Below are 44,342 nucleotides of genomic sequence, written 5' to 3' on the forward strand. Positions count from 1 at the left end.
TCGAAACGAGTAGGCTTTTTCCATGTCTCACATTTTAGCATATATTTCGTAAACGATGCTCATATTTAACAGTAAAGCCGTCGTAGAACGACGGGGTTTCAGACCCAAATTTTCGATGAAAATGTGCGGAATCTCGCTGTATAATGTGTAGTCACCTCCATCTATAATATTGCCGCTTATGTAACCGTGGATATACTAGGACAAAATCCTTATTTACTACTCCATACCGAGAAGGGACAGCGTTTTTTCCCTCTCGTGGGGAGACCTTACTGGACAATCGGACGGAGCAAAGATAACGCTATCGTGATTAAAGATCAGTGTATCTCTCGCAATCACGCTATTTTACAATCCACGGAAACAGGAGATTTTTATCTGATCGATCTCGGTAGTCGCAATGGAACTTTTGTCAATGGCAGAAGGGTAGCTATTCCCGTGACTATCCATGACAAAGATCGGATCGCCTTTGGCAAAACCGAAGTGCAGTTCTATCGTCCTACTCCCACTAATATAGGCAAGCAACCGCACAATTTAGAATTGGATCCCCCCACCTCCACCGTCCATGAACGTCGCTTAACATCGGTGATAGTGGTGGATATACGAAATTTTACGGCTTTAACGAGGCAATTAGACGAAAAAGTGCTTTCTTCTCTGATTGGCAATTGGTTTCGCCATGCCGGGAGTATTATCCGCAGTTCCGGCAGTTGGGTAGATAAATATATTGGTGATGCGATCATGGCCATCTGGTTTCACGGCCAACAGGAAGTCAATCAAGACGATATCTTGCAAATTTTCCAAGCAATTACGCGAATATACAAGATGACCCGCGCCTTAAGCGAAGAATATCCCTTACCCTTTAAATTACGCATCGGTGCGGGAGTGAATACCGGTTATGCCATGGTGGGCAATACTGGCAGCGGTGAACATCCAGATTATACGGCGATCGGTGATACGGTCAACGCCGCTTTTCGTTTAGAGTCGGCCACTAAAGAAATAGGTAGGGATTTAGCCATCGGAGCAACTACCTACAGTCATCTCATCGGTTTACCCCATCTCCACCAAGCTTTTGAGCAACATACCCTCAGTCTGAAAGGATACGACGATAAAACTATTACCTACGGAACCACTTTCGATGACTTGGATCGTTTCCTCGATGTCAATATTAGTGAGGAGATAACTGGAATTACAGGATTTATCGGCAGTGTCTGAAGATTGAAATTAAACGACATTTCAGTGATCAGTAAACAGTAATCAGTAATCAGTGAAAAGACAGTAGGAAACTTCTATTTAATACTGTACACTTAAAACTCAAATCTGATGACTGATAACTGATAACTGATAACTGATAACTGATAACTGACCTACTCCTCGGCAGCGGCGAGAACTAAATCTTCCTCTTCCAGGGCGGGAGGAACTTCGATTTCTGCGACTACTTCCGAGACAGTCCGGCCTTCCGCTTCCGCTAGACGTTTTTCTCGGTATTTAATCGCCATTTCTTCCGCTTTTTCAAACACTAACGGGCGATTTTTGAGCATATCTCCCGGTTCGGGTTCTAATTGTTTAGTCGAGAGGGAAATGCGACCTCTTTCGGCATCGAGATCGATAATCATCACTTTCAACTCATCATTGACATTGAAAACCGTGTGGGGGGTGTCAATGTGATCGTGAGAGATTTCGGAAATATGCAGTAAACCACTGACTCCACCAATATCGATGAAAGCACCGTAGGGCTTGATTCCGCGCACGGAACCGATTACCACCTGTCCCACGGCTAAACCGTTCATCTTGCGTTCCACTAAAGCGCGACGATGACTTAAAACCAGACGGTTGCGATCCTCATCCACTTCTAAAAACTTTAAGGGCAATTCCTGACCGACTAAATCCTCTTTCGCTTCTCTGGTGCTAATGTGAGAACCGGGGATAAAGCCGCGGAGACCTTCAATTCTGACTAATGCTCCACCACGGTTAGTGGCGAAAACATTCGAGCGCACGGTAGCATCTTCTTTTTGCAATTGACGCACCCGTTCCCAAGCGCGCATATATTCGATGCGACGGATCGACAGGGTTAGCTGTCCATCTTCATTCTCGTCGGTAAGAATGAAAAATTCCCTGGTTTCGTTGGGTTGTAAAACTTCTTCGGGATTATCGACGCGGTTGATCGACATCTCCTGCACGGGGATAAAAGCGGCGGTTTTAGCACCGATATCGATGAGCGCTCCCCGGGGTTCCATGCTGAAAACAGTCCCAGCGACAACATCTCCCGGACTGAAATGATAATCGTATTTGTCTAGAAGGGCGGCAAAATCTTCATGGGTAAAGCCTATGTTTTTGTTTGCAGTTTTTTGGGTGGTCATGTACGTTGTTTGGGCCTCGGAATTTCCGTAGGTTTTTCCTCCTATGTGATGTACAGTTTCTAAATCAAGGAGATGCCTCCCAATTTAGTTTCTAGGCAGGGCCTAGGGGATGAACTGCCGCATCCGGCTTTCTTGCAGGCAATCTGCCTCAAGAATGACTTTTAAGAATCTAACCAGAGCTTGGGCTTGAAATAGCACAAGGGATCCTCATTATAACTGAATCGGGAACTATTTAAGACGAGGTAATCACGCTGGCTTCTTCCACTGGAGACCAAGAAGGATGAGTGCGTTCCATTTCGGAGGACTGGATCAGAGCTAAAGCGGCGATAAAGTCTCTAATTCCCTGAAAATTGCCGTAAACTGAAGCAAAGCGCACATAGGCCACTTCCGATTCTTGCCGGAGATATTCTAGGACTAATTGACCGATTTCCTGACTTGTTACCTCCCGTTTTGAGTCTTGCTGCAGACGGGATTCGATATCATTGACGATCGCCTCTAATCTTGAGGGGGGAATGCCGGTTTTTTCGCAAGCGCGAACGATCCCCCGGAGCAGTTTGCAGCGATCAAAAGATTCCCGTTTACCATCTTTTTTAATCACCGTGATCGGCACGAATTCGATGCGCTCGTAGGTGGTGAACCGATATTTACACTGTAAGCATTCACGACGACGACGAATGCTCTGACCGTTTTCGGAGGAGCGGGACTCTAAAACGCGACTATCGGTATGCTGACAATTAGGACACTGCATAGGAGGCGCTCGGTGAGGGGAACCTTTAATTTAAGCCTTTAAATACGAAAACCAGAGCCGCTAACCTGCTTTTGACAAGCGGGCGGCTCAGGGAAGAAAATTATTAACCTAAACGGAGTTAAGAAATTTACTTTTGAATCCGGGGAGGTTCCCGGAAGGCGATGGCGAAGAAAATTACCGACAAAGCCATAGTTAAAACTAAAATGTAAGCGACGCTTTCCATGGTTGGACATCCTACAAGACTGCTATAACAATCCTATAGTATCAGGAAATGAGCTTTTCAGCTTGTCTGGGGATATAATCTACATCCCCAGAATCAGTGGCAATCTATTTAACGCTAACTTTTGCCCCGGCATCTTCCAGTTTTTTCTTGATGGCGGCGGCATCATCTTTGTTAGTGCCTTCTTTAACCGCTTTGGGAGCGGCTTCTACCAGGTCTTTCGCTTCTTTGAGTCCTAAACCGGTCAATTCGCGTACCACCTTAAGGATAGCAATTTTCTTGTCGGCGGGAACTTCTTCGAGAACGACGTTAAATTCGGTTTGTTCTTCCACCGCTTCAGCAGCAGCCGCGGGAGCAGCCCCGGGGGCAGCCATAATTATGCCACCAGTCGGAGCGGCGGCACTAACTCCAAAGGTTTCTTCGATACCTTTGACTAATTCCGCAGCTTCTAAGAGGGTCAGGGTTTTGAGTTTTTCTAAGATTTCAGCTACAGCAGACATGGGTTAGACTCCTAATTGTTTGTAAGTGATTGATTGGCGCGGTGTCAAGCCGCTTCTTTTTCTTCTTGACGGGCCACGGCATCGACGGCACGGGCCAAAGATGCGGGAACTTCGTTGATACTGCGGGCCAGTTTGGCAGCAATGGCGTTGATTGCTCCGGCGGCCTGAGCGATTAACTGTTCTTTCGACGGTAAATCGGCGATCGCTTTGATCTGATCTTCTGTTAACAGTTGACCTTTTGTCCCTTCTTTGAGGACACCGCCGCGCAATTCGGTTTTTTTGCTTTCTTTTTTGAACTCTTGATAGGCCTTGAAAGCTCCACCGATATCCTCTTTTACGAGCAGAAAGGCGGATGTTCCCGATAAAAGGCTTTTCATCGGTTCCCAGCCACTATCTTCAGCGATCGCCAATCCCATCAAAGTATTTTTGGTGACTTTACAAATCGTTCCCGTGGGGCGCAATTTGCGGCGTAGATTGCTGATTTCGGCGACGGTTAAACCTTGATAGTCGATGACCATCGTTAATTGAGCTTCGCTAAGGGAGGTTTTTAATTCTTCTAGAATTACTCCCTTGCTTTCTCTGCTTCTCCCCATCCCTTGTTCACCTCCTGTATGCGGGGGACCTGTTCCAGAGGCGCAAAAATAACCCCTTGTAGCGCCGGGGTTGAGTGGAGAGAATCCAGTTCAGGCATGACCAAGACAGAAAATATCTCTCTTTAGTCTTTTTGGCTGCTGTTTTCTCGCTTTGACCTCGGCAGGGTATTTAAGCTGTTTCGCCCCTGCTGTCTTTGGCTTAAGCCAGTCCCCTATTATAACAGTATTGCGCGTTTTATGTCAAGCCTTGGACAGGAACGAGCATGGTGATTGCATTTAAGACTGAATCCCTTGAGTATAGGCTACTTATCAGTACAGGCACTCATGCAAGAGGCAAAAGGGGGAATAATACTAAATCCTTTGAGTATAGGCTACATATCAAGATAGACAAGAGACAAGAGGCAAAAGGAGGAATAGGTAATCGGTCTTTAATAACTGGATTTAGTAAGTACCTAAGCAAAATTAATTACACATTTCGATAAAGCTTTTGCCTCTTGCCTATTGCCTCTTGCCTATCTTCACTAGGAAATTTATTTTGCACGACTACTTATGAGATCAAAAGTTTTCGTTTTCAGGAGTCGGTTATTAATACCAAATTAGGTTACAGTTCTTGATCAGAAACGCTGTATCTAATTCAGTCTTAGGAGAAAGTCTTTCTGTTGATTGAGCTTTTTTAATCTAGCTTTTCAAGAAGCGAAATTAGCTTGGTTCATTTGTTCGCTTGTGCCACGCTACTTTCTTCGCTTATAATCCTTTTGTCTCCTCCATCAATTTTCCGAGCTTCCCTTTTTAGTTACCTTACCCAATTATCAATTATGAATAACACTGAAATCGACTTTCCCAAAGGCTCTAAGAGTGATCTAAGAGATGTTATCACAAATCAGTTACTCATTTTTTTAGAAGCCCAAAATTATGATGCAGCTAAAACTCTGTTAATTCCCGTGGCTTCCGTGGATATAGCAGAAGCGATTGCGGACTTACCTAAAACCCTACAAATCATTGCTTTCCGACTTTTAAATAAATCTCAAGCCATTGACGTTTATGAACATTTAGATAGAAATACCCAATATTTATTAATCGAAAAGTTTAAAAATGCGGAAGCAAATGAAATTATTAATAATATGTCTCCTGATGATCGAGTCAAGTTATTTGATGAGTTACCTCCTCAATTAGCGAGGACTTTAGTAGCTCAATTATCCCCTGAAGAAAGAGAGTTAAATGCTTTATTGTTCGGGTATTCTGCTGATACAGCAGGGCGAATTATGACCCCGAAATATATCTATGTTAAAGAAACTATTACCGCTAATGAAGCCCAAGCTAAAATCAGAAATTTAGCCGATAAAATTGAAGTGGCTTACTATATCTATGTGACAGATAATAACAAGAGATTACAAGGAACCTTATCTTTAAAAGATTTGATTGTTGCTAAACCAGAAGCCATAATTTCTGAAATTATGAACAGAAACATTATTTATGCCTATACCGATACCGACCAAGAAGAAGTCGCTAAATTGATTCAACGCTATGATTTATTAGCCTTGCCAATTGTTGATAAAGATGAAAACTTATTAGGGGTAGTTACGGTAGATGATGTTATCGATATTTTAGAGGAAGAAGCAACTGAAGATATTTATAAAATGGGAGCAATTAATACAGAATCTGATGATCAAAATTACTTTAAATTGGGCTTGTATAAAATCACAAAAAAACGAATACCCTGGTTATTAATTTTACTAATCACGAATTCTGGAACAGTTTTTTTAATGAGTAATTTTGAGGAAGTATTAGAAGAAGTAGTTGCCTTAGCCTTTTTTACGCCATTATTAATTGATGCAGGGGGAAATATAGGTGCGCAGTCATCAACCGTTGTTATTAGGGGATTAAGTACCGATGAATTAAGAGATAAAAAACCGTTTTCAATTATTGTGAAAGAGTTAATAACAGGGGGATTATTAGGAATAATTTTAGCCGTCATTGTGATTGCCATGATTTTTGTATTCTTAGGTAAACCAGAGATTGGTTTTATAGTGGGAATTAGTTTAATTGCTATCTCAATTATTGCAGCAACGACAGGTACAGCATTACCCTTTGTCTTTAACAAAATGGGATTTGATCCTGCTTTAATGTCTGCTCCTTTTATTACGACAGTGGTTGATGTTTTAGGAATTTTTATTTATTTCAGTATTGCTCAATTAATCCTAAAGGAAAGCTTGAGAAATTGATGGGCAAGGCAAAAAGATTAGGCCGATTTAAGTCTGAATTGGCTTTCCATAACTTCCCCAGGGTTATATCCTTGAGCGCTCGATAATTTTTAATCCTCAATCCCTCAATTCCAGCCATTATTTAGTCCTGTTTCTCATTACTAAAGTAATTTGGCTCTCTTAGGTTTGGTGGGTAAAATGTATTCTAAGATACAGTCCTGCTGGCGAGCGCGCGGAAGGAACCACAGAGACACAGAGGACACAAAGATCGATCACTACTATAAGTAGTCGTGCAAAATTAATTTCCTAGTCAAGATAGGCAAAAGGCAAAAGCTTTATCGAAATGTGTAACTAATTTTGCTTAGGTACTTATAAGTAGTCGTGCAAAATTAATTTCCTAGTCAAGATAGGCAAAAGGCAAGAGGCAGGAGGCAAGAAGTGGTTAGATATGTGTAATTAATTTTGCTTAGGTACTTATAAGTTAAACTGATCACACAAAGAATAAGAGAGCCGTAATTTGAGCAATTTCTCCCCGGAGAATATATAGTATAGACTGATTCTAGAGCGGTTATTAATAGAGTTCTTGCCTAATTAATTTTTGAGAGTTCAAAAATGAGAAAAATAGGCATAAAATTGCATAAAATCCCTAGATAGAGCATTTAATTGATTAATGCTCATTCTTAATTCTCCTGACTACTGACTACTGGCTACTAACTCCTCACCTAAGGTCAGATTTTTGATTTTTGCCAGAGGTCTAATTACTGACCCGATTCGATCGCTCCTTCGGCCTCATGGACAATTGCCCTCAATTGATCTAAAGTTTTCTGGTCCACCTGGGTCCATAATCCCCGTTGTTGAGCCTCTAATAATCTTTCGGCCATATCTCGCAATGCCCAGGGGTTTTTTTCCTGAATAAATTGTTGTACCTTCTCGTCAAATAAATAAGCTTCGGCTACTCCCTGATAGATAAAATCCTCCACTAGGTGAGTAGTGGCAGAGTAGGCAAAAATATAATCTACGGTTGCAGCCATCTCAAAGGCGCCTTTATAGCCGTGTCGCATCACTCCCGCTATCCATTTGGGGTTAACCACTCGCGAACGGTAAACGCGACGAATTTCTTCCTCTAGGGTTCTGATGCGGGGATTTTCCGGACGGGAATGATCACCAAAATAGGTGACGGGATTTTTGCCGGTTAATGCCCGGACACTGGCAGTTAAGCCGCCTTGAAATTGATAGTAGTCATCGGAGTCGAAAATATCGTGTTCTCGATTGTCCTGATTGTGCAGCACTATCTCTAATTCTTGCAGTCTATTTCTCAATACTTCTGGTAAAGAATGGGCAGTTCCTTGACTATCATAGGCATAACAACTCCAGTTAATATAAGCATTAGCTAAGTCTTGATCATTTTGCCAGTTTTGTGACTCGATTAACCCCTGTAAACCGGCCCCATAAGCACCCGGTTTGCAGCCAAAGATTCTGGCAGTAGCTCTCAGTTTCGCCTCTTTTTCTCCTAAGCCCTGACTTAGCCAAAACTCCCTCTCTGTCTTCACTTTCGCCGCTAAAGGATTAATTTTTTCCTCTTCCTCTTGACAAGCTACCGCATTTATGCAAGAATTAAGAAGATGTAGTATGCTGGGGAAACTGTCCCTAAAAAAGCCGGATACCCGAACGGTCACATCAATACGAGGACGGCCTAAGCTAGACGGGGTAAGGATTTCAAACCCGACCACCCGACGGAAAAAACCATCCCAAAGGGGACGAATTCCCAGTAAAGCCATGGCTTCGGCCACATCTTCGCCACTATTTCTCATCGTCGAAGTTCCCCAGATAGAAATCGCCAAAGTGCGGGGATATTCGCCATTTTCTTGGGTATAACGTTCAATTAGTGCCTCTGCGGCCTTTCTTCCCACTTCCCACGCGGTTTCTGTGGGGATTGCGCGGGTATCGACGGAATAGAAATTTCTGCCGGTGGGGAGAACATCGGGACGGCCGCGGGTAGGAGCGCCGGAAGCACCACTGGGGACGTATTGGCCAGCGAGACCTTTTAAGAGATAGATAAGTTCATCGGGGGTTTGTTTTAAAGCAGGAATTAACTGATTTTCTAGCCAAACCAATTCTTTTGCCGTATTTTCGCCTAGAGGTTCAATTTTCTGGCTAATTAAATCCTGAGCGAGACCTTCCAGATAGGTAGTAGTATCGTTATATTCCGTCAGGGGGTCGCAGTCGAGATGGAGGTCAAGGGCGATCGAACGGGTTAAACCGGGGCGGTCGGGACTAGGAGAACGGGCGATCGATTGGATTAAATCAATTAACTGCTGACCCTGGGGACATTGACCGAAGATATGTAAACCGTCGCGGATTTGTGCTTCCTTGAGTTCACAGAGATAACCATCCACGAGGGTGAGAAATTGACCAAAGGAAGCGTTGGTCGCAACGCGCTCGCTACGCGAGATCGTGCCTAGCTCTCGATCGAGATTAGTTTTCGCCACCAGATCGTTAATCCGCTCGCGAATCAGAGCTAAACGAGAAGGATCAAGAGATTCTGCCTGATAATATTCATCGATGAGAGACTCTAACTTTTCCCAATCCCCATACAATTCCGCTCGGGTCATCGGGGGAGTGAGATGGTCGATGATAACAGCTTGGGAACGTCTTTTAGCACTGGAACCTTCTCCGGGGTCATTGACAATAAACGGATAAAAATTCGGCAGCGACGAGAAAGCGATTTCGGGATAACAATGGGGAGAAAGAGCGAGACTTTTCCCCGGTAGCCATTCTAAATTGCCGTGTTTACCGAGATTAATTACAGCAGTGACTTGGAATTCCTGTCGTAACCAATGGTAAAAAGCGAGATAGCTGTGGGTAGGTTCCAGGTCGGGGGAATGATAATTAAGAGTCGGGTCAAGGTCATAACCGCGAGAAGGTTGAATACCGATAAAGACATTACCTAGCTGGATGCCGGGGATAGGAAAATCCTTGTCTGGATATCCCCAACGGTCAAGCAGAGCGCTTTGATTATCGGGGGGAAGGGAGGAGAAATAATCTAGATATGCTTCTAGGGAGAGAGATTGATAGATAGGTTTTAATTCCCTTGTCTCCAGGTCATTAGTGATACCGGAAATAAGCAATCGCATTAATTCATCGCTATGGTCGGGGAGGTCGGTGAGGGTATAACCTTGGGTTTGTAATGCGCGAAGAATTTCCAGACCACTAGCGGGAGTATCTAAACCGACTCCGTTAGCGATACGACCATCCTTATTGGGATAGTTGGGGAAAATGAGAGCAATTTTTTTCTGGGAGTTGGGAAGGGAGGAGAGTTGACAATAGTTTGCGGTTAAATCAGCGACAAAATCAACCCGGTGGGGGAGGGGTTGATAGATAACTATTTCCGTTTCTAGTTTGGGATGTCGGGTGAGGACAGATTTAAAGGAAATAGCGCGGGTGATAATTTTGCCATCCATTTCCGGTAAAGCGATATTCATAGCCACATCCCGGGGGGAAAGACCCTGATAACCCTGTTGATAAGCTTCTAAACTGCTGCTGCTGAGGATAACTTGGAAGATGGGTTTATTGAGAGACTGCCAGAAGTGATGATTTTGTTTGTCTTCCGGTCGCTGGATAGAGAAGCTAGTGGTATCGAGAATTAGGTCTGGGGGATGGTGGGAAAAGAGGGTTAATAGTTCCTCTTGCACTTCGATTTCCCGGAGAGAGGAGAGAAAGATGGGGACAGTTTCAATATTTCTTTGGGTGAAAGCGCTGATTAAAGCATCGATAGCTTTGGTATTACCTGCGAGATAATGGGAACGATAGAAAAGTATCCAAGTCCGTGCTTGGGGTTGGGATAGGGTTGTCTGGGAATAGATTCCCCACCTAGGGACAACCCTAGGAGGAGAGGGAGAATAGTCGAGATGGAGACAGGTATGCGCGATAAATTTAGCAGCATTAATCCAGTTATCTATCCCTGCTTCCGTGAAATAGCACCATAACTGGTTAACAGTAGTCAGGGAAGCAGTGGAATGACTCATCAACTCTAAATCCGGTTTATCCTCTCCCGGGAGGACAAATAAAGTCGCACCGGTTTCCTCGACAATTTCCTTAACTACTTCCAACCCGTAGGACCAACTCCCCCGTCCCCCCAATAAGCGAAGAATAATCACCCTTGCTTGGGATAGTACCTTGTCCCCATAGTTATCGATACTGTATTGCTGCTGTAACTGGGATAAATTGAGGGCGCGAATTGCGGGAAAATTATCCGGTAGATGGTCGATAGCTGCCGCTAGAGTTTGAATATCGGTATCAGCCATGGTGAGGAGGACAATCGGGGCCGGATTTTGGTCAATAATAATCACCCCTTCGGTATCTGCTGTCCAACCACCCGCTTGGGGAGCAATACGATGCATAAATTTTGAGAGTCAGGTTAAATAATGATTAGGTTTTGAGAATCAGGGTCTCGATCGAGGGATCATTCTTAGGTAGATAGAGATGATTATATCTGTCTGCGGCAATTTAAAGAATAGGGGATAGGGATTAAGAAAAATCTTCACTAAAACCCCAACCCCAGTCCCCTTAATGATGACTGGGGTTTGGGGAAGTGGGAAAGTGGGGAAGTGGGGAAATTTCAATTAAAACCCTAAAACCCCAACACCCCACCACCCTATCTCCTGCCTCCTGCCTCCTGCCTTCTGATAACTGATAAATGATGACTGATAAATGATAACTGATAAATGATAAATGAACGCTTCTCCCGCTTATGTTTGCTGTCAAGTGTTGTCATCTACTCACCTCGAACAAATTCGTTCTTGGTGGGGACAGTTGGCAATACAGGTGACAGGGCCGAGGATTAGTCTCAGTGAAAGAGATATTCCCCCACAGACAGGGGAAATCTATCAACTCTTGCTTTCCACTGACCTACAAGCTTTATTGTTAGCCAGTCCCCAAGGGCATAATTTTCAGTACGAAGTCCGCATTAGTTTTGAAGCGAACACGATTAAAAGTTTTCTGCAAGGACTGGCCGTCAAGTCTCTCCACAACCCAAAAATTCAGCAGGGTTATCAAATTTTAAATCTGCCTCTATCCATTAATGTCAGCAGTTTTCAAAATAAAATTTTAGTCAAAATTCTCTCGATAATTTCTTCTCCGGCTGCTGATGGGGGTTGTTCCCGCATCTTCTCCGTTTGTCAACCGATAGAAGCTGCCCTATCCCAACAAATCCAACAGGAAAGATTATTAAACCAAGTCATCACCCAAATGCGTCAGAGTCTGGAGTTACCGGTGATTCTGGAAACCGTGGTCAGGGAAGCGCGGGAATTTCTGCAAGTGGACCGATTGTTAATTTATCAATTTTTCCCCGGTATCGGTGAGGGAAAGGGAAAAATAACTTCCGAGTCGCGCGTTTCTGACCAGATAAATTCCGTGTTAAATTTAACCCCCGAAGACGATTGTTTTTCCTATATTCCCCAATACAAAGAAAAGTACCGTCAAGGATTAATTCTGGCTGTGGATGATGTGGATGTTAACTATTCTTCTTCCTTCTGTTTGTCCGAATTTTTGCGACAACACCAAGTGCAATCAAAATTAATCGCCCCGATTGTGGTACAAGAAGAATTGTGGGGTTTATTAATTGCCCATCAATGTCAAGAAAAACGCCAATGGTTGCCGCAGGAAAAGAAATTTTTAGGTCAGATTGGTGAACATCTCGCCATCGCTATCTATCAAGCGCAATTATATTCTCAAGTACAGGAACAAAAAGATATTTTTGAGCGCCGGGTAATAGAAAGAACCCAAGAATTACAAGATACTTTAATGACTGCGGAAGCCGCTAACCTCTGCAAAAGTGAATTTTTAAATAATATGAGTCATGAGTTATTAACTCCCCTAACTTGTATTATCGGTTTGTCCAGTACCCTGCAAAAATGCTCGGCAGCCAGTAATTTTTTACCTCCCGACAAACAAAAACACTATCTAAAAGTTATTCAGGATAACGGCAATAAACTATTAGAATTAATTAATGACTTGCTTAATTTTTCGCAAGTTTCGGCAGGAAAAGCCGTTTTAGATATTAAACAATTTTCGCTAAAATACCTCTGTCATCATGTTTTAGAAATTATCAAAACAGAGGCAGAAATTAAAGAAATTAATCTAATTTTAGAGATGAAAATTACCGAAAAAGAGCATTATTTTTATGCCGATTATGATCGAGTTCAGCAGATACTTTTGTACTTGTTAAAAAATGCCCTGAAATTTACCCCCGAACAGGGTGCTATCACGCTGAGACTGTGGAAAGAAGGCAGTCAGGTCATTTTTCAGGTAGAGGACACGGGCATCGGCATTCCTGCTCAAAAAATACCGCTTCTGTTTGAAAAATTTACCCAGTTGGATGGCTCCCGAAAACGTCGTTATGGTGGTATGGGATTAGGATTGGCTTTAACTAAACAATTAGTGGAACTGCATCGCGGCACGATCGAGGTAGAATCTTGCTTAGATAAAGGTTCCATTTTTACCGTCCGTTTACCTCAACAAAAGCCCCCCAAATCCCAGCGCCAACCCTCGGATAATAATCCCCATTTTAATCACCACCATCCCACTGTAGTTTTAATTGAAAGTGACGAAGAAATTGCCAATCTTATTTGTGAGTTATTGATGGTGGCACATTATCAAGTTATTTGGTTAATCGATAGTGTCTCCGCTATCAAAAAAATTGAGATCGTGCAGCCAAGTATTATAATTGTCGATCGGAAAATGCCCGATATATATCATCTCTGTCATCTCTTAAAAAAATCTAGCCAAACTCAAGCCAGTAAAGTGCTAATCTTGAATGATACCCCTGAAATCAGCGTTAATTTTCTCGGTCGTCATGGCATTGACGACTATCTGCTCAAACCGATTCAACCCTCCCTATTGTTGGAAAAAATCCGCTATCTAACCGCTTTATAAGTAGGGTTTGCAGCAAAAAGTTTTTCGGTGCGGGTAAGGGGTGTGGGGTGTGGGGTGTGGGGTGTAGGGTGTGGGGTGTGGGGTTTTACCAATTTTCATCTGGTCAATACTTTTCTTTTTTCCTCAGAAAATAGGACTTGAAAACTAACTATTAAATAGCTAATTTTCAAGTCCTGAATTGTAGGAATCCTAGGCTAAATTAGGATTCACTTTCGATATAGATAAATAACAAACCCATCACTACGGCTGGCATTAACCAACAGACGATCGGGATTAAAATCCAAGGCAGATAAGAAGCTGCGTAGGCACCAGTCATGTCAAATGCTCCTAGTAAAAAAATAAGGAAATGATAATCAGGTAGAACAAGGGTTAATTATTGATTAAAAACCCCGCGCATGATGCCATCAACGACACCAAGATTTTCTAGGAGGAAATAGGCCACAAAAGCGCCACCCATACCACCAATAAAGAAACCGGCGGCGAATTGACTCCAACCCTCGGAGGATTGCAGAGGATCACCACTAGCGGCCTTACCTTGGAAGGAGACAAGACCATAACTAGCTAAACAACCCGTAGCCAAGAGAACCATGGCTAAAGCGGGGATTAAGCCGCCGAGATTAGCATATTCCGAGTCTCTCAAGGGACCCAGGACAACCCAGGGACCACCGAGGAAATAACCGTGGGCCATACCCACCTCTAGACCGCGCAGAATCGGAGCTAGACCGGGACGATAGGCAGGTAAGTTACCAATAAAAGCTTTGGTAAAACCAGAAGCGGAAATGGGGGTAGCTAGATGACCAATGAACGGATCATCATTGTAGGGTGTCACCACCTGTTTGTATCCAGTTTCAGCCATTGTGTTTGAGTTCTCCTTTTTCCGATCAACAGGAAAATTGATCATAAAACTTTAAGATTACACTTTAGGCCTAAGAATTACTTCAAGCAACCCCATCGATCGAGTTTTCAAGGGTTGACGGCTGAAACTCTCACAATTCGTTACATTTCTCTCAGGAGACGGGGGAGATGGGGAGCCTTGTTTCAGTGTTGCCAAAGGCACGGCGTAGCCGTACAGTAAACAGTAATCAGTGAACTGAAAACTCACATCTGATACTAAATCCGTTGAGTATAGGCGACATATCAGGATAGGCAAGAGGCAACCCCCCCGACGTCGGGGGGGCAAGAGGCAAAAGGAGGAATAGATAATCAGTCTTTAATAACTGGATTTAGTAGGATAACTGCTCACTGATAACTGCTCACTGATAACTGATTACTGATTAAGGGATAATCAACACTGGACAGGGGGCAAGGTTAATAACTTTGGTGGTGACGCTTTCGGACACACCTTCGCTAGTTAATCCTAAACCGCGACAACCCATAACGATCAGGTCGGCATTAACTTCATCGGCCACATCACAGATGACAAAAGAGGGTATTCCCTCCCGTTCAATCATTTCCGCAGTGATGTCAGCTTGGGCAAAAATCGCCCGCACCGATTGTAACAATCTATCCACCGCTTCGATCGAATTCATCTTATCGTCGGCGGCAATTTCCCCGGTGGCTGTCGTTTCCACCACCGACAACAGCACCAAACGACTGTCAAAGATTTTGACTAATTCGATCACACTACTGGTAGCGTCACGACTTTCGCGGCTGTGGTCGATGGGAAATAAAATCGTCTCAAACATAATTAGCAAGTCTCTCCAATCAAATTTTTCTGGGCAAATCGGTCTTGGAACTGCAAAACTGATCCCCAAATCTGAAATAATCTTTGTCAAAGTAATTGCCGCAAGTAGCGATACCCTGATTTAATCTTTATTGTACGGTAAGCAATCTAGGAGGTTATGGGCTGTGCCAAAAAAAACAGTAGCGAATTTAACAGAGGCTGATTTAGCGGGCAAACGGGTCTTAGTCCGGGTCGATTTTAATGTTCCCATGGACAAAGCCACCGGGGCAATCAGCGATGATACCCGCATTCGGGCGGCACTACCAACTATTGAGGATTTAATCAAAAAAGGGGCTAAGGTTATTTTATGCAGCCACATGGGTCGCCCCGACGGTCAAGTTAAAGAAAATTTGCGTCTGACCCCTGTAGCTAAACGTCTCTCGGAATTACTGGGCCAAGAAGTGGTCATGTGTCCCGATTGTATTGGTGAGGGAGTGACGGCAGCGATTAGTCAAATGTCTAACGGTCAAGTGGCCCTTTTAGAAAATCTGCGTTTCCACGGTGAAGAGGAGGCAAATGACCCCGATTTTGCCAAAAAATTAGCCGCTAATGCCGATTTATACGTTAATGATGCTTTTGGTACCGCCCACCGCGCCCACGCTTCTACGGAAGGCGTTACCCACTATCTCAGCCCCTCGGTGGCGGGTTATTTGATTGAAAAAGAGTTAAACTACCTACAAGCAGCTATTGAAACTCCCCAACGTCCCCTAGCGGCGATTATCGGCGGTTCTAAGGTTTCTAGTAAAATTGGCGTGATCGAAACTTTATTAGAAAAGTGCGATAAACTGCTCATCGGTGGCGGTATGATCTTTACTTTCTACAAGGCCCGCGGTTTAAGTGTTGGTAAGTCTTTGGTGGAAGAGGACAAACTGGAATTAGCCAAATCCCTGGAAGCGAAAGCTAAAGAAAAAGGAGTGGAATTCCTCCTTCCTACCGATGTGGTGTTAGCGGATCAATTCGATAAAGATGCCGAGTCCCAAATCGTCAAGGTCGAAAATATTCCCGATGGTTGGATGGGATTGGATATTGGACCTGAATCAGTTAAAGTTTTCCAAAAAGCTTTATCTAACTGTAAATCTGTCCTCTGGAATGGCCCCATGGGGGTGTTCGAGTTCGATAAATTTGCGGCGGGTACAGATGCGATCGCTCACACTTTAGCCGATTTAACCGCTACGGGTACAACTACCATTATCGGTGGTGGTGACTCGGTAGCGGCGGTGGAAAAAGTGGGAGTGGCGGAAAAAATGAGCCATATTTCCACCGGTGGTGGCGCTAGTTTGGAATTACTCGAAGGGAAGGTTTTACCCGGTATTGCCGCTCTCGATGAGGCCTAATTAGGGTCTGCTGAAAAAGTTTTTCCTGGGGGTAGGAGTCAGGAGTCAGGAGTCAGGAGTCGGTCGTTTTAGGCTTTGTTGCCCTTGTTTTTTGTACCAAGCGATGTACTACAAGAAGGATTATTCAGCAAACCCTAATTATCTCTAATATCTAAGGTTTAAAAAAGGTGGGTGTTGCCCCACCTTTTTTTTATGAATTATGAATTATGAATTAGGGAGTGGGTTTTTCAAGTTGGATTGGGAGTTAATCATACCAAGACCTTTGCGACAAACCCTAAATAAGCTAAGACGTATTTAAACCGCTTATTCTTATTAGCCGAATCTCCCTCAATCCCTTTACTGTTGCCTTTTGCCTCTTGCCTCTTGCCTCGTCTCAACAAGCAATTTAAATTACGAACAGCTTAGTTGAGTCATTAGGATACTTCAATCGCGGTAAAATCCACTCGCTGATATAAATCTGTCAGGGATATTTGAAAATCTAGAGAAAACAAAGTTAAAATCGCTTCTTGGCTGTGATAATCCCGAAATTCCCAATGATCGCCTCTTTTATGAAATTGTTCTATATAATAACCATATTGATCGATTAAAATATATTCTTCAAAACTATTAAGAGAACGGTAAAATTTAAACTTATCACCCCGATTATAGTCTTGAGTAGATTTTGATAAAACCTCGATAATAACCTGTGGATTGGTAATCGTATCGGTGCGTCCTCTTTCAAGAATTGGTTCCCCCTTAACGATCATAATATCGGGATAGGTGTACACATTATAGGCGGGTATGGCCAAGCGTAGATCGGTGATAAATATATCATAGGCTTGATTCTGGATAGTTAAGGGAAATCTTCTGTAAAAATTTCCCGCAATGCGATTATGGTTAGGAGTTCCCCCGGTCATAACAATAATTTCTCCATCTCGATACTCGTGTCTGTCGGTGGCAGTTTCCTCTAGTTGAAAGTATTCTGCGACTGTGTAGCGTTTCTCAGTGGTTGCGACCATATTGCCCCCTTGAAAGCAAAGCTCTGTTTTTATGATAACCTGTTTTCCGAAAAGCTAAAATTATCGGTTTTAATCAAGTGCTGACTGCCGTATAAATATCGAGAGACCTTGTTAACAAGGTCTCTCCAAAGTGGGTGGGATTATTGTTGCTAATTTGTTAATCCGGTTGGGATAATTTGAGGATAGCGCTAGTGACTTTCATGCTTTCTTGATAAAGCACGTCCTGGCCCCAACGCTGTAACTGTTTACCTAGCAGAGTTTCTGTTTTTTGGTCTTCCAGATGGGCCACTTGTTCAATGCGGCAAGATTGGGCCCCTCCCGAAGCTTCCATCCGCATACAGCCGGTAGTTCCCGAACAAATTACCGTACAACAATCAGCCTGAAGATTAGTAGAACTGAGTTTAATACTAATCAGATCCCCTTGTATCTCACCCCAATCGGCCACGGGAACACCGGCTAATTCCGCCTCAATTAAACGCTGGTCCTGACCGAGGAAGCTAATCCGATGAATAGCGTAATCTCCCGACCGGTGACTATATCCCACCGGTCGCCATTGTAACCGGCTGGCCATCCAACCGAGGAACATAAAAGCTTGGCAAGGATTGCCCTTTTCGTAATCAATAGTGATGCGATCGACTTCCAGAATAGCATCCCGGCGCTCCGGTGGATCAAAAGCCTCGGCGGTTAGTTCTTGCCAGGGGGCGAGACGACTCCAGTTCAGGTCAGCTAATGGTACATCTGTTGCTAATAAATCCCCCACTTGCAGCAGTTCCGTTTCCGGTTCCCGAAAAGTGCTGGAATCGACGATAATCGTATCACATTGACTGGCCAGACGCTTAAATAGTCCATATTCCGCATCGGGACTGGCTTTCCACCAGAGAAATTTTGGCAAACTGGGAATAGTTAACTCGGAAATAATGCCGCCAATTCGTTCCAAGGCTTCCGCTGTGCCGCTTAAAGTGACGTATTCACAGCAAACTAAAGTGTTCTGACTACGTTTGTTAACGGGACAATAGGCAGAAACGGAGGCTTTCACCCCTTCATCGGCCTCGGCAGTGGGACAGAGGGTAATAATGCGACAGGGATTGGAAGCAGCGATCGCATCTGCGACCCCAATCGCATCCAAATCGGCGGCGTATTGACGATGATTAGCCCCGTCCTCGGCGTTTTTTTCCGCTTCCCAGGCTGCCCTTAACCGGGCGACAAATTCATCGCTAGAAAGCCCAGTTACTTCTAGTCCTAGGTCCTTTTGGGCGACTTTGATGGCGGCGTGGGTCCGCGGACCGGCAATACCATCAATCGGGCCGGTGTAATAGCCGAGAAGGGTTAACAATTCCTGTACCGCGTCGGGTTCATAGACAATAAAGCTAAAGGTAGTGGCCCGGGTGGCGGCCATACCATCCTCATTATTATTATAGGATTGCCAGATATCGCGCAGTTCCTGCTCGATCACATCGATGGAAACATCTTTCGGTGCTTGCAGGGAGACAATGGGGGGGCTTTGGGTAGTCATGTCAGTTATCAGTTATCAGTTATCAGTTATCAGTGATTCAGTTACCAGTTATCAGTGATTCAGTTACCAGTTATCAGATGTGAGTTATCAGTTATCAGATGTGAGTTTTTAGTTTACTGATTACTGCTCACTGATTACTGTTCACTGTATTAGAGTCGTCGCCAACGACGGCCATCGCGGTTAAGGAGAAATTCCGCTTCTGTGGGTTCCCAGGTACCCGCTTCGTATTGGGGTACGGAGGCAGGATCGGCGGGAGCGTCCCAAGCGGCGAGAGCGGGAGTAACGATGCGCCATGCTTCTTCTACCTCGTCAGAACGGGTAAATAGGGTTTGATCTCCTAACATAGCGTCTAACAGTAGGCGATTATAGGCATCGGCGCTGGTGACACCGAAGGAGGAACCATAGCTAAAGTCCATTTCTACCGTGCGTGTGCGTAATTCCGACCCCGGCATTTTCGCCTCAAAACGGAGGGCAATACCTTCGTTAGGCTGAATTCGCAGACTCAGTACATTTGCATTAGTTTGTTGGGCCGCCGATTGGAAGATTAATAACGGCACATGGCGGAATTGGATGGCAATCTCGGAAACTTTTTTGGGCAGACGTTTACCGGTACGCAGGTAGAAGGGGACACCTTGCCAACGCCAGTTATCGACGATTAATTTCATGGCCACATAGGTGGGAGTGGTCGATTCCGGATTAACCCCCGGTTCTTGCCGATAGCCCAGAATGGGTTTTCCTTTCATCCAACCGGCTTTATACTGGCCGCGGATGGCGGATTTTTCCAGGTTATTAATATCGGCCAGGTGAGTCGCTTGCAGGACTTTGACTTTTTCGCCGCGGACACTATCAGCGTTAATAGCGTTGGGCGCTTCCATGGCCGTCAAGCAGAATAACTGCATCAGGTGATTTTGCACCATATCGCGCAAAGCTCCCGATTTTTCGTAATATCCGGCCCGCTCCTCCACTCCCACGGTTTCGGCCACGGTAATCTGGACGTGATCGATAAATTGACGATTCCAGAGGGGTTCAAAGATAGCGTTAGCAAATCGGAACACCAATAAGTTTTGGACGGTTTCCTTGCCTAAATAGTGGTCAATGCGATAAACTTGGTTCTCCTGACAAACCTCTTGTACGACTCGATTGAGAACTTGGGCAGAACTGAGATCTTTGCCAAAGGGTTTTTCGATCACTAACCGGTGTTTAATCGGGTCTTTCAGCATTCCGGCTGCCCCGAGGTTTTTAAGACCGGGGGGAAAGAAATTAGGAGAAACCGCTAGATAAAAGACTCGATTGCCGCGGGTTCCCCGGATTCCGTCTAATTCTTCCAGAAAGACTTTCATTTTGGCGTAACTTTCTGGGTCGTCCATGTTGCCGGGGAAATAGTACAACCCTTGGGCGAAGTCTTGCCAATATTCCTCACTGCCAATCCCGTCGGAAAATTCTTCGATGCCTTGGCGCATCTGTTGGCGAAAATAATCATGACTCCACTCTCGGCGCGCTGTACCGACGATGGTTAATTCGGCCGGCAGTCGTCTTTCCCGTTTCAGTTGATAGAGGGCAGGAACCAGTTTTCTTTGGGTTAAGTCTCCCGATGCCCCAAAAATGACTAAGATTAAGGGTTCTGGGGTTCTTTCTTGTCGCAATCCCACTCGGAGAGGATTTTCGAGCAGCTTTACCATAGGATTTTGTCTAGCCGAGGTGCATTATTTTCCAGTCTAGCGGGAATACTCGACGGCATACCTAAAGTAAAAATTAATAACCACAATCAGTAATCAGTAATCAGTAATCAGTGACCAGTAATCAGTAATCAGTCATCGGTCATCAGTCATCAGTAATTGGATAATATCTTTAGGCCTTTTTGATCTCAAAAAGTTCTGGGCATGGGAGTGAGCGGGGGGAAAATTCAGGGACTTTTTCCCTGAATTTTAGCTAATTGACCACCCAAAAATGGGTGAAACCCCACACCCTACCCCTAGGAAAAACTTTTTGCCGCAAACCCTACTTATTTTTTGGCGGTTTTAACACAATCGAGGGTACGGACGATGGCGGCTGCTGCGTAGTTACGACGGGCGGGATCATTTGGTACAAAAGAACTACCCCGTTCGTTCAAGGGAGAGGCCACACCGCAAAATCCCGACATCTGGGTAATTAAACTGGCAGCCCAATGACCGGAAGTATCGGAAAAATTGACGGGGGTTTTAGTTTGGGCTAAATCGGGGGCTTGTTTTTGCTGAGTTTTCAGGTAGGTGGCGGCCTGTTTGAGAATCGCCATCAATTCGGCCCGGGTGATGGGGTCGGTGGGACGGAATTCGCCGTTAGCTTTGCCGGCAACAATACCATTGGCCCGGGCCCATTGGATTTTTTTGGCACTCCAACGCGTCGCTTCTACGTCGTTAAAACTGCCGCTGCCGGGGGGAATCTCTTCTAGGTTAATTTTGGTGACAGTTCCCATCCCTTCAATAATCATTGAGACGAATTGTTCCCTGGTGACGGGATTTTCGGGGCGGAAGGTGTTATCTTCTTTAAAACCGGCCACTACACCAATAGCGATCGCTTTTTCAATCTCAGTTTTATAGATATCGCCGCTAATATCCTGAAAACTGGCCCCGGAAGTGGGGGGGGGAGTGGTTTCGTTGATGGGAGGTCTGCCGGCGGCTGCGAGAACTTCCGCTTCTTTGCCGCTAAAGTAGAAGTGGCCTAAACTTTTGCCTTGGAAAGTACGACGGCTAAATCTCCAACCCGGTTCGAGGATAATTTTCATAAATCCTGTTTGCATTCCTCGGGTTCTTCCCACCACTAATTCCGGTCTGCGGGCATCCCGGGGAGTTCCCACTAAGTATAATTCGCCATTGCGTTCCACAATACGCAGGATGTAATCTAGCCCAAAATCCCGGCCATCCAGACGGATAGAATAACCATTACTATCGGTGGCGCGGCGACAAATGCCGGTAAAGTCAAAGTTGAGGAGTAGAGGGTCGATCATGACCGGATTTGAGCCGCTTTCGCTCCAACACTTCTGTTTTCCCTGGATTTGTTCCAAGACTAGCAGGTCAAATTTATTACCTCCGTAGGGACGAGCGATCGCTACTACCTGGGTCTGCTCGATGTCCTGTTCGTCAAAGTTGGCCGCTGGTGTGGCAGTTATGCCCAAGGTCATTAGGGCGGTTAGGGCGATCGATAATCTGGCTTTCATAATCTTTATCTATAAGACGATTTTTGCAGTAAAAATAGACGTGCTAGTCCCAATATTCTAAGACTGAATACTTCTGGTTGTTGTTCCAGACTGCGCCGGATTGTTGTCTGTCCGCACAAGTTTTCTCTCAATCTTCAATTTCCGAACCTATTGATCCGAGCAATATTCTGCTTGAACTGGTGGGGTGATCAATATTAATTCGGTTGACTGTTGAAGCTAGGCAGATTTTGGCGGATTGTTGAAAATTTTAGCCAGCCATTCGAGTCTTAGGCTAAGATGGGGAGAGAGGCTTTTAATTGACCGCATCCCTTGACTTCCTCACAGGATTTAAGCCCAATAATTGCCTAAAAAATGGCAATTAATCGATTGAGGGCTATCAGTGCTGCGGTTAATTATCATAGTTTATTAGCTCTGGTGAGCCGTTGCCCTTTCTTTGGTGTGTGTGAGGTAAACAATTATGAGTAACTCCCCTGGCGATCCTTCTTCTCGTCCTAATCTTTTTCTGAGTATCGGTCGATTTTTACGCCGGCCTTCTACTTTGATTGTCGGGGGAATTACTCTCCTAGGACTTACCTCCCTTGGCTATTTTACGACTCGTTATTTAGTTTATGAACGTCTCACCCCAATTTTAGATAATATCTTCAGTGAAATGCTGCACAGACCTGTCAGGGTAGGTAAGATAGAGGGCTTTTATTTTAATCGCATTCGTATCGGTAAATCGGAAATTCCAGCTACGGCCAATTCTGCTGATAGTTTATCTATTGATGCGATCGAATTGGGATTAAATCCACTGCCCTTACTTTTAGGTCTGCCGCTGCCGGTTGATGTCAAGTTAATTAATCCCAGTATTTATCTCGATCAGGATAAAAATGGTCAATGGCTCGATAATTTAGATAAAATATCTAGTAACTTAGACCGGGAGGCCCCCATTAGGTTAAATCTGGGTTTTCAGGTGGAGAAGGCAGCTATTACTATCCAACCCCATGCCCTGAAAAACCCGATAGAAATTAAGGCCGATGGTCAGGGAAGATTTATCGATAATCAAGAGCAACCTCTCAGCTACGATTTGAGCGCAGAAATCCTCAAAAGTCAAGTAAAAATTCAAGGAGAAACGGCGTTAAAAACGGGGGAAAGTCAAACTAATCTTCAGATTGATCGTTTAAATTTAAGTGAACTATTAACTTTAATTCCTAATCGCAATTTTCAATTAAATCAAGGACAAGTAAATGCTAATATTGCTCTCAATATTCCCAGTTGGGCAAAGCTAAATAAAACCGAAGGAAATGGTAATTTTCAGGTGACGGATGTAGCGGGAAAATTCCAACCTTTTCAGTATCCAATTAAGCTAAATACTAAGTTAAATTTACAGGGAGATAAAGTATTAGTTGAACAAGCGATCGCAAGTATTGGCAAGATTAAAACTGAGGTGAGAGGAGAGGTAAATTGGCAAACTGGTTATCATCTCAAGGTCGCTCTAGAATCGGTGGATTTACAACAGCTTTTAAGAATTATTTATCTGCAATCACCTCTAGATTTACGGGGAGAAGTGCGCTCTACTTTTCAAGTGACGGGAAAACTAGATCAACCTCTAATTACAGGAACCGTTAGCAACAGCAAACCGATTATTTTTGAGCAAATTCCTATTCAATCAATAACCAGTAATTTTCAAACAAATCTCAATCGTCTTAATTTAGACAAAATTCAAATTAAACCCCTCGCAGGTGGAGAAATTAAAGGGGAAGGAAAATTACAGTTAAATATTCTGCAATCCCTGCAAAAAAATCAACCTCTTGACGGGACAAAAATGCCGATCAATTTGAATTTACAAGCCAATTTTCCCACGAGAAAAATTTTATCTCAATTGGCAACAGTTCCCGCTCAAATTAATATAAGCGATCTGCAAGCTAAGATTAAAGCTAGAGGTAGTTTAGGACTGCCACAATTATTAATTAATTGGCAAATACCCAGGGTTAATCAGTCAGGATTAATCAATGTTGCTGGGGAGGGCAAAGTATTTTTAGGGGGCAACAAAATCAATTTAACCGATACGGTCATTAAAACAAATGGCGGCAAACTACAGGTTAATGCTAATAGTGATTTTACTAGCAAATTAGTCCAGGCAAAAATCACGGGTAATAACTTTTTATTTACTCCTTTTGTGCCTATCGTTTGTCAATATTTGGATAGTATTTGCCCCTACCTAAAAACCTTAGAACCCTTAAATTTAGAGACAGCTAATATTCAAATTAGTGGCAAAATTGACCAAATCAATGTTAATACCTTAAACGGAATTGCTAACTTAGGAATTAGCAGTAAACAAGGCACAATTTTAGTCAATAGTCAAGTATCGCAAGGAAATTTTCAGGCTAAAGCTGTCTTAGCGGGATTGCCGATTAATTCCCTATTGCCTAACTTACCAACTCAGGTTAAATTACTGCGATCGCAAATTAATTTACAAGGTTATTTAGGGGAATTGCTGAAGAATAAAAATAATATTTTCAGCAGTTGGCAAGGTCAAGGGAATCTGGATTTATTAGTAGATAATAATCCTTTAATTGCCACAGCCAAACTAAATCAAGGTTTCCTGACAGGAACAGTCAACACTGGGGGAATTAGTCTCAATCCTCTAGTGGAAAATTTAACAGTTCCCGTTAGTTTAGGCAGGGCAAAAATCAGCTTTGCTGGCAGAATAAATGCTCTGATTAGCGGTACTTTAACGGATTTACAAACTTGGCGCGGAGAGGGAGATATACAGTTATTTGTCAATAATCAATCCCTGAGAACGACAACCCAACTGGAACAAGGTATTTTAAGCGGTATAGTTAATACGGCTGGCATTAACTTAAATCCGTTTTTACCCAATATAAATATTCCTGTTAGTCTAGGAAAAACCCAAGTCAATTTCACGGGTGCAATCAATAATTTACTAGCGGGAAAAATCCCTAATTTGTCCAGCGTCAATGCTAGGGTAAATACTCGCTTATTAGTAGATAAGAATCCGATTAATACTGATATTCAGTTAAACAAAGGTATTTTTAATATTCTGGGTAGCTTAGAGAATTTTCAGACTAATGTTCCCCTAGCGTTGAATATTGACCAAACGAAGTTTCAAGCGACAGGAAATGCCCAAACTATTTTCGACTCTCTGCTAGAAAAACGACTCAACTTAGGCAGTGTCAAAGCAGTTTTTAACTCTCGTATTCATGTAGCTAAAGGAGAGATTAAAGCTAAGGCACAACTGAATAATAATTTCTGGCAAAGTGATATTATTGCCGCTAATCTTGATCCCGCTGCCCTAATGGGGCAATTGCCAGGAATAAAATCAATCTCGATTCCTAACTTAGATTTTAGTGCCAATTTAGCGGGAAATATTAAAGAAATTTGGCAGGGAGTAACACCAATTCAGGTTAATAATCTTTCGGCACAGTGGGGAGAAAATAGCTTTAATGTGCGAGGAAATATTCTTTTAGCTAATCTTATCAGTCAACCCGATATCGCTGAGGTTAACTTAAATCTACAGGCAAAAACCGACCTTGCTACTGTACCGCTAACTCAGATTATATCGCTTTTACCAATTGATTCTAACCTAAAACCCAAAGAATCGACACTGACAGGGATCGGAGAATTTCAAGGACAAATCACGGGGAAAAATCTCTTAACTGCTTGGCAAAAAGTGGGAAATATACAAATCAAAGGGGATATCAATTTAGCTAACTTTAGCATTAATGAGCGACTTTTTGAACCTGTCTTAAAAGGAAGTATGCAAGCAGGAATCTGTCAAAATATTAGTTTAAATCTGCGGGGAAATCAGGACATTATTGACTTAACTTTTGATCCTTGTCAACAAAATAATTGTCTGCTGCCCTATCTTCCCTTAGAGATAAATATTCGCCAAGCTTTTGGAAATCAAACTCCTTTTCTAGCAACAGCTAAACGAAGCGGAGAAAATTTAAATGTTCAGATTGCCAATTTTCCCCTAGAAATCCTGAAAATATCTCCCACGGCAGCCTACAATATTCCGGGGATTATTACTGGCCAATTGAGTGCCAATCTAGACATCAATTTATTTGACTTACAGGGACAGGGACAACTAGAGATTAATCAACCTAGTTTAGGTAACTTAATTGGGGAAAAATTAACGGCAAATTTGGTTTATCGGGATTCCATAGTTCAACTGCAAGCGGGGAATTTACAAGCGGGTGCAAGTCAATATAATCTGCAAGGTTTGTTTAATTGGCAAACCCAAGCAATAGAAGCTAAACTCAGGGTAGATCAAGGTTATATTCAAGATTTATTATCAGTTGCTAGTATCTATGATTTAACCAGTTTAATCAACTTTTTCTCCTCAGAGAATGACCCAGCTATTCAACTTAGTCCCCTAGGAGTAGGTAATCCCGAAGCTTCCCTAGCACAACAGGTAAATTTGCGGGCAAAAATTGAAGAAATAATCCAGCAATTAGCAGGGGAAAGAGGGGTAGTCGGGATACCTTCCGAACTAGATTTTCGCGGCCGTTATCAAGCAAATATAGCCTTAACCGGGACTTTAAAAAATCCCGATCTTAGCGTACAATTTCAGGGCAATAGATGGGAATGGCGACCCCAAAGACCGACAGTAAATATTGTTAACCCTCTCGGAATTGTCACCACCGATACCCAATTAATTCCGATTGATGAAGTAACAATTAATCTTAACTTAAATCGTCAGTTGCTCAGGATAGAACCGATTAGATTAAAATCACGAGATTCTTCCGTATTTTTAGCGGGTGATTTTTCCATAAAAAAAGTAGAGGGAAGTTTTGCCGTGGAAAATCTTTCTCTCGATCTCTTGAGAAATTTTGTGCAGTTTCCCTTAGATTTGTCCGGTAGTCTAAAAACTCAAGGACAAATTACAGGAACTTTATTAAATCCTCGTATTCAGGGTAACTTTGCCTTTATTGATGGTGCAATTAATGCCCAAAATATTAATCAAGATATAATTGGTTTATTTACCTATAACCAGTATCGTTTTGATTTGCGGACAACCTCCTCCGAATCAATCCAACTCTATGCCAGCATTCCCTATCCTCCCTTACCGGGTAATGATCAATTAAAAATCCAAGCAAAATTGGGAACCGATGCAATCAAATTGATCGAAGCTATCAGTCAAAACGCCATCGAATGGGTTAATGGTGAGGGGGAGGTAGTTCTTTCAGCGACGGGAAGATTAGATATAAAAGAAGGCTTAAAAATCAAAGATTTAGAAGCAAATGGTATAGTTACTCTCGATAATGCCGCTATCCGCAGTGTTGCTTTTCCAGAGATTTTAACCGTAAATGGCCGCATTGGGTTAACCCCTGAAAACTTAACAGTAGAGGAATTACAAGGCTCGATCGCTGACAGACAAATTTCTGTGGTGGGAGTTTTACCTTTCTTTCAAGCCATCAAAAATAATCCTAATCCCTTAACAGTTAATATTCAAGAGGGAGATATAGCAATTAATGGTCTTTATCGGGGATTAATTGCTGGGAATGCCATGGTAACGGGAACAATTCAGCAACCAATTATCGGGGGGAATGTGCGTCTTTCTAGGGGTAAAGTTTTTCTTCCTCGCACCGCAGAAATTAATCAAGAAACGGATAAACCAGTGAGTCGCTGGCTGCAGCCTCTCAACATTCCTCAGACGACAAATATTACTCCAGTTTTAAATAATTTCCAAGTGTCTTTAGCAGGATTATCAATTGAACAAGAACCTTTGTATCAATTTGATTTTAGTGGTGCTTTAACCTTGAACGGTCCGCTCACTCCACTGGAGAAATTACAAACCAATGGAGTGATTAATCTCGATCGAGGACGGGTTAGTTACATCGATACTCGTTTTCTTCTTAACCGACGCAATCAAAATGTTATTGTTTTCGATTCTAGTCGCGGGTTGGGACTTTTTAATCCCTTTGTTGATATTCAACTGCGAACAATTCTCAGCGAATTTTCTCAATCTCGCGATTTTGCTATCTCCCGTCCGGGGGGGGATTTTCCTAGCAATGAAATTCCCGATGATAGCCTCAATCGTATTCAAAGGATCGATGTCACCCTCAGCGTTGAAGGGGAATTAAACCGCTTGCTACCAAATTTAGGACGTAATATCAATGAAGTGTGCCAAATTCGTCCCGATAGTCCACCTTTTCCCCTAGAGGAAAACTATACAGATACAGAATTACAAAAAGTTGCTAATTGTTTACAAGCAGTGGCTTTTGCTAGAGGTGAAGATGAGGGATTGCTTAATACTCCCCTAGTTAAATTAACCAGCACTCCCCCCCGCAGCCAAGGGGAAATCGTTCGACTTTTGGGGGAACAATTGCTGTCGGTTTTTAATGGTTTACAGGGGAAAAATACAGAACAATTAATTCAATTTGGAGTGGTTCAGTTGGCGATTCCCCTCTTAGCCCAAGGAGTCGTGTATGATGTGGAGAATGCGGTTAGTAATGCGATCAGGGCAACGGATTTTAATATTCTTCCCAATTTGGAAACCGTCTATCGAGTCAATTCCCAGTCTTTTATCCGCTTTTCCTACGATTACAATTTGAATGAGTTTACCGTCCGCTATCAAACCCAATTTTAAAGTAAGATTGAGAGATATAGCATAATTCAGAAGTTAGGAGACAAGGGAAAATTAGGTTATACTTCATCTTACTTGATATTCTATGATTATTCGCGAGGCTAAAGAAACAGATTTACCAACAATTATCGAGATTTATAATGCTGCTGTTCCCACTCGCAAGGCAACCGCAGATTTAAAGCCTATTTCCCTCGAAAGTCGGCGAGAATGGTTTGAAAAGCACGATCCTGAACAGTATCCCATCTGGGTAATAGTGATCGAAGGTCGGGTGGTGGGTTGGCTGAGTTTACAGATGTTTTATGGTCGTGTCGCTTACCAAAAAACGGCAGAGGTTAGTTTATATATTGCCCCCGATTATCAAGGTCGTGGAATCGGTAAATTATTAGTAGAATATGCCTTGGAGCGCTGTCCCCAATTGGGTATATCTAATCTTATCTGTATTATTTTTGCCCACAATCAAGCCAGTATTTGTCTCTTTGAAAAATTCGGCTTTCAACGATGGGGTTATTTACCCCAAATTGCCGCTCTAGACGATTTTCTGGCTGATGTGGTCATTTTAGGGAAAAAAGTCGCTTAAATAGGCAATTTCTCCATAGCTAGACTAAATTCTAGACTTAATTGAATATAAGCATTTTCTGATTCGCCTAGAGATGGTTTCTGGGTGAGAGAAAAGAGATAGTCCTCATACCAAATCTCAGAACTTCCCGCACATTTTTCGTCTCTAAATAACCATTGTTGAAACACTTGTTCTCTACCATCCTGAGGGGCAACAATCTGATAAACTTTAAGAGATTTTTTAGCAATTCTCCGGCTGCCCTTGCTGGTTAATTCATAACCTAACAAGTTCAAACAATTACGAATAATCGTCAGAGGACGGGAAGTATGAGAGAGATTAATCTTGGTGATAGTTTTAATCTCGTTGCGGTTTTTAATGGCGATTTCAGCCATTTTTTGTAAGTCGGCATCATGATTAGTTAATTCTCTTTCAGGATTAGCTAATAATACGGGAATTCCTAACACTTCTAACGTCCCGATAATCACTCCTAATTGACTACCATTAAAATCGGGAATAAATAAACTTCCCTGACCTGATTCTATCAGTTTACGGGCAATTAAAGCATCTCGATCGCACAAAAATTGTCGCCCAATTGTCAAAAAGTAATGTAGGCGTAGTTCTTGATACCATCCCTGATCATCTTTACTCACTAATTGCGGTGTGACGGGGATTCCATAGCGTTTATATAGGTCATATTTCCTGATAATTCTCCTTTCTTTCACTGACTTAATTAACTGTTTTTTTAGCCAACGATATTCTGATTCTGTGATCTCGGCTGCGCTGGCAATTTCCTCGCATTCAGAACGATAATTATGTTCCCTAATTTCCTCAATTGCTTCCGTTAACTGATTATTTATTTCTAGTTCTTCTTCCTGATTCCGTTCTTTAATTCTCTGGCCTTCTGCTTGTAAAATTCCTAGAATTGACTGACGATAATTAAGCATATAAGCATTTACTCGTACAGCCATTTTAGCCCAGCAGAGGAGAGATTCCGCTTGAAAAATTGTATCTAAATCCTCCAGAGATTCTAAATCTGATTGGTGTAGTAAGCGAATATTAACCTCCGTTAGTCGGTGTCCAGAGGTGAGAAGTTTGGGGATAGAAGTGGAACCATTGCCCACCTGATTAAATCCGTACACTGCTGACCAAATATAACGAGGAATATTCTCTCTAATTCTCCCCAAAAATTGAGCGATAGAAGTGGGAGTTTGAATCCCCTGTGCTAAACACCAAACCGAGGTAAAGTGTTGCTGAATATCAATACTAATTCCCGTTTCGATCGCAGGACTAGCTAGAACTATATCATAGTTAAGCAACAATTGATTTAAATTGCCAATCGCCTCATAGGCAGCCTGACTATAATCTTGCAATGACTCTGAGTCTATCCGCAAAATTTTCTTCTGGGGAAATTGCTTTTTTAGATAAGATTCTAGGGTAATTGTTCCCCATTTACTGGTTAACTTTTGTGCTGACAGACAAACAAAAGGTTTTCCTCCCTCTTTAATATGTTTGACTAAATCATTAACTAGCTGTTGGGGAGTATTATCAGAGTAGTTATAAACTCGCCAAGCTTCCTGCTCATTAGGTTTCCACTCGTTACTAATCAAGAAAGTTTCTAGTTTAATTGCCGCTAGAGAAGTTAAGTATTCTAGGGAAATATCACTTAAATCAGCATCGGCAACTAGGACTTTGCCCCCACTGCTGACCACAGTTTGCAGCAGGGACTTTAGGGATTTTAAAATTGCCACACGATTAGTTTTACAAGTATCCCCATTTAACCCATGCCATAGAACCTGTTCGATCTCATCGATAATAATGATAGCTTCTCGCCAATCTTCCGCTTGAAATTTAGCTTGTGATTGGGGATGGAGAGAGTCAATACATAAACCATAACCGTAAATTTGTGCCGCAGGATTGTCCCTAACTTGACTGATATAGTTTAAACCAAAGCGTTGACATAACTCCTCCACCAGTTTCACCCGATGACCGATAACTAAAACTTTTTGTTGATTGGCAATAGCCTGTTTAACTATCTTGGCTAAAAACTCAGTTTTCCCCGTACCTTTAGCCGATTTAATCGCCATTAACTGCGCTGATGTAGGGATGGCAATATCTGGCAAGTAACGGCTATTTAACTCTAGATGAGGTGGGAGAGTTAAACTATTTAAACTCGCTGCCTTCCAAATTTCCCAAGAGGTAGCTTTTTGATAGACTTGTTGGAAGTAATCTTCCCCTCGATTGATTAGTAAATCATCCACCCCTTTACCATCAGCAGCATCCCAAGTAACCACCTTTACCTCACAGTTAGCCTGACTGAATAGATAACCCATTCTCTGTAAAGCTAAATTAACCGCTTGTTGGGTTTTTGGTTTAGTTTCTTGATCAAAAACTAGATAAATCTTTCGTCCGGAATTAGCTAATTTTTCCAGCTGCGGAATTAGATGAGATTTGCCGATTCTCCTACCTAGTTCGTCCTTGGGAGTACGATAACCATTGTGAATCCCTGGTAAGGCAATTGTCACATAACCTGCTGTTAGTAATGCCCCCGCTTTTTTCGCTCCTTCCGTAAGACAAATAGGTATCTCTGGATGTTTGATTACCCAAGACCAAAAACCGAGATCCTCTTGCTTATTATCCACTTCTTCAGTTAAAATATTAATACTGATAGACTGGGCTATCCTTTGCCAAATTTTCAGGGGAACCCGCAAAGCAAAGACTCCCGTAGGGGTTTGGGGGGGATGTTCGTACTTAATCGGTTTAGCCTTATCGAAGCTTAAACGGGGAAAATCGGGCTTAAAACAGCCCCAAAGGTCATAATTACCAGTTAATAAGTCAATTCCTGAACACCACCAACCGCCTTGACTGGTATGTTCATAACGCTTGAGAATACTATCCCTAACCCTGCCATCATTGCGTCGCGGTAATTCTTGGGAGTAGAGTAGGTATTCACTGGGAGATAACCCCGCTAAACTGGTGACATTGAGATGGATTAACTCCGCGTCCACCCCGCTACCACGCCATTCTTCTAAATATTTCATCCTTGTCCTCTACTGGCTAGACGCTATATATAGCGTTTTTGTCCTATTATTCTAGCGGTAAGCCACTAAATAGCGAAAAGAGAAATTTTACTCTCTCAGAGGTTCTCGGAGGAAATTTGACTTTTAATCCACTCTTGTCTGAGATTATCGAAAAGTTAAGTAGTCGTGCAAAAGGAGACAGGCTTCGGCCGTGAGATCAGGCTTCGACGGTGAGCTCAGCCGGTAGTGATCCGATAGTAGTGGCGTAGCTCTCTTGCTTATCTAGCCTGAGTTGTAAAGATTCACAAGCTTCAATATTTCGTTGTCCTAAATGGGGTTCTTGCCATACCATCAAAAATGGTTCTACACATAATGGCAAACCAAAACGTAAGGGTAAAGATTGTGGTCGTCAGTTTGTAATTAATCCTAGTAATAAAACCGTCTCTAACGAAAACAAAAAATTAATAGTTTGGGATCAATAGCTCGGGTAATTTCACATTCACGGCAACCAGTGGTCAAAGCACTCTTGAGATTTTGGGAATACTTGGGACTCCTAACGATAGTTCTGATATTGCCTTTGATGATTTAATAGTGAGTACCGTAGCCGTACCCGTACCCGTACCCGAATCTGAACCTCTAGCCATGTTAGGTTTAGTAACCGTTATCGGATTCGGTACCGGCTTGCGGCGGAAACTTGCTAAGAATAGTCAGAAAAAATAAGTCCCGCAAAAATAAGAAAAAGGGACAGAAATAACCTTGATCCTATTCCTTTTGTCTCGTGCCAAGGTTCTACATTGGCACGAGAAAAGGGAGGATATTCCTCCCTTCCCTGATGGGTTACACAAGAACTAGAACCTCTGGAAGTGCGTTGCAAGGGAGATGCTTGCAACGAGGTAAGTAGGGAGGCACAATTATTTGTAGGATGGGTTAGCGGTGGCGCAACATGATCGGACGTTGGGTTTCATGCTTCAACCCAACCTACGTTCTGGAAGTGCGTTGCAAGGGAGGGACTGGCAACGAGATGGAAATGAGAAGAACCCTTTACTGATTAATTTTTCACAAAAGTAAATTTACCATTTTTACCATCGGCATCCATTTTAATTTGTGCCACGGAGAATTTATCCTGAATGATTTCCCCTTCGGGAGTAAAAGCAATATCTCCCAGGACAGTGACATACTTACCCGCTAAAATTTCCTGATTTAATTGTTGGCGAATTTGTTCGAGGGAAAGTGTACTGAGTTTATTTTTATCATCTACTCGTTTTAAGGCCTCGACAAAAACTTGAATTCCCGTAAAAGCTTGAGCAGTAAATTGGGGCGGTGCTTTTTTATTTTCTGCTGTATAAGCGGCGACAAAATCCCGATTAATAGGATTATCTAATTCCGGATTATAAGCTTGAGCGATGAGAATACCATCACATTGAGCTTGACAAACCGGGAAAATATTAGAAGTATTTAAACCATTGCCCCCAATAATTAACCCCTGATAACCTAATTGTCGCAACTGTTTGACCAAATTGCCCCCGTCAGCAACCAAACCAGAAATAACCACTAAATCTGGTTTAATTTTAATAGCGGCGGTGGCTTGGTTTTGAAAATCTGTATCGGTGGTTTGGAATTTCTGCACGGTGACAATATCAAGATTTAAACTCTTTAGGGTTTCTTGAAAAGTTTCCGTTTCCGATTTACTAAAAGCATCATTTTGGGCAAAAAAGACAGCCACTTTTTTAATCTTGGGATCGATTTTTAAAGCAGTTTTAACCGCATTGGGAGCGACCACAGCCACAGGAGCGGACACCCTACCTACATATTCACCGATCTGGGGGATACCTTTAGCCGTGTTAGACGGGCCGAGAATGGGAACTTTGGCTCGATCGGCGATCGGACTAGCGGCAAAAGCTTGCTGGGACAGGGACGGACCGAGAATACCCACCACTTTATCTTGAGTAATTAGGGTATTTATGGCGTTGATCGCGCCCTGTTCATCCCCGGCCACATCCTGGATAATAACTTTAATCGGTGTTCCATTGACTCCGCCCTTTTTATTAAAATATGTTTCAGCCATCTTGACACCGATCACCTGTTCCTGTCCCAATAGGGCGAGATTACTGGTTTGAGCTAAAGCTGCACCGATGGGAATAGCAGCAGTGGCGGCGTTTTCTGCGGGACTGGGGTTAGTTTGACTGGTGGGAGTGCCGGAATTACAGGCCACCACTAAACCAAAAGTGACTAGGGATAGTATTAAGGGGATTAATAAACGTTTTCTGAGCATCTTAACTCTCCGGGGACTGATATTGTTGATGACACTATTATTTCGCTAATCGGGTTGATTTCAGCGATAATTCTCGACGCGATCAAACCAGATTCTGCTCCCTTAGCGCCCTTTGTTTCCCCTAATTTTGTCGATTAACCTCCCCGTCTCACCTCCGTTTTCAGAAAAACGATTTGCCTTTTCTGGTTCTGTCGCCTAACCTAGTAGTTAGGGAATTTATTATCGCCTTTCCCGTTCACAAAACCCAGCAAGCGAAAACATCCATTTAAGATTATGACTAACCCCGTTATTCACGCCTTTTTCCTCGGACGAGCGATCGCTGAAGTGGTCAGTGAACAGCTAGAAGATGCGTTCACCAACGCTTTAAGCGAATTAGGCAAATTTGATGCCGAACAACGGGAAAACCTGCGGCAATTCGTCGAAGAAGTGCAAATGAGAGCCGATCGAGCCATGGAAAAGGGAGTATATACTGAGACAGACTCCAGTGGTTCCTCCAGTGCCGATGTGCAGGAAAACATCGACGAAATGCGGGCCGAAATCGCCCAATTGCGCTCGGAACTAAAAAACTACCAGAATTAACCCAAAACCCTCTTTTAGTCGCTTTAAAGCCCCAAAAATTGCGTGTCAGCCCTTCTACCAGTCCCCGTTACCCTAGAGTTAAACCCAGCAATGCCGGCCCTCCAAGTCGCCAAAAATAGCTATCGTTGGAATCGAGAAAACTATTCCATCAATCGTCGTCGTCTAGATATTTGGCGATTCGTTCTGACTGTACTTTATCAATTCTGGCTCAACGGTAAAAAATGGAGCTATAACGGTGGCTATAGCCAGGAAAAACTCGCCAGCAGACGCAGAAAACAAGCCGCTTGGATTCGGGAAACCATGCTAGAATTGGGTCCAACTTTTATTAAAGTCGGTCAACTGTTCTCCACCCGGGCCGATCTGTTTCCCCTGGAATATGTGGAAGAACTCTCGAAACTACAGGATCAGGTTCCCGCATTTACCTACGAACAGGCCAGCAAAATCATCGAGGTATCCCTCGGTAAACCCCTCAATCAACTCTTTAAAAGCTTTGATCCTATTCCCCTAGCAGCCGCTAGTTTAGGGCAAGTTCACCGGGCCCAACTGAAGAGCGGGGAAGATGTGGTGGTCAAAGTCCAACGGCCCGGATTGAAAAAATTATTTAGTATCGATCTGACCATCCTGAAAAAAATCGCCCAATACTTCCAAAATCATCCCAAATGGGGTAAAGGTCGCGATTGGACGGGTATTTATGAAGAATGCTGTAAAATTCTCTGGGAAGAAACCGATTATCTCAACGAAGGTCGTAACGCTGACACTTTTCGCCGTAATTTTCGCGGGGAAGATTGGGTGAAAGTACCGAAAGTCTATTGGCGCTACACCGCTCCCCGGGTTTTAACCCTAGAATACCTCCCCGGCATCAAAATCAGTCATTATGAGGCCCTAGAAGCGGCTGGACTCGATCGCAAATTGTTGGCTAAACTAGGGGCAAAAGCTTATCTAATTCAACTACTCAATAACGGCTTTTTTCACGCAGATCCTCACCCCGGCAATATTGCCGTTGATAGTGACGGCTCCTTAATTTTCTACGATTTCGGCATGATGGGACAAATTAAAACCAATGTGCGCGAAAAATTAATGCAGACTCTCTTGGGAATTGCCCAAAAAGATGCCGATCGCGTGGTCACTTCTCTGGTGGATTTAGGAGCATTAACTGCTAATGGTGATATGGGAGCAGTGCGGCGATCGATCCAGTATATGCTCGATAACTTCATGGATAAACCCTTTGAGGAGCAATCCGTAGCCTCTATCAGCGATGATCTCTATGAAATCGCCTACGATCAGCCTTTTCGCTTTCCCGCTACCTTTACCTTCGTCATGCGGGCATTTTCTACCCTAGAAGGGGTAGGCAAAGGACTCGATCCCGAATTTAACTTTATGGAAGTGGCCCAACCTTTTGCCCTGCAATTAGTAAATGATATGACAGGAAATAATGGCAGTAATATCCTCGATGAGTTAGGACGACAAGCAGCCCAAGTGAGCAGCACCGCCCTGAGTTTACCCCGACGCATCGATGATACGATCGAAAAATTAGAACGGGGTGATATCCGTGTCCGGGTCCGTTCGAGCGAATCCGATCGACTTTTGCGGCGATTGGGTATGATTCAAATGGGAACCAACTATACTTTACTGGTCAGTGCTTTACTTATCTCAGCGACGCTTCTATTCGTCAGTGGTTTTGGTTGGTTAACTTTAGTGCCGATGGCGATTTCCCTGCTGCCGGGGATAGCTCTTGTGAGACTTTGGCGAAAAATTGAACGTCAGGATCGCATGATGTAATTGATTGCGGGATAATAAATATTGTGTTAAAAGCAGAAATTTCGATGAACAATCTTTCTTTTGGAGGAATGACCGATCCTGGTATGGTGCGATCGGTTAATCAGGATAGTTATTATATCGACCCCGAGCGGCGCTTTTTTATCGTTGCTGATGGTATGGGAGGTCATGCGGGGGGCCAGGAAGCTAGTCAAATCGCCACTGAAACTATCCAAGCTCATCTAGAAGAACACTGGAATTCGCCCCGGGCTGCCGGGGAATTGCTGCAGGAGGCAATTACCGTCGCTAACGAGAAGATTATCGAAGATCAACTGAAAAATCCCGAAAGACAGGACATGGGGACAACCCTAGTCATGGCTATCGTCCGAGATGATGGCTCTTGGTACACCCATATTGGTGATTCCCGTCTCTATCGCTTTCGTGAGCAAAAATTAGAACAGGTGACGGAAGATCATACGTGGATAGCTAGGGCGATAAAAATGGGCGATCTGTCCGAAGAAGATGCGAAAAACCACCCTTGGCGGCACGTTTTATTTCAATGTCTCGGTCGTCGCGATTTGCCCCCAGTGACGGTATCTCCCCTCGATCTGCAATCTGGCGATAGTTTAATTCTCTGTAGTGATGGTTTGACGGAAGAACTGTCCGACGAGGAAATTAGCGATTATTTGCAAACCAGTGCCGATTGTCAGGAAATTGTCGAGAATTTAGTGGCAGCGGCCAAAGAAGCCGGCGGTTCTGATAATATCACCGTGGTCATGGTCAGCTGTTGACTATCTAGGGTTTGCGGCAAAAAGTTTCTCGTGGGGAAGTGGGGAAGTGGGGAAGTGGGGAAGTGGGGAAGTGGGGAAGTGGGGAAGTGGGGAAGTGGGGAAGTGGGGAAGTGGGGGAATTTCAACTAACACCCTATCACCCTAAAACCCTAAAACCCTAAAACCCTAAAACCCTAACACCCTAACACCCTAAAACCCTAAAACCCTAACACCTGCCGATCGCCGATCGCCTCATCTCCACAAGCAATTTAAATGCGTGGGCAGCTTACTCGATCGCTCCTGCTTGTTGCAATAAAGAAACGATCGCCTGATGGTGATTAAATTTAGCTAACATTAAAGCGGTCATTCCCCCTTGATTTTTCTGATTTAAGCTCACCTTTCCCCCGTCTAACAAAACTTTAACCGTGTCGAGACAACCGTGATAACTGGCCCACATCAAAGGGGAAGCACCGCTAAAATCGACTTTATTGACATCAGCACCGATAGCGATTAACCGGCGCACCAGTTGACTATTATTGCCCTCACAAGCTTTCATGAGGACGCTTTTGCCATCGGGATAAACGGCGTTGGGATTAGCCCCGTAGTCGAGGAGATAACGGCAGATTTCCGTAAATTGGCGCTGTAGAGCTAAAGTTAACGGTGTTTCTCCCTGCTGAGTTAGGTTAGGGTCGGCTCCCTGTTTTAACAATTCTAAAACGATCGCTTCGTACCCCTGCACCGTGGCGATAAGCAAGGGTGTATCACCAAAATGGTTGCGGTGATTGACAAAAGTGCCGGCTTGTAGTAAGGCCTGGACGATCTCTAAATGTCCTTCGATCGTGGCTAAATGCAGAGCCGTTTCTCCAGCCTGATTTTGATTGTCAATACTAGCCCCCTGAGCAAGTAAAAGTCGGACAATATCGAAATATCCCTCGGCAGCAGCGATCATCAGGGCAGTTTCTCCCTCCTCCGTGCTAATGTTCGGATTTGCTCCCGCTTGCAGTAAAGTTTGTACGCTGCCGAGATTTCCCCTCTCTACAGCCAAAATTAGGGGAGTTTCCCCGGATAAAGTGGGAGAATCGAGGGGCAGACCACGGCTAATAAACAATTCGAGTATTTCTGGACGATTAGCGGTGAGAGCCTGTAACCAAGCTTCTTGACGTATTTCGTCATCTACACCACGATCGAGCAATAAACCGACAATTGCGGCGTAATTTTGTTTTATCGCTACAGATAAAGCCGTATCTCCATCCCGATCGCGCATATTGACCCGAGCGCCGGCGGTTAATAACTGTTCTGCGATCGCTGTATGACCCTTATAAGCGGCAATCATTAGTGCTGGTGTACCATCTTGATTGACCTGATTGACATTAGCAGCGGCGGCGATTAATTGAGCGAGGATTTCACTGTGATTGAGGGCAGCCGCTAACATGAGAGGGGTTAAACCTTGAGGTTGTTTACTTTTGTTGATATCAGCCCCAAATTCTCGCAAAATTGCCACAATTTCCTGATGACCCCCCTGCACGGCATAGATTAAAGCCGTCGTATTGTGGCCATCGGTGGCGTTGACATTTGCCCCCTGACTCAGTAAAGCTTGAACCCGCGCGAGATTGCCCTGACGCGCCGCTTGTATTAACAAGATATCCCAATTAGAAGCCATTAACAGTGACCGATCGGCAGAAAGTATTTTTTCTATTATCGATCTTTCTAGACAGGTAAACGGACAGAAAAGCTACTACCCCGTTCTAATTCTGAGGTGACGGCAATAGTTCCCCCATGAGCATCGATAATGCGACGGGAGAGATAAAGTCCTAACCCATTGTTGGAACTGTCTGGGGAACTGGAGTACAGGCGCTCGAAAATCCGGGGTAGTTCTTCTGCTGAAATGCCTATACCAGTATCCTCGACGACAATGGTGACAAAAGTATCTTCCTCTGTAGCTGGGATGAGATGAATTTTCACATCACCCTTTTGGGTAAATTTAATCGCATTGCCGATGAGATTGGTAAAAACGCGCCGCAGTTCCAAGCGATCGCCAGTTAGGAAAATTTCCCCGGCATTTTCGGCATTTAAGCTTAATTCTAGTCCTTTTTCTCGGGCAAGGGGAGTTAACTGCTGACAGACTTCTTCGAGAATATCGATAATCTTTAATTTAGTAAAATTAAGTATCTTTTCGCCGTTTTCATAACAATAAACTTCCAAAAGATTATTAACCATTTCCAAGAGATTTGTATTACTGCGAATAATCACATGAATGACTCGACTCATTTCGGGAGTAATCTCACCGTATAAACCTTCTTGAAATAGTTCTAATATGTGATTGACAGACACTAAGGGAGTTCGCAAATCGTGGGTCATCCTCGAAACAAAATCTTCTTTTTGTCTAGCCAATTGCTCTTTTTCTTGTTTGGCAATCGCCACTTCTTGTTCCGCTTCATAGATGCGTAGGGCGTTTCGCATCGCTTGATTTAAGCGCGAGGCAGAAAGACGAAATTTACTCAGATAATCGGAAGCACCGGCTTTCATCATATCTACGGCAATTCCTTCGTCTCCGTGACCGGTTAAAACAATTAGGGGTATTTTAACTCCCTGCTGCCGAATTTCCCGCACCAAAGTCAAACCATCTCCATCGGGTAGAAGATAATCGATAAACATACAGTCGAAAAGATTATTGGACATCTTTTCTTTAGCCTCTTGATAGTCAGCGGCTTCTGTTATTTCTATCGCCATCTCCGATGTTCTTAAGAATCGGCGCACGGCGATCCGATCTACTTCATTATCATCAACAATTAGAATTCTTAACTGGTTTAACATTGCCAATTTAAATCTGAATTTTATTACTGTCTGATCTACCCTGATAGAATACCTCGAATCGGGTTCGATGGTCAAGACATTTTCGAGGTCGATTCTTACAGCTTTTTTCTTAAAGATGAAGTATAACCTAATTTGCTATTGACGACCGAATCGTGACGACTGGCCCCCCAAAACGAAAAATTAGTACCTCACTATTAAGATGACTTCCAGAATCAGAAACAATACTTAAACAAAACGGCAATGCTTCAGCAGAGCGCTTTCTAGTAGGGGATGATATTCTTTTTCGGGGATAGTATAGGCCCCAAATCTAGCCAGATGGGGATTTTGCATTTGGGCATCAAATAGAGAGAAATTCCGTTCTCTGAGGTGTTCAACTAACTTGACCATGGCAACCTTAGAACCATCGGGAATTTTATAAAACATCGATTCCCCGATAAAAACCCCGCGAATTGCTAAACCTAAAATCCCCCCCGCTAATTGATCCCCTTGCCAAGTCTCGAAACTGTAGGCCCAACCGGCCTGGTGTAATTGCTGATAGATTTGCATTAACTCCGGGGAAATCCAAGTCAGCGAGCGATCGGCACAACCGGCACAAACCCCAGCAAAATCGCGGTTAATAGCCACGCTAAAGCGATTTTGATTCAAAACTCGTTTTAGGGACTTGGGATACCTAAAACGCCGATCAAGAGGGATAAGAGCGCGATTTTTACTAGAATACCAATCCAATCTGCCCCCCTCATCGGCCATGAGAAAGTAACCGCGTGCGTATCCTTGTATAATAGAGGCGGTATCCACGACTCCCCCCAAGAATTCAGTCTCGTAGCCTGATAATTCTCTAATTATGCCTGATCATCCCCCAGCAATTCCGCCCATTACTTTACCACCGATCGAAAATCCCCAACAGGAACAAACTTGGCTGCGCACCGCTTTACATCGTTGGTTAGATGCGGAATTTATTCCCGAAGCTATTAATGAAACTATCGCTGAACGCGCTAGTCAGATTTTTCTGCGTCAGCGTTTGGAAGGGGAAAACGATCTCGGTTGCCTAGTAATTGCGATCGTTACCGAGATGCAAGCTTTTGATTTTCGCGAAAGTTTTTATAGTGAATTTGCCATCGCTAACGCCGTTAGTGATTTAATTTTAGATAGTTTAGGGATCGATCGCTGTTGTGGCCAAAGTTAGACAGTTTTTCTCTGCTATTGGAGTTTAATTTCTATGAGCAGCCCTGCTGATTTTTCTGTACGAATGGGGTAAGCTGCACTGCCTATTAGAAATTTTAGGACAAATAATCAAAACCTCTCTCCTCGATCATAGACAGTCTTAACCAGTAATTTAGAGAGTCAACAGCTTATTGCTTATTTAAGAAGTTAACAAAATCTTTAATCGACAAGAATTGATTGATAGTTGTTGGGAAGGTTTAATTGATTTCCAACCCAGCGATCTCAGCGATCGTATAAGCGGGTCTGCCCTTAACTTCTTCGTAAATTCGACCGATGTATTCCCCTAATATGCCAATACTGATCAATTGTACCGAACCCAAGAAAAACACGGCGATCAAGATAGTAGCTAAACCAGTAACGGGAGAGTCGGGTTGCTGTAAGCGCCAGTAGAGAACCAGTAAAGCCATAAACAGGGCAATTAAAGCGGAAAATAAGCCTAAATAAGTGGAAATACGCAGGGGAATCTTAGAAAAAGACACCAAGCTATTAATCGCTAAAGCTAGGGATTTTTTAAAAGTGTACTTGACTTCTCCGGCAAACCGGGGATCCCGCTCAAATTTAACAGCAGTTTGTCGGAAACCAATCCAAGCGCGCAAACCGCGAATATAACGATTCCGTTCTGGCATAGAGTTTAATACTTCCACCACCTGACGATCCATCAGACAAAAATCCCCCGTGTCCGCAGGGATATCCACGTCGGCTAATTGTCGCAGCAATCTATAGAAAACGTAGGCAGTTAGGCGTTTAAACCAACTTTCTTTTTTCCGTTTTGTTCTCTGGGCGTAAACCACATGATAACCTGCTTGCCAAGACTCAATCATTTTGGGAATCAATTCTGGTGGATCTTGCAAGTCGGCATCGAGGACAACAATAACTTGACCCCTAGCAAAATTAAGTCCTGCCGTTACTGCAGCCTGATGGCCAAAGTTACGAGCAAAGCTAATGTAACAGACCCTAGCATCTCTTTCCTGTAGTTCCCGCATTAAATTTAAGGAACGGTCCCGACTGCCATCATTAATCAGAATCAGTTCCACAGAATCATCTAAACTATCCATGACATCACTGACACGGCGATAGAGTTCTGGAATGGTTTCTTCCTCGTTATAAATCGGGATAATTAGCGAGTATTTCGGCATTTTCGAGAGGTTGAACGGACACAAGCCGTGTTTTTATGGCGGCCGCTACGCTAAATATTCTGCCAAAGTATCCCTTTTGTCAACTTAATAAATTACTGCTAGACAGTGCCTTTAAATTGCCAAAGAATGATCGACCATTGCTTGCCGACGTAAACAATTCCAGTAGGCTGCATAGAGATCCGTCTGTTGACCGCGCAGGGAAGCGATCGCAGGGGCAGCAGGAAAAGGCCAGAGACGATCAAAAACCACTTCTCGATGAGCCAAACGAAACTGTAGCAAATAAACAGAGGCAGGAGCCTGTAAATTATCCAGTAATTGCGCTGCCAGCCGGTGTAAAGACTTAAGACTCTCTCTTTCTAGACTAATCGGTTGACTGTAGGCGTTAGGGATCATACCCTCCCCGATTACCTCACCGTATTCTAAACCCTTAGATGTCACCGTGATTGGCAACCAAAGATCCCCAAAAGAAGAATCTCCCTGACTGGTTTTATAGTGCAGGGTATGGGCAACCCAAGCGCGTCTTTCTTCGATATCCCGACAAGCTTGATAAACTTTTTTACCCGGAAAATTCACCCAATTGGGCAATTGAATTGTTAAGGGACACCAGATTAAATTATTTTGGCTGGTTTTACCCGACTCCATTTTTGACCACAAGGAAGCCGTCCCCGTCACCTCCACCGCTAGGGATTTAGGAACCGCATTTTTTAAGGCAATCACCATTTTTTCGGTAACGGGCGATAGCCGAGACATCTGACCACTGGCTTGAGCTTCGGCATTAACGAGAATGATAACTTTGTCCATTTCTTGTTGTGGGTTGGGTGAACTTGAACGATCAGCGGTGAGGTTGGTTAAGAATGCGAACTGACTGGGGTTCAATGCTTCTGTTGTCGCCATGGCAAAAGCTATTTCTCTGGATTTTAGCGTATTATACAGGAGCGTAACTATTTTTTACGGATTTTTTCAACAACAAGCATCTTCTAGTCGGGATTTTTCTTCTCCCCCTCATCAAAAAACTGGGTCTGAAACCCCGCCCTTTAGCGATAGCGGAGGGCGGCTTTATATAAGTTAGTGAGAAACAATTAAACCGTTAGAACGACGAATTAACTGAATCTTGCTAACGGCTATCTGTCCCAATCGTTGACCATTGGCATCGCTTACAGATAGCTGTTTTTCGGTATCTCCACTAACATAACCAATTCCTTTAGGAGAAGAAACTAAATCTCCTTTACGGAACCCATGTCTTGTGGTAGAGCCACCATATTTACGTCGTTTACCACCTTTAGAAAAAACCATCAGGTGAAGTTGACGACGACTAATAGGAGG

33 protein-coding genes and 1 pseudogene are annotated in these 44,342 nt (G+C 43.5%); 13 read left to right on the forward strand and 21 right to left on the reverse strand.

The window, feature by feature from the left end; genetic code table 11:
* Positions 1 to 186 precede the first annotated feature (186 nt).
* A complete protein-coding gene (locus EWV66_RS16450) occupies positions 187 to 1,206 on the forward strand; it encodes an adenylate/guanylate cyclase domain-containing protein (protein ID WP_052276496.1) in 1,020 nt (339 codons plus the stop codon).
* A gap of 152 nt (positions 1,207 to 1,358) precedes the next feature.
* On the opposite strand, the gene EWV66_RS16455 is transcribed toward EWV66_RS16450, so the two are convergent.
* The 5 genes from EWV66_RS16455 to rplJ form a co-directional block, all read right to left on the reverse strand.
* Positions 1,359 to 2,351 (reverse strand): 30S ribosomal protein S1, encoded by a 993-nt coding sequence (locus EWV66_RS16455; RefSeq protein WP_002757124.1) that lies wholly within the window; start codon positions 2,349 to 2,351, stop codon positions 1,359 to 1,361.
* Between the two features lie 232 nt (positions 2,352 to 2,583).
* Positions 2,584 to 3,099 (reverse strand): transcriptional regulator NrdR, encoded by a 516-nt coding sequence (nrdR, locus tag EWV66_RS16460; protein ID WP_052276495.1) that lies wholly within the window; start codon positions 3,097 to 3,099, stop codon positions 2,584 to 2,586.
* A 127-nt stretch (positions 3,100 to 3,226) separates the two neighbouring features.
* Positions 3,227 to 3,322: a photosystem II reaction center protein T gene (locus tag EWV66_RS16465; RefSeq protein ID WP_012267019.1), complete on the reverse strand. Its 96-nt coding sequence runs from the start codon at positions 3,320 to 3,322 to the stop codon at positions 3,227 to 3,229.
* Positions 3,323 to 3,426: 104 nt separating this feature from the next.
* On the reverse strand, positions 3,427 to 3,819 hold the full coding sequence (gene rplL / locus EWV66_RS16470) for a 50S ribosomal protein L7/L12 (protein ID WP_002736522.1): 393 nt from the start codon (positions 3,817 to 3,819) through the stop codon (positions 3,427 to 3,429).
* A 44-nt stretch (positions 3,820 to 3,863) separates the two neighbouring features.
* Positions 3,864 to 4,412, reverse strand: coding sequence for a 50S ribosomal protein L10 (gene rplJ / locus EWV66_RS16475; RefSeq protein ID WP_002743152.1), 549 nt, complete (start codon positions 4,410 to 4,412; stop codon positions 3,864 to 3,866).
* 815 nt (positions 4,413 to 5,227) lie between these two features.
* On the opposite strand from rplJ, the gene mgtE reads away from it, so the two are divergent.
* On the forward strand, positions 5,228 to 6,634 hold the full coding sequence (gene mgtE, locus EWV66_RS16480; RefSeq protein WP_052276493.1) for a magnesium transporter: 1,407 nt from the start codon (positions 5,228 to 5,230) through the stop codon (positions 6,632 to 6,634).
* 737 nt (positions 6,635 to 7,371) lie between these two features.
* On the opposite strand, the gene cobN is transcribed toward mgtE, so the two are convergent.
* Entirely contained in the window at positions 7,372 to 11,013 is a 3,642-nt protein-coding gene (cobN, locus tag EWV66_RS16485) for a cobaltochelatase subunit CobN (RefSeq protein WP_287108018.1), read from the reverse strand.
* A gap of 331 nt (positions 11,014 to 11,344) precedes the next feature.
* Between cobN and EWV66_RS16490 the strand changes: the two genes are divergently transcribed.
* Positions 11,345 to 13,546 carry a hybrid sensor histidine kinase/response regulator gene (locus EWV66_RS16490; RefSeq protein WP_072924963.1) on the forward strand — a complete coding sequence of 734 codons (2,202 nt, stop codon included), beginning with the start codon at positions 11,345 to 11,347 and terminating at the stop codon, positions 13,544 to 13,546.
* 199 nt (positions 13,547 to 13,745) lie between these two features.
* Here the strand turns inward: EWV66_RS16490 and EWV66_RS16495 are convergent, their stop codons facing one another.
* The 3 genes from EWV66_RS16495 to EWV66_RS16505 form a co-directional block, all read right to left on the reverse strand.
* Positions 13,746 to 13,862: a photosystem I reaction center subunit VIII gene (locus EWV66_RS16495; protein ID WP_002737043.1), complete on the reverse strand. Its 117-nt coding sequence runs from the start codon at positions 13,860 to 13,862 to the stop codon at positions 13,746 to 13,748.
* 57 nt (positions 13,863 to 13,919) lie between these two features.
* A complete protein-coding gene (locus tag EWV66_RS16500) occupies positions 13,920 to 14,402 on the reverse strand; it encodes a photosystem I reaction center protein subunit XI (RefSeq protein WP_002737469.1) in 483 nt (160 codons plus the stop codon).
* 418 nt (positions 14,403 to 14,820) lie between these two features.
* The gene (locus tag EWV66_RS16505) at positions 14,821 to 15,231 is read right to left on the reverse strand and encodes a universal stress protein (RefSeq protein ID WP_052276491.1); all 411 of its coding nucleotides are present in this window, start codon (positions 15,229 to 15,231) and stop codon (positions 14,821 to 14,823) included.
* 163 nt (positions 15,232 to 15,394) lie between these two features.
* Between EWV66_RS16505 and EWV66_RS16510 the strand changes: the two genes are divergently transcribed.
* Positions 15,395 to 16,603, forward strand: coding sequence for a phosphoglycerate kinase (locus tag EWV66_RS16510; protein WP_004162197.1), 1,209 nt, complete (start codon positions 15,395 to 15,397; stop codon positions 16,601 to 16,603).
* A 413-nt stretch (positions 16,604 to 17,016) separates the two neighbouring features.
* Here EWV66_RS16510 and EWV66_RS16515 read toward each other — a convergent pair whose 3' ends face one another.
* From EWV66_RS16515 to EWV66_RS16530, 4 genes are all read right to left on the reverse strand, one after another.
* Complete coding sequence (locus tag EWV66_RS16515; RefSeq protein ID WP_052276489.1) at positions 17,017 to 17,601, reverse strand: Uma2 family endonuclease; 585 nt, start codon at positions 17,599 to 17,601, stop codon at positions 17,017 to 17,019.
* A gap of 157 nt (positions 17,602 to 17,758) precedes the next feature.
* A complete protein-coding gene (gene opcA / locus EWV66_RS16520) occupies positions 17,759 to 19,114 on the reverse strand; it encodes a glucose-6-phosphate dehydrogenase assembly protein OpcA (RefSeq protein ID WP_287107816.1) in 1,356 nt (451 codons plus the stop codon).
* A gap of 149 nt (positions 19,115 to 19,263) precedes the next feature.
* A complete protein-coding gene (gene zwf, locus EWV66_RS16525; RefSeq protein ID WP_052276487.1) occupies positions 19,264 to 20,793 on the reverse strand; it encodes a glucose-6-phosphate dehydrogenase in 1,530 nt (509 codons plus the stop codon).
* Positions 20,794 to 21,116: 323 nt separating this feature from the next.
* Positions 21,117 to 22,307: a DUF3747 domain-containing protein gene (locus tag EWV66_RS16530; protein ID WP_052276486.1), complete on the reverse strand. Its 1,191-nt coding sequence runs from the start codon at positions 22,305 to 22,307 to the stop codon at positions 21,117 to 21,119.
* Positions 22,308 to 22,764: 457 nt separating this feature from the next.
* Between EWV66_RS16530 and EWV66_RS16535 the strand changes: the two genes are divergently transcribed.
* Complete coding sequence (locus tag EWV66_RS16535) at positions 22,765 to 28,902, forward strand: translocation/assembly module TamB domain-containing protein (protein WP_287107817.1); 6,138 nt, start codon at positions 22,765 to 22,767, stop codon at positions 28,900 to 28,902.
* Positions 28,903 to 28,984: 82 nt separating this feature from the next.
* The gene (locus tag EWV66_RS16540; RefSeq protein ID WP_004161352.1) at positions 28,985 to 29,476 is read left to right on the forward strand and encodes a GNAT family N-acetyltransferase; all 492 of its coding nucleotides are present in this window, start codon (positions 28,985 to 28,987) and stop codon (positions 29,474 to 29,476) included.
* Here EWV66_RS16540 and EWV66_RS16545 read toward each other — a convergent pair.
* Positions 29,473 to 32,493 (reverse strand): plasmid replication protein, CyRepA1 family, encoded by a 3,021-nt coding sequence (locus EWV66_RS16545; RefSeq protein WP_287107818.1) that lies wholly within the window; start codon positions 32,491 to 32,493, stop codon positions 29,473 to 29,475. The two genes, EWV66_RS16540 and EWV66_RS16545, sit on opposite strands and share 4 nt — an antisense overlap.
* Before the next feature lie 329 nt (positions 32,494 to 32,822).
* On the opposite strand from EWV66_RS16545, the gene EWV66_RS16550 reads away from it, so the two are divergent.
* Both EWV66_RS16550 and EWV66_RS16555 read left to right on the forward strand, forming a co-directional pair.
* A complete protein-coding gene (locus tag EWV66_RS16550; RefSeq protein ID WP_423251354.1) occupies positions 32,823 to 32,954 on the forward strand; it encodes a hypothetical protein in 132 nt (43 codons plus the stop codon).
* A 52-nt stretch (positions 32,955 to 33,006) separates the two neighbouring features.
* Positions 33,007 to 33,192 (forward strand): PEP-CTERM sorting domain-containing protein, encoded by a 186-nt coding sequence (locus EWV66_RS16555; RefSeq protein WP_221634802.1) that lies wholly within the window; start codon positions 33,007 to 33,009, stop codon positions 33,190 to 33,192.
* 328 nt (positions 33,193 to 33,520) lie between these two features.
* Here the strand turns inward: EWV66_RS16555 and EWV66_RS16560 are convergent, their stop codons facing one another.
* The gene (locus EWV66_RS16560; protein ID WP_287107819.1) at positions 33,521 to 34,744 is read right to left on the reverse strand and encodes an ABC transporter substrate-binding protein; all 1,224 of its coding nucleotides are present in this window, start codon (positions 34,742 to 34,744) and stop codon (positions 33,521 to 33,523) included.
* A gap of 273 nt (positions 34,745 to 35,017) precedes the next feature.
* Between EWV66_RS16560 and EWV66_RS16565 the strand changes: the two genes are divergently transcribed.
* The 4 genes from EWV66_RS16565 (at position 35,018) to EWV66_RS16580 (ending at position 38,030) form a co-directional block, all read left to right on the forward strand.
* Entirely contained in the window at positions 35,018 to 35,323 is a 306-nt protein-coding gene (locus EWV66_RS16565) for a DUF6825 family protein (RefSeq protein ID WP_002761072.1), read from the forward strand.
* Positions 35,324 to 35,413: 90 nt separating this feature from the next.
* Positions 35,414 to 37,102, forward strand: a complete 1,689-nt coding sequence (locus EWV66_RS16570) for an ABC1 kinase family protein (RefSeq protein WP_287107822.1) — start codon at positions 35,414 to 35,416, stop codon at positions 37,100 to 37,102.
* 44 nt (positions 37,103 to 37,146) lie between these two features.
* Complete coding sequence (locus tag EWV66_RS16575) at positions 37,147 to 37,869, forward strand: Stp1/IreP family PP2C-type Ser/Thr phosphatase (protein ID WP_287107820.1); 723 nt, start codon at positions 37,147 to 37,149, stop codon at positions 37,867 to 37,869.
* Positions 37,870 to 37,880: 11 nt separating this feature from the next.
* A complete protein-coding gene (locus tag EWV66_RS16580) occupies positions 37,881 to 38,030 on the forward strand; it encodes a hypothetical protein (protein WP_158499337.1) in 150 nt (49 codons plus the stop codon).
* A gap of 104 nt (positions 38,031 to 38,134) precedes the next feature.
* Here EWV66_RS16580 and EWV66_RS16585 read toward each other — a convergent pair whose 3' ends face one another.
* The 3 genes from EWV66_RS16585 to aat form a co-directional block, all read right to left on the reverse strand.
* On the reverse strand, positions 38,135 to 39,508 hold the full coding sequence (locus tag EWV66_RS16585) for an ankyrin repeat domain-containing protein (RefSeq protein WP_287107821.1): 1,374 nt from the start codon (positions 39,506 to 39,508) through the stop codon (positions 38,135 to 38,137).
* 47 nt (positions 39,509 to 39,555) lie between these two features.
* Positions 39,556 to 40,662 carry a hybrid sensor histidine kinase/response regulator gene (locus EWV66_RS16590; protein ID WP_052276482.1) on the reverse strand — a complete coding sequence of 369 codons (1,107 nt, stop codon included), beginning with the start codon at positions 40,660 to 40,662 and terminating at the stop codon, positions 39,556 to 39,558.
* Positions 40,663 to 40,887: 225 nt separating this feature from the next.
* The gene (gene aat, locus EWV66_RS16595) at positions 40,888 to 41,469 is read right to left on the reverse strand and encodes a leucyl/phenylalanyl-tRNA--protein transferase (RefSeq protein ID WP_128575187.1); all 582 of its coding nucleotides are present in this window, start codon (positions 41,467 to 41,469) and stop codon (positions 40,888 to 40,890) included.
* 34 nt (positions 41,470 to 41,503) lie between these two features.
* Here aat and EWV66_RS16600 point away from each other — a divergent pair, with 34 nt between their 5' ends.
* A complete protein-coding gene (locus EWV66_RS16600) occupies positions 41,504 to 41,845 on the forward strand; it encodes a DUF8822 family protein (protein ID WP_052276481.1) in 342 nt (113 codons plus the stop codon).
* Between the two features lie 235 nt (positions 41,846 to 42,080).
* Here EWV66_RS16600 and EWV66_RS16605 read toward each other — a convergent pair whose 3' ends face one another.
* The 3 genes and pseudogenes from EWV66_RS16605 to EWV66_RS16615 all read right to left on the reverse strand — a co-directional run.
* Positions 42,081 to 43,019 carry a glycosyltransferase family 2 protein gene (locus EWV66_RS16605; protein ID WP_052276480.1) on the reverse strand — a complete coding sequence of 313 codons (939 nt, stop codon included), beginning with the start codon at positions 43,017 to 43,019 and terminating at the stop codon, positions 42,081 to 42,083.
* Positions 43,020 to 43,130: 111 nt separating this feature from the next.
* A complete protein-coding gene (locus EWV66_RS16610; RefSeq protein ID WP_052276479.1) occupies positions 43,131 to 43,913 on the reverse strand; it encodes a hypothetical protein in 783 nt (260 codons plus the stop codon).
* A 171-nt stretch (positions 43,914 to 44,084) separates the two neighbouring features.
* A pseudogene (locus EWV66_RS16615) lies at positions 44,085 to 44,342 on the reverse strand (hypothetical protein); the annotation flags it as partial.

The organism is Microcystis sp. M_OC_Ca_00000000_C217Col, from assembly GCF_007095585.1.
Lineage (GTDB): Bacteria > Cyanobacteriota > Cyanobacteriia > Cyanobacteriales > Microcystaceae > Microcystis > Microcystis panniformis.

Excerpts from the sequence above, each read along its gene's own strand:
- EWV66_RS16500 (WP_002737469.1), bottom strand. The coding sequence starts at position 14,402 with ATGGCTGAAACTGGATACAAACAGGTGGTGACACCCTACAATGATGAT.
- EWV66_RS16465 (WP_012267019.1), bottom strand. The coding sequence starts at position 3,322 with ATGGAAAGCGTCGCTTACATTTTAGTTTTAACTATGGCTTTGTCGGTA.
- EWV66_RS16605 (WP_052276480.1), bottom strand. The coding sequence starts at position 43,019 with ATGCCGAAATACTCGCTAATTATCCCGATTTATAACGAGGAAGAAACC.
- EWV66_RS16575 (WP_287107820.1), top strand. The coding sequence starts at position 37,147 with ATGAACAATCTTTCTTTTGGAGGAATGACCGATCCTGGTATGGTGCGA.
- rplJ (WP_002743152.1), bottom strand. The coding sequence starts at position 4,412 with ATGGGGAGAAGCAGAGAAAGCAAGGGAGTAATTCTAGAAGAATTAAAA.
- EWV66_RS16540 (WP_004161352.1), top strand. The coding sequence starts at position 28,985 with ATGATTATTCGCGAGGCTAAAGAAACAGATTTACCAACAATTATCGAG.
- EWV66_RS16535 (WP_287107817.1), top strand. The coding sequence starts at position 22,765 with ATGAGTAACTCCCCTGGCGATCCTTCTTCTCGTCCTAATCTTTTTCTG.
- zwf (WP_052276487.1), bottom strand. The coding sequence starts at position 20,793 with ATGGTAAAGCTGCTCGAAAATCCTCTCCGAGTGGGATTGCGACAAGAA.
- EWV66_RS16515 (WP_052276489.1), bottom strand. The coding sequence starts at position 17,601 with ATGGTCGCAACCACTGAGAAACGCTACACAGTCGCAGAATACTTTCAA.
- EWV66_RS16610 (WP_052276479.1), bottom strand. The coding sequence starts at position 43,913 with ATGGCGACAACAGAAGCATTGAACCCCAGTCAGTTCGCATTCTTAACC.
- rplL (WP_002736522.1), bottom strand. The coding sequence starts at position 3,819 with ATGTCTGCTGTAGCTGAAATCTTAGAAAAACTCAAAACCCTGACCCTC.
- cobN (WP_287108018.1), bottom strand. The coding sequence starts at position 11,013 with ATGCATCGTATTGCTCCCCAAGCGGGTGGTTGGACAGCAGATACCGAA.
- EWV66_RS16505 (WP_052276491.1), bottom strand. The coding sequence starts at position 15,231 with ATGTTTGAGACGATTTTATTTCCCATCGACCACAGCCGCGAAAGTCGT.
- EWV66_RS16530 (WP_052276486.1), bottom strand. The coding sequence starts at position 22,307 with ATGAAAGCCAGATTATCGATCGCCCTAACCGCCCTAATGACCTTGGGC.
- EWV66_RS16455 (WP_002757124.1), bottom strand. The coding sequence starts at position 2,351 with ATGACCACCCAAAAAACTGCAAACAAAAACATAGGCTTTACCCATGAA.
- EWV66_RS16600 (WP_052276481.1), top strand. The coding sequence starts at position 41,504 with ATGCCTGATCATCCCCCAGCAATTCCGCCCATTACTTTACCACCGATC.
- opcA (WP_287107816.1), bottom strand. The coding sequence starts at position 19,114 with ATGACTACCCAAAGCCCCCCCATTGTCTCCCTGCAAGCACCGAAAGAT.
- EWV66_RS16565 (WP_002761072.1), top strand. The coding sequence starts at position 35,018 with ATGACTAACCCCGTTATTCACGCCTTTTTCCTCGGACGAGCGATCGCT.
- EWV66_RS16545 (WP_287107818.1), bottom strand. The coding sequence starts at position 32,493 with ATGAAATATTTAGAAGAATGGCGTGGTAGCGGGGTGGACGCGGAGTTA.
- EWV66_RS16495 (WP_002737043.1), bottom strand. The coding sequence starts at position 13,862 with ATGACTGGTGCCTACGCAGCTTCTTATCTGCCTTGGATTTTAATCCCG.
- EWV66_RS16560 (WP_287107819.1), bottom strand. The coding sequence starts at position 34,744 with ATGCTCAGAAAACGTTTATTAATCCCCTTAATACTATCCCTAGTCACT.
- nrdR (WP_052276495.1), bottom strand. The coding sequence starts at position 3,099 with ATGCAGTGTCCTAATTGTCAGCATACCGATAGTCGCGTTTTAGAGTCC.
- EWV66_RS16570 (WP_287107822.1), top strand. The coding sequence starts at position 35,414 with ATGCCGGCCCTCCAAGTCGCCAAAAATAGCTATCGTTGGAATCGAGAA.
- EWV66_RS16585 (WP_287107821.1), bottom strand. The coding sequence starts at position 39,508 with ATGGCTTCTAATTGGGATATCTTGTTAATACAAGCGGCGCGTCAGGGC.
- mgtE (WP_052276493.1), top strand. The coding sequence starts at position 5,228 with ATGAATAACACTGAAATCGACTTTCCCAAAGGCTCTAAGAGTGATCTA.
- EWV66_RS16590 (WP_052276482.1), bottom strand. The coding sequence starts at position 40,662 with ATGTTAAACCAGTTAAGAATTCTAATTGTTGATGATAATGAAGTAGAT.
- EWV66_RS16490 (WP_072924963.1), top strand. The coding sequence starts at position 11,345 with ATGAACGCTTCTCCCGCTTATGTTTGCTGTCAAGTGTTGTCATCTACT.